This window comes from Marinobacter excellens LAMA 842, from assembly GCF_001574445.1.
Lineage (GTDB): Bacteria > Pseudomonadota > Gammaproteobacteria > Pseudomonadales > Oleiphilaceae > Marinobacter > Marinobacter shengliensis.
The window spans coordinates 48,365-106,035 of the sequence record NZ_LOCO01000013.1 but is presented as its reverse complement, the minus strand read 5'-3'; the positions used below and the strand labels follow the sequence as shown (position 1 = coordinate 106,035).

Below are 57,671 nucleotides of genomic sequence, written 5' to 3'. Positions count from 1 at the left end.
GACGGTTTCAAGGCTGGACATTGCCTCACGAACAAGGGTGTCGGTTTGGGGGGCCATGGACACCGTCAACAGCCACTTCAAAAGCGATAAACTGGCGTTCTCCGTACCCTCGTATGAGGGGAAGTACACCAGGTAGTAATTGGGCATATCCGGCGAAGGCAAAGCCTTCGGCGCCTCGAATACCGGCAACCCGGCGAACCGCACGATTCGATGGTGCCAGTACCCAAGCCATTCCAACCAGGTCTCAGGCCCGACGGGGTGAGCCGAAGGCTCCGGTAATCGGCCAAAACCGGGTTCCGGAAAGGCGCGTTCGAGCAAAGTGACAAAAGCCCGTGAGACCGGCTCCGAAGCATTCGAAGGCGGGCGGATGTTCACGCAGAAGCCAGGCTGACGGGTCACATCTGAACCACCGTAATAGCGCGTAACCGGTGGCTGCATATCCCAATCGGGTCTCTGCAGCATTCAGTGCTCCTGCGGGTTGGGGACGCATTTGCGAGCCACCACTCGGTAAAGGCGCCATGGCATTTGCACAGATTCTTGCGAATCAATACTCGGTTTGACGCCCAGGTAACTTCTGACGGCCTCAAGGGTCAGGCTGTCTGAAACGCCCTGCAGACGAAACAGCCCACGGCAGAATTCGCACAGTTCGGTTTTACTGGCGAATTGCCAGTGGCAATCCACCATACCCGCTGACAGGACATCCCATTTTGATGGTTCGAACTGCAAAACGAACCCAGGCCCGAGATAATCGCCTTCATGCCCCATGCCGTTGTACTTACCCACAAACTCGTCGAGAAACCGGGCTTCAGGAGAACCGGACCCGACATCCAGCACAGACAGCAAACCACGGGGTACCAGTGTGCGGTGACACGCATTCAGAAAAGGGCGCTTATCCAGACAGTGATGGAGCCCCGCCAGGCTTATAAACGCATCAATCGATAGGTCCGGGAAAGGCAAGTCAGCCAGATCGCCACCTTCAGCCGGGCCGGTATTAAAGCCAGAACTGGGGTCGAAGCCATGGTACTCCACCGTTGCGGGCAGAAAACTCCGCAGGTACTCCCCGCCAGACGGCACATCAGCTATCCGGAAGGCGGGACGGGCTGCAAGGTCTGCTATAAGGGGCTCTAAAGCCCGTTTAAACTCAAGCACCCTCGCATGAGGCACAGTGAGCATGGCCTTATGGTAACTGCCACCCCGGTGCCGGAAAATTTCAGCGTAATCTGCAAGCACCTGTCCGTATCTCCCAGCGTTTTGAGCTAACATTAATGGGCCTGCCACCAAGCGGCATCTACCACATGGTATAAAGTGATCCGGAAATTCCCTGATTTCGTTTAACTGATGGGATATATCCGGTGGAGCCCGATGTCAGACAACAACCTCAAGGAACTCATCTCGGCCGTTGCCGCCAGGCAAGCGGAATTTGCCGACCTGATCGTCGCTCTGGCACCGGATCTTAGCTCGCAGTCCATCCTTCCGACTGATCTTGCCCTGGAGCTGTCTACGGCGCTGCACGACCTGGAAGAGCGTGCAACGGGCCACGACCCGCTATACAGACTGGTCAACGACCACACGGCCCCCGCCCTGGCGCTGAATGAGTCTGGCCAGGTTGTTGCTCTGAACGTGGGCGCGGCCCAGCTGTTCGATATGCAATCCGGTGATGGCCTGGTAGCCCTGGGCATCAGCCCGGAGGCCTTTCATCAGTTCAAGGAACGCCTCGCCTCCACCCAGGGCCCCACGTTGTTGAAGGCCTACCGAAAAGGCAGTGACGAACATACCCTGCCCCTGATTCTCGTGGGCATGTACCAGCAGAAACTGAAAACCTTCGTGCTGAATGCCTTGCAACAACACTGGCCGGAATCCATTGATCTGGCATTCGCAGACGTGTTCGGCCTGTCCGCCAGTGAACGCCATATCCTCGCGCTGCTATCACGGGGCTGCTCGTCGGAAGAGATCGCTGAAGAGCGAGGCAGTTCGGTGGCAACCGTCCGGCAGCAAATCAAAAGCCTGCTACAGAAGCTGGGCGCTAAAAGTCAGGTACAGGCTGCCACCATGGCCGCTTCTGCAGCGACCGCCATGGATACCGTGAAAGCGAAAGGGGATTTGCTGTCTGCCCATTACGACGACTATCCCATGAGTATTCATGAGGTAGTCCGTGATCACCGGCGAATTGGCTGGCGCCGGTTTGGCCGCCCCGGCGGGCAACCCGTGCTACTCCTCCATGGCCCCTCCTTCGGTGCCGGGGACTTTCCGGACGAACGGCGACTGGCTTCGCAGTTTGGGCTGGATGTCATTGCCGTCGAACGCGCCGGTTATGGCAGGACCGAACCCTCGGACAAATCCGAAGACCCACTGGAAAGCCAGTGCCACGATATACTCGCCGTGCTAGGCTCCCTGTCGATCTCCCGGGTAACCATTCTGTCCCATGAAGTCGCCCTTATCCCCGCCCTTGCGCTGCTGAAACAGCCAGGCATAGCGATAAACGGCATTGTTTCCGTCTCCGCAGCTCCGCCTTTCAAGGAGCTGGAGCAGATTAACGCCATGCCTGCTCACCAGGCGATTTTCATCCAGGCCGCCCGCCACGCGCCCTGGCTGGCCAGGTTGATGGTTCGGCTGTTGATCCTGAGAATGAGGAAGCTCGGGCCGGAGCAGTGGCCCAAAGTGATTTTCGAGGGCGTGGAGCCAGATGAGCATATAATTCGCAAAAACTCCCTCAGACAAGGGGTGATCGCGGCCTACGGGTTTTATATCAATCAGCTCGGGGCCGGGTATCTGGAGGACCTCAGAATTATGATTCAGGATTGGGGGCACTTGCTGGACGCTCCGAACCTCCCTCTGACACTTATTCACGGCGACTGCAATGCCAGTACCCCGGTGCCTCACCTGAGTATTTTCCGGGGCATTAACCCTGACCTCACCATCGAGCTGGTTGAAGGCGAGGGGCTAACATTGGCGGTCTCGCAAACCGAACGGCTCTACAAAGCCCTTGCGACAATGGCAAACGCCTCCGGTAACCGACTCGCACGAGAACACGGATAGGTCCCTTTACAGCCACACCCGATCAGACGTCAGGTAACTTTACACACCTTGCATAAATCGAGACAAAAATCCCATATCGATCAATGCCCTGAAACCTTGGCCCGCCGATTGCTTTACCCTCTATGACATCCGTATGGAAACCCGACACTACACGCCCTTAAGGAATGGGTAGTGAAAAGATCGATACAGGGTGCCGTTGGTCACCGACAGGTGCTGATCTTAAGGAGTGTGTCATCATGAAAATCAAAACCATGTTATTCAGTGCGTTACTGGCTTTCAGTGTCAGTGGCAGCGCTTTTGCGTACACCATCGCGGGTGGTACGGACGTTGGAGGAATCGATTCATTCTTAGGAAAGATCGAAAACATGAATCCGTCGGACCCCGCCACGGAAGCAACGTGGGCATCAGGTATCGTTGGCACCACATTGACGTTTACGGGAAAATCAGATCCCGCGAACTTTCAGGTCACCGTTGAAGACTCGGGTATCGTCGCGTTCAAACTGTTGACCACACCGTCCTACTTTCTGTTGAAAGACGCCCGCACACACGTTCTGTTCAAGAACGAGCCCAACATGGATTGGGGCGTGTTCCGGCTTTTGGACTACTTCAAGGACAAAGAGAATCTTCAGCTCAGCCATCTGACCGAGTTCAACGGTGGAACTGTTACCGTACCAGAACCCGGCACACTGGGCCTTCTCGGCCTCGGCATCCTGGGACTGCTGACGGTTCGCCGGAAGCTGCAACGCACTGCATAAACAGCTAAAGTCGTTGCCGTCTCTTCAGAGCCCTCCTATCGGGGGGCTTTGTTTTTAGCGACCACGCTGATCCTGGCCCACCATAGAAGTAGCTGTCAGGTTTCTTTACGCATCAAACGGAATTACCGCGCTCATCAACACACGGCTGAACCCCCAAAATATGTGAAGCTCATCACAAAACGGACAACTTGATCCCTCCCGCACTTCTCGGGCTGGCTCGCAAACCCAATGCCAGACAGTGACTTATATCAATCTTGACCCTCAAACGCCTCTTTACCTGTCACCAAAGCCACACACGCAGTGCGCCGTCCAGCTTATGATCACAAAATAATGATAAATCGGTCACAAGACCGACAAGCGACTAAAAAAAACAACGGAGAATTACAATGCACGGCTTTGATTTCGCAGGTAAGCGGATTCTCTGCGCCTCTGTTTCGGCGATCAGTCTATCCCTGTCGTTACCCGTGTGTGCCAGCATGGGAAACCTTGGTACCACCTATGGCGTGATGCCCACTGATGTTGCCTCAGCGCAGGCATTGTCGATGTTTAATACACAAGTGTCTGCCACCTATTACAACCCCGCCTATCTGACCAAGGACCCCCGGGGTGAGCTCACTGCCGGCCTGCTGCATGCCGAGCAGGAACTGCGCGCCAGCGGCCCAAACCGGGATGGTGACGTGGTTTCCAGCTCCCCAAGCCAGCACGTCTTGATTGGCATGAAAACCAATCTGGGCTCACTGACCCGTTTCGGGCACCCGCTTTACCTCGGTTTCATAGCGGGTGTGGAAAAATATGGAAAAGAGATGCTCGCCTTCTCGTCTGAAACATCCGAGACGGGGCAGTTTCTGCAGTACGGAAAAGAACCTCTGTTTCTTAATCTGGGCGGTGCCACGCGAATTTGGCGCGGTATCGACGCCGGGGTTTCGGCCAGAATCACACTGGAAGCTGAGGCCGAACTGATCGCCACCTCCAACCTGGCAGGCGATACGGAGAAAGAGAAGCTCAGCGTGAATGCCAAGCCGTCGTTGAAGAGCATTCTTAGCGTTAATATCGATTACGCAGATACCTTCTGCCCAGACCAGGCATGTTTCCTGGACGGGTGGGAAACGGCGATTTCCTACCGCACCAAATCGTCATCGTCTACCACCATATCGTCCAACGTGATCGTCAGCCAGACCATCCCTGACCCTGGCCTTAGCATCGCGGTGTCTACCATCGACTCCTTCCAACCAGAAACTCTCAGCATCGGCACCCAATATAGGGGCGATGGTTGGCGAATTGGCGGCAGTATTGAGCAGCAAAAGTGGTCGGAGCTTAAAAGCGCATTCGCCAACGACAGTGTAAAAGATCAACAGGGTGTTGCAGCCGCCAGCCGGATGAAATTCGACGACATCCTCGTTCCGAGACTGGGTGGTGAGTACAACCTTAATAAAAACTTTGCGTTTCAAGCGGGCATTGCTTTCGAAGAGTCCCCGCTCAAATCGGATCGCAATCCGGAAGTGAACTATCTGGACACAGACAAGATAGTAGTGGGCCTGGGGCTTAGTGCCACGTACGATCGCACCCGGCTGCTCGCCTACCCAGTTCGTTTCGACATTGGCTACCAGTACCAACAATTACAGAAGCGCGATTTTACGATCGTTGATTTCAACGGCAACGAAGAAGCGGTCACGGCCGACGGCGACATCCACGTTGTCAGTGGCTCAGTTACCCTGAAGTTCTGAGAGGCGCACCATGAAAAAAACAATTCTTGCACTGTCAGTGGCAGGTCTCGCTTTGGTGGGTTGCGGTGGCGACAGCCAAACCGTGAACAAGCCAGCCGCAGCCCCGGAACTGTATTTCGCCTATCCGGCGGACACACCGGTTATGGCTAACGGGCAACAGCTTTTTACCAGTACGGTACCCGTGTCAGCACCCATTTTTCTGCGATTTACTGATCGAATCACCACTCCCGAGGACGAACTCGCCAATACCCTGTCCCTGAAGGATAGCCAGGGCAACACCATTCCATTAGGCGCTGCGACGTTAACCGCCGGCGACAAAGGACTGGCTGTGAGGCCGCTTGAACCGCTATCCCCTCGACAGGTGTACACACTCACCGCACACGGCCTGGAAGTGGCGGGCCAGGCTGTCACACTCACAAACGATGGCATCGTCTTCAAGACCGAACCGGCAGCCAAGGGGCCACTGCTAAGCCAGGCTGAGGATATCGACTTCCGAATTGCCCGATTTATCCCCCTTGATGACGACCGATACCCTGCAACCGACCTGTCGGTGCTTCGGGTTCAGTTTACCGAACCGGTGAAAGCCTCAACGTTGGTCTATGGCCACACTTTCAGCCTGCGCGATAGCAACGGTGAACTGGTGCCAGCTGAAGTGTACCTCCGGGGGCATCGGTTGACGATTGATCCGGACGACTACCTGGACCCTTCGCAAACCTATTCCATCGAAGTGACCGACGGCATTGAAAGTGAAATACTTGGCGCCAAACTGACCGTGCCGGCGGAAGCCCCCTGGACATTCCAGCCGCTGGACACCCGTTCGCCGAACGGCGAACGTCAGTTTGCCGCCCAGAAAGCGGCCACCAATCCCGGAGAAGTTGCCCTTTCCGGTGCAGAATTCAATACCGTAAACCTGCAATCGCAACTCCTGGGCGAGGAGAATCCTACCACTGCCGGCGGCGTGGTATTTGCCGAACTGGGCTACATTCCAAAGTTCGAAAGGGAAGGCAAGAGTGTGCCCCTGGCGATAAGCCGGGGCTCTCTGATGACGGGCTCAAGCGTGGAAGTCAACGTTGCCGGCGCTGTTCCTGCCGGCTTTGAGTCCGATGCCGTGAGCGTTCGTTTTATTTCGGACGCAAACGGGTTCCTGATGCCAAATCCCTACACCAACGCAGAGGATGCTCCCCGGCTTGTCGAACTGTTCATCGATATGGCCCTGAACACGGACAACCCGACTGCCAACGCCGCATTCGCCCAACAGATGCTGCACGTTCAACTGGTGGGCACAGCCATCGTGGAAAACGGCACCTTGACCATTGAAGCGGTCGGCGTTATCGAACCCGATGTCATGGGCGTGGACAAGGCTTCAGGGTTGATCTCATTCCGGCTGGAGGGCTTCCGCTTTGAGGCAGATGCTCCAACACAGGAACAGTTCGCTGACCAGGAGGCTCCGTTTGTTAAGAGTTGGTCTCCTGCGGCTGCCGAAGTGGACAAACTGCTTCCGGGCGACCCTCTTACGGTGTTCTTCTCCGAGCCTTTGCTCCCGAGCACGGTAACAAGCAGCTCCGTTACTCTGTATCCGGTGGACAATCCGAACGAGCCAACGCCGGTTTCGCTAACACTCAACGGATCGGCACTGTCAGTGGCACCGCTTTCTCCTCTCGAGGGAGGCAGGGAGTACCGGTTGTCACTCTCAGGCAGCATAACGGATATTGCAGGCAACGCCCTGACACCTACTGAAAAGATGTTTACTCGTCCGCGCACCAATCAGGACAACCCGAGCAACCAATCACCCGTGGTTTTAACCTCGTTGCCCGGTTACCCATGCGCCAAGGTTAACGTTCCGGCGAATCCGGAGGCCGGCAACCAGGGCCGGTGTGCTGGCGGCAGAAGCACAGATGATTTGCTGCCAATTCACACCCATCCTGGCCAGCAGCCGATCATCGTGCGTTTCTCGCAGATCATGAAAAGCGACTCGATCATCGCTGACGATACGGTACGAATGGACGAGTTTAAAGACGGCGTGTGGCAAGCCTTCACTGACTTTGTCGTTGAGACAAGCCCACAGGAACTCAGAATAATTCCAAATGACGGCTGGCAATCCGGCACACACTACCGGTATCGCCTCGAATCTGGCGAAGATGGCATCCGATCGGTCGCCAATCTTCCACTCCAGACCCAGGTACTGAGCCAATCCATTCGCACCCCCGTTCGAACCTTCGGCGGCCCGGCCATGGAGAACTACTTCACTGGTGGCCCAGAGAATCCGGGCGTTCTGACCCCTCTGCGAAACCTCCCAACGGCCGATATCAACAGTGATTTTCAGATCACCAATCCGGAACAGAAGGTTCAGCCAGACGAATCAGGCACCTACGCCGCTGTCGAGAACTCGGGGCAGGTTCGATACAAAACCGGAAGTGTGGACAGCACGCTGGTCGACAATGCCAATATCGGATGCCGCGTCGGTCAGACTTGTGAACAAGAGAAGTTCATTTACATGACCGCGATGTTGGACGTTGCCGTCATCGGCCAACCGGATGACCAGGGAAGAGTACCGGTGAAGCTTTACCCCTCAGTGCTCTACACCTCAGAACTTGATGTGAATGTGAGCATTTCCGATCTAGTGGCCTGGCTCGTCGGCAAACATCACAGCATAAAGACCGGCCCGATGCTGATGCGCATGCGTTATGAAGGGGAACAACGGAACGAGCTGATCAGCGGCTATCTGTTTACCAATGGAGAGGGGGTGCTTACGTTCGAAACCGAGCTGGACCTCTATATGGACGCGCCTTACCTGAAGCCGGAAATCCCCCTTACCGAACTTGACCACAATATGCGAAGCTTTCCGATTAACAACCTCAAGCTCTCGGGACCCGTCACCTTTCTGGACGATGGGCGCATGCAGATTGTGCAAAGGAATACCGAGGCCGTTGAGCTCCCCAATATCGTGATTGACGGGAACACCCTGGGCGGTTTGGGCAACATCCTCGGCTTAGGCCCACGCACTTCGCTGGCACTGACAATACCCGAACAGCAGCTTTACCTGAACTACATATCGCCATCTACCCAACAGTAAAACGCAAGGCCGGCACTCGCCGGCCTTTTCTTTCTCAGTACTCGCCCCCCTTCCCAGGCCATATCGTCAGTACCCGAGCGTTCTTGCGTGCTGATGTCGAGCGCATGCCACATAGAAACATTTACTCACAAATCCCCAACAAACCTGACCCGAATTGATCTACACAGCTCCCCGCTTTTGTCTAACCATATAGGTGGGAAATTCTGTGTTCAATTCGACGCAAATTTGCGTCATCCGGGCCAACGTCCCAAAAAGACAAGCGGGCTAACATCCAGCATAGAGGTGTAGATACGAAAAACGGCCTGCATGATCGCCGGCGCATGAACACCTGAATGACAAAAATAACAGGAGCTTTACACATGATAGGTTCTCACCGCTTTGCCCTGCGGGCACTGTCCGTGGCCATTGTCACAACAACTGCTGGCCTTTCTTTAAATGCTCACGCCAGTATGGGAAACCTGGGTACCAGCTACGGCGTAATGCCCGTTGACGTAGGCACCGCTCAATCGCTCTCCATGTTTAATGATCAGGTGTCCGCGACCTACTACAATCCCGCGTCATTGACCAGTGACCAGCGCGGCGAGTTGACCGCCGGCATACTCCATGCAGAGCAGGAGTTGCGTTCGAAGAACCCCAATGCCGATGGCGACGTGCTATCAAGCTCACCCAGCCAGCACGTGTTGATCGGCATGAAAACCAACCTGGGCTCTCTGACCCGTTTCAAGCACCCGATCTACCTGGGCTTCGTGGCCGGCGTGGAGAAATACGGCAAGGAAATGCTGGCCTTCGGGTCCGAGACCAGCGAAACCGGTCAGTACCTTCAGTATGGCCGTGAACCTCTGTTCCTGAATATCGGCGGTGCCACTCCGATTTGGCGCGGTATTTCCGTCGGCGCCTCGGTCAGAATCACTCTGGAAGCCACCGCCAACCTGGATGCGGTTTCCACCCTCGGCGGTGAGACCAGCCGTGAGCGCCTGGCGGTCAGCGCCGAGCCTTCCATGAAAACCATTCTGGGTACCCGAGTCGATCTTGGCAGCACCTTCTGCCCAGACAGCAACTGTTTCCTGGATGGCTGGGAGACCGCGTTCACCTATCGTACCAAGTCATCGGCCTCCACCACCGTGGACTCCAACATCATCGTTACCCAGACCATTCCAGACCCGGGCCTGAGCCTGGCGGTGACCACCATCGACTCCTTCCAGCCGGAAACCTTCGCTATTGGCACACAGTATGTCGGCGACGGCTGGCGAGTGGGCGGTAGTATCGAGCAGCAGAACTGGTCGGAGCTTGAAGATATTTTCGCCAGCGACACGATTAAGGACCAGGGCTCTGTCGCTCCGGGCAACCGTATCCGGTTTGACGACATCCTCATTCCCCGCCTCGGCGGCGAATATCAGTTGAACAAGAACTTCGCGGTACGAGGTGGTGTTGCCTATGAAGAATCACCGCTGAAAACGACGCGTAATCCCGAACTCAACTACCTGGACACCGACAAAATCATCGTTGGCCTTGGCATCAGTGCCACCTATGACCGAACCCGCCTGTTGGCTTACCCGGTGCGGCTGGACCTGGGCTATCAGTACCAGCAACTGCAGAAGCGCGATTTCACGCTGGTCGACTTTGACGGCAATGAAACCGATGTGACAGCAGACGGTGACGTCCACGTCGTCAGCGGCTCCATCACCCTGAAGTTCTGAGGAGAGGAAGGCCATGAAATACAATAAAATACTGGCACTCGTTCCCGCAATTCTGCTCGCCGCCTGCGGCGGCAGTGATGAACAGACCATGAGTGAGCGCTCTGCGCCCGGTTCTGTGGTGTATTCCTTCCCGATGGACGGACAAGCCGATGTGAGTCCGAAAACCGAGCTGGTACTGCGATTCTCACATGCGATAACCGATGATGAAGCCACACTCCGTGAGAAAATCAGTATCCGTTCTGGCGATAGCTCTCAGGACTTTTCCGTCGAGAAAATCGACGGTGGCAAAAGCCTGAAGCTCCAGCCCACTGGCAGGTTAGATATCCTGACCCGCTATTCCGTCACCTTCGAACAGCCGCTGGCAGCGGAGGGCGGTCGCACCGTCGCCACGCCTAATGCGGTCGGCGAACCGGGTATCCAGTTCGACACCCGGGGTGATTTTACCGCCATCGCCAACCTGACCAATACCGACGAAACCTTCCGGGTGGCCTGGCAGGTGCCAGATCAGGGGAGCGCCTTCCAGGCCATGAACTTCTCCACCTTTCGCCTGGCCATGACCCACCCTGTCCACCCGGACTGGAAAAAGCTCGGCGGCACCATCGAACTGCTGGACTCAGACAACCAGGCGGTACCGGCCACTGTTCTGGTCAAAGGCAATCGCATTACGGTTGATCCCTGCGTCACGGCAGACCCGGAAGACTGCGGCAGCAAGGCGGATGTTCTCGAAGCCGGCCAGACTTACACACTCAAGCTCAACAACCTGACCAGCCTGACCAATGGCCCGGATGGCGACCGATTCAGCCAGGAATTCAGCTTCCAGCCCCGCGATACCGGCCCGACCGTGGTGCTTCAACAGGCGGCGGTGGATTCCGGTCTTGGTGAAGGAGCATCGGAAGATGCCGCCCAACGCTCTATCCTGAATGGGCAGATTATCAACGGCGTAACCCTGAACTCGGTGCTCCAGGGCGTGGCTGGTCCTTCCCAGCAAACCGGGGACCTGTTCGCGGAGCTGGCCTACGCCCCCGCCTTCAGGGCGGATGAGGCCCTGCCCTTGCGTGTGCCCAAAGGCAGTGTTCTGAACAGCACCAGCCTGGATGTCCTGATCGGCGGTGCGGTGCCGATCCTGAATGCAGACTCCGGACAACTGCAGACCACCGGGAACATCAAGGTCACCATGTTGTCGGATGCCTCCGGTTACCTCAGCCCGAACCCCTACACTGACAACCAGAATGCCCCGCGTCACATTACCCTGTTTATGGATGTTTCCATGAACACCGAGGAAGCGCAGCCCAATGCCTCGCTGTCTCAGGATCTGATGGGTGTGGAGCTGCGGGGGATTGCACTGGTACAGAATGGCGTGCTGACCATCGACGCCATCGGCATGGTCGAGCCCAACCTGCTGGGCCAGGAGTTTACCGATTCGACTATTGCCTTCCACTTGCAGGCCGCCACAGACGTGGATTCAGTCCTGGATGCAGATACGCTGCGGGAGCTGGACAACACACCACCGCAACTGGTGAGCTGGATGCCAGGCCCTGAGAATGCCACCCCATCTACCCGTCAGTCGATGCAGCGACCGGGTGATCCAGTGATTCTATTCTTTGATGAGCCGCTGGATGCCGAATCTATCAGCAGCGGGGTAACGCTCAAGGCAAATGGAACACCCGTCGCCTTCGATCATAACCTTGATGGCACCGCTCTGGTGCTCAATCCCGAGGGTGGCTTGGAACACGGAGTTACCTACTCTGTGGAAGTGAACGGCCTCACTGACCTTGCGGGCAACCCTGTGGCACTCGCGCCACTGAATTTTACACTTGAAGCTTTGGATGATTCCGAGACCACCGTTGAGTTTGTCTCACCGATTGCACTGACCACCTATCCCGGCTATCCCTGTGCCACCACACCCGTTGATCTTGATTCAGCCAGCCCGAATCACGGCCAATGTCTGGACGCAGCGCCTGACGGCCCGGCTGGTCAGGTGTTGCCGATCACTACCCTGCCGGAGGATCGGCCGATTACGGTCGTATTCTCTCAGTCCATGAACTTGGACAGCATCCGTTTAGGTGACACTTTCAGAGTGGAAAAACGCGGCGAAGCCGGCGACTTTGCTGAAGTCACCGGTCGACTGGAAAAGAACAATCAGCGCATTCGTTTCTATCCCAATGAAGGTTGGGAGCCCGGCAGCTATTACCGTTACACCATGGCGTCTGTCACTGGCATGAACTGCGAGTCTGCCATCTGCTCAGAGCAAGGCTATCCGCTGCAAACCGATCTCCTGGTTGATCCAGAAGATGTTGGTGGGCCCGATATGGAGATCTACTTCCGTGGGACGGAGGCGGTTAATAGTGTGTTTACGCCGCTTCGCAACCTGCCCGTGCGAGACACCAACTCCAACTATGTGATCGACTGCACCTCGCCCGGTGCGGCTGATTGTCTGGAGCCTTTTGCTCATGAGGAAGATGGCGCAGGAGGTTTCCTGCCCTCGGCAAACGCAGCCAAGCTGGGAGTTATTGGCAATCAGGCCAGCGCACTCGGTATCCCAGTTGGTGCCAGCGTCGGTTGCTCAGCATCGGAGGAATGTCCGGAGAACAAATTCATCTATCAGACCTACGGTCTTAATACCGAAATCATGGGAACGGTAGTGTTGGACGAGGAGACCGGCGAGGAAGCCATTCGGGTTCTGCTTTATCCGACCATGCTGGCCACAACCTCCGCAAGCGTATTCCTCGATGGCTTCGGAGAACAGGCAACCGGCCCGCAGATTCTGCGCATGACCTACGGCGAGCCAACCGAAGACAACCCGATGGGGCTGGTTGAGGGTTTGATTGTTGAGGGCGAAGACGGACACCCCACGTTCATGACTACGGCTGATCTGACCCTGGACGCGCCGAACCTCTCATTACCCATTGCTTCAGCGCTCTCACACGATCTCTATAGCAAGCCGGTAACACTTGAGCTCGATGGCCCCATCGTGTTCTTTGATGATGGACGCATGCAGGTTGAGCAAAGAAATAATAACAGCCCAGGCATTGATGTCCGGGTTAACGTCACGGTACCCATTATTGGTGAGTTCCTGAGCTATGCAGCATGTGTTGAAGAGAGGGGATTGACTGGCATAGTCACTTGCCTTGCGGACTCGTCAACGGAAACGGAAAGAGGAGACATCACCATTCCTCTGGTTATACCGGAACAAGGCGTTTACCTGAACTTCATCTCCAACCCGGTAAAGGAAATACCGGCTCAGCGTTAACCCAGGCCCTGCCTGCAAGGCCAGTCTCCGGACTGGCCTTTTTTATGAACAAAGGTCAGCCACCCACCACCATCCTTTCTTTCATCTGGCGGCCATTTCCTGATAATCTGGTTGCAACTTGAAACCTAAAACAACAATTCCGGGAGAGCCCCATGCAAAACGGCACACACTACCGTACCTGTCATCTTTGTGAGGCCATGTGTGGCGTCGCCATTGAGGTTGAGGATGGCAAGATTGCCTCCATCAAGGGCGACGAGCAGGACCCGCTCAGCCAGGGCCATATATGCCCGAAAGCGGTTGCCTTGCAGGATCTGCATGAGGATACCGAGCGTCTGCGCAAGCCGATTCGTAAAACCGCCGACGGCTGGCAGGAGATGTCCTGGGATGAAGCCTTTGACCTGGTAGCCGAGCGGCTCACAGACGTTCGCAAACGCCACGGCCGCAACAGCATCGGCGTGTACCTGGGCAACCCCAATGTACATAACCACGGCACCCTGATGACCACCATGCCGTTCTTGCATGCCATTGGCACGCAGAACCGGTTTTCTGCCACCTCCAACGACCAGCTTCCGCATATGCTGGCCAGCTTGGAAATGTTCGGGCACCAGATCCTGTTCCCGATTCCGGACATTGATAACACCGACCTGTTCATCTGCATTGGCGGCAACCCGATGGCCTCCAATGGCAGCCTGATGACGGTGCCGGACGTACGCGGGCGGATCAAAGCCCTGAAACAGCGTGGCGGCAAGCTGGTCGTGATCGACCCCCGCCGTACCGAAACCGCCAAACTCGCCGACCAGTTCCACTTTGTTCGCCCCGGCACCGATGCCCTGCTGCTGATGGCCATGGTACATACCCTGTTTGCGGAGAACCTGGTTAACGCCGGCGCGGCTGAGCGGCTGGTGAAAGACATGGGTTTGCTGCGGTTGGCTGCGCTTGGCTTCAGCCCGGAATCGGTCGCAGAACCCACCGGCATTGCTGCAGACGACATTCGCCAGCTGGCCCGGGATTTGGCGAACACCCGCAAGGCCGCGCTGTATACCCGAATGGGCACCAGCACCCAGGCGTTCGGTGCCACCACCACCTGGTTGGCCTACTGCCTCAACATCCTGACCGGCAAACTGGATATTCCCGGCGGCGTTCTGTTTACCCAACCCGCCGTTGATCTGGTGGCTCTGGGTGCCCTGTCTGGCCAGAATGGGCACTTTGCCAAGCGACACAGCCGGGTTCGAGGGTTGCCGGAGTTCGCCGGCGAGTACCCAGCCAGCACCATGGCCGACGAAATGCTCACCCCCGGTGACGGGCAGATCCGTGCATTCGTGACCGTGGCCGGGAACCCGGTTCTGTCGAACCCTAATGGACAACGGCTGGATGAGGCCCTCGAAGGTCTCGAGTTTATGGTGTCGGTGGATTACTACCTGAACGAAACTACCCGGCACGCCGACGTGATACTGCCGCCCACCGCCGCGCTTGAGCGCAGCCATTACGATCTGATTTTCAGCATGTTTGCGGTTCGCAACGTGGCCAAATACAGCGAAGCCCTGTTTGAACCTGTAGCAGACGCTCGCCACGACTGGCAGATTCTTCTGGAACTGGCCCACCGCCTCGAAAAAGCCCGCAAAGGCGGGCGTTTGCCGCTACGCTCTGAACTGGGCTGGAAGGCATTCAAAGCCCTGGGGCCAGACCCGATTCTGGACGCCCTGCTGCGCACCGGCCCCTACGGCGCCAACCTGGGCAAGGCGGGCAAACTGGTTCAGCCGGCACTGGACCTGGCCATTGACAGCTTGCCCAAGCGCCATCCCCTGAAAGGCCTGGCCAAACTCAGCCCGCTGAATCGGCGCTGGCAGGAGTTACCCAAAGGTTTGTCATTGTCCTTGCTGAAAGACTATCCCAGCGGCGTTGATCTTGGCCCCCTGCAACCTTCGCTGCCGGAGCGCCTGTATACCCGGGATGGCAAGATAAATCTGGCACCACGCCGATATCTTGCCGATGTGGAACGGCTGAAAGCCTTGCTGGAGCCCGGCAAAGCCAATGACTTGCAGCTGATCGGCCGGCGCCATGTGCGCAGCAATAACTCCTGGATGCACAACAGCCAGCGTCTGGTTAAGGGCAAGAGCCGTTGCACACTGATGATGCACCCAGTGGATGCCGAAACCCGTGGGCTGACTGATGGCCAGCAGGCGGAAATCGGCTCCGGTGGCCGATCAGTGGTCCTGCCGGTGGAAGTGACCGAGGATATTATGCCCGGTGTGGTGTCCATCCCCCATGGCTGGGGTCATCATCGCCCGGGCACCGGCCAGTCCACGGCAGCGGCCCATGCTGGCGCCAGCATCAATGACGTGCTCAACGACGCCGATGTGGACCCGGTTTCCGGCACATCCGTGTTAAATGGGCAGGTAGTGAGTGTCAAAGTCTGGCAAACTGAGGCGCAACTCAAGCAGGCCTGACACATTCACCACAGGGAGACACATCATGCCCAGAGGGCTCCAGCTGGTCATCATCGTTATTGGCCTGGTGGCCATAGGCATTCTGCTGTTCTACATCTGGCGCCAGGCCAGAGCGATCTCGGAACACCGGTTGCGCCAGAAAAAATCAGAGGAGTTCCAGGCCAAGCGCCGGGACGAAATGATTGAGAGCATCCGGATTATTGCCATGGCGGTGGAGGAAGACCAGGTGGAATACTCCGAGGCTTGCCTGCGACTCAAGGGCCTGTTGGATCACGTTGCCCCGGACCTGCTGGAAAAATCACCGTTCCGGGTGTTTCAGGAGGTTCACGACAAGATTCAGCACATGCCGACTCATCGGGCCCGGCAGGCCACCGACACCCGCTTTGTCGAGAAGATGGATAAAGAACGCCATGCTGTCGAACAGGCCCATTCAGACGAGGTGCGCCGGGCAGCGACCGCCATAAGGCACCACCGTTTCGATTGACCGGCGCCTATTTTGTAATTTTTTGTAACTGATAGCCGGGCGCCCAGAGAAATATAGCAAAGCAAATCAATAGTTTTACTTTCCGTGCAAACCTGACGTTGCGCTCATGGATTGCGAAGCAGCATTTGGTGCTTTCCTTTTCCCGTAACTTGTCTAACTTTAAACAAGGACGCTGCCCCCACGCATCCGGGGCAGAAACCTGTGTTGTTGTCTCCTGATAAGTTTGGACGACTCTGCAAAGCGGTTGAATTTGCCGGCCTTCCAAGGCCGGCTTTTTTACAAGCCTTGGCCCATCATGCCGGCCATGGTCATAATGCTGTCTTTGCTGTTGACCAGCACATCGAACTGTTCCTCCACAGCCTCTCGATCCAGGCCTAACTCCTCATATACGGAAGCGTCAGCCAGCTTTCCTGCCCCCAGTGCAACCCCTCGTTCTGTCAGCAACTGACGCCCCAGCCAAAGCAATCGCGCGTAATCACTGTGGGGGCCATCGTAGGTGGGATTCTTTTGATACCGGATGGCCAGGGTTACTTCGTCGGGCATGCCCCAGTTTTCCATCAACTGGGCGGAGATTTGCTCACGGGTGATGCCCAGAAGGTAATGCTCGATCACGCTGGAATCTATATGCGGGTTCACTTCCAGAGAGCGGCAAACCAGTTTGAAATGGGGAGGAAACACCTGGGCCAGCACCAGGTGGCCAAAGTTGTGCAACAGGCCAGCCAGATACGCCAGGCCAAACATCGGGCGCCGGCCCCGGGGCATCATACTCGCCAGAATGCCAGCCGATTGCGCCTGCCAGATGGCCTGCTGCCAGTAATCCACGTAGCCATCCGGATGGTCTTTCGGGTGTTTGAGTGCCCGCCCAAGGGCCAGGCCCATAGCAAGGTTCATCACCAGATCAAAGCCCAGCACCCGCGACACCGCATCGTGCACCGAGCGCACCTGCCCCGCCGCGGCATAAAACGAGGACGACGCCCAGCTTACTACCTGGGCTGCCAGGCTGGGATCGCTCTCTACCACATCCACAAGGTCACCCATGACCGCGTTCGGGTTTACCCGAAGGTGAATAATGCGCTGGGCGGTCTCAGGCAGTGGCGGCAATTCCAGGGTATCCTCCAGCCGTTGCTGGATGCGCAGGCCTGTAAATTTTTTCAGCGCAGAATGCAACTGGTCCCGATCAGCACCGTGGTTGTCGAGATTCACAGAGATGGTGTCGGTATCCACCGCAAAGTCATGGCGCTCCGCCTTGGCGGTCAATTGGCGGAAATCCGCCGCTGGCATCATGATCGCCAGTTTCTGATCCGCCAATTCCAGGGCGACGGATTCCAGGTCATCCACCCTCTGGTCGATCACGGTCGGCCAACCGGTCAACGATGGCAAGGCGGGCAACTCCTGTAATCCGGAGCGCTGGCGCACCCGGACCTGCTCGCGCCGCTGCATCATCCTCAGATCACGGCCGAGCTGTTTGTTCAGAGCCTCAAGATCCAGCAAGTCGTCACGTCGGCAAATAGCCTGCAGATTTCCCTCACTGTCATTCAGCAGCACCATACGCAACCGGTGCTGTGGCTGAACCTGGTTCGCATTTCTCAGCGACACCCCCGCGGCGCTGTCGCCAAGCGCTTGCTGAACCGCAACAGGGAGCTCCATAGCTTTCTCCAAAAGAAGGTTTGATACCTATTTGGCTGCATTGTGCAGCTAATTTCAAGCAAACTCTGGGCAGAAAGTGGGTCAGGCCACAATGAGCCAACAGGGTATGGCCTCGGCCTCACACCTCGCCGTACCGAATATTCTCCCCGAGCCATCGCCTGATCAGAGCGGACACCACCGCTGGCTGTCGCATGAGCGCCGGCGCCATCGCTTTAACGGGTTCAATCCAGCCCTTGTCCCGTTCAAAGTCCGCGAGCCTGAACTGCATCAGGCCCGTCTGTCGGGTACCCAGAACTTCACCCGGGCCACGAATCTCAAGGTCTTTTTCGGCAATAAAGAAACCATCCTGGCTGTCTCTGAGCGCCTGCAACCTTGCTTTTCCGTTATTCGACAACGGCGGGTGATACATCAACACACAGAAACTGGCCTGTTCCCCCCGGCCCACACGCCCCCGCAGCTGATGCAGTTGCGCCAGCCCAAGACGCTCCGGGTTCTCAATGATGATCAGCGACGCATTGGGTACATCAACTCCCACCTCAATCACGGTGGTGGCCACCAGCAAGTCCAGCTCGCCACTCTTGAACCGTTCCATTACGCTGGCCTTATCTACGGCTTTGAGCCGACCATGGACCAATCCGATTTTCAGATCCGGCAATCGCTCCGCCAGTTCCTGCGCTGTCACCTCCGCAGCCTGACACTGTAGCGCTTCGGATTCCTCAATCAGCGTGCACACCCAATACGCCTGGCGGCCTTGACGGCAGGCGGTGCGCACCCGTTCAACAATATCATCACGGCGGGAATCCGGCAGCACAACGGTTTCTATCGGCTTCCGGCCGGGCGGCAGTTCGTCGATCACCGACGTGTCCAGGTCGGCGTAGGCACTCATGGCCAGGGTTCGGGGGATCGGTGTTGCGGTCATGATCAACTGATGCGGGGCCAACTGACCGCCGACGCCTTTCTCGCGAAGCGCCAGGCGCTGGTGCACACCAAACCGGTGTTGCTCGTCAACAATCACCAGGGCCAGGCGCTGGAACTGAACCTCGTCCTGAAACAGCGCATGGGTACCGATGGCCACCTGCGCCTGGCCGGAAGCAACCGCTGCCAGAGCCTCCTGCCGGGCCTTGCCCTTTACCTTGCCAGACAACCAGGCGAGTTCAATCCCTAAAGGGGCAAGCCAGCCCTGGAAGTTCCGGTAATGCTGCTCGGCCAGAATCTCCGTCGGTGCCATCAGGGCTACCTGAGCGCCCGAGCCAATGGCTTGTAGCGCTGCCAGAGCTGCCACCACGGTTTTTCCGGAACCAACATCGCCCTGGACCAGGCGCAGCATGGGCACCGGCTGACTGAGGTCTTGCCGGATCTCCTTCATCACCTGCTTCTGGGCGCCAGTCAGGCTGAACGGCAGTTGGTCAAGGAACTGCTCCGGCAAGTCACCGGTCGGCAACAGTGGGAGCGCCGCCCGGGCCTGAATCTGCTCACGCACCTGCAACAGGCTGAGTTGATGGGCCAGCAATTCCTCCATCACCAGGCGCTGCTGGGCCGGGTGCCGGCCCTCCATCAGCAAATGCACCGCCGCATCGGCAGGAGGAGAATGCACCAGTTTGACCGCGTCAGTAATACCAGGCAGTTGATAGTCTGATAACAGTGACGGCGGCAACCAGTCCTTGATCGGGAAACGGGCCAGGTAACCCAGGGCCTGCTGGCACAGGCCTCGCACCCGGGGCTGCTGAATGCCCTCGGTCAGTGGGTAGACCGGAGTCAGTGTCGCCTCACCGGCAGCTGCCATGGGTGGCGGATTAACCTGGTATTCGGGGTGATAGAACTCATAACCGGCCCGGCCGGGGCGAACCTCACCGAAACAACGAACCCGAGCGCCTTCAGTCAGCTGGTTTTTCTGGGCTGCGTTAAAGTGGAAGAACCGCATCACCAGAAAACCACTGTCATCCCGCAGGGTAACCTGAAGCGATCGACGGCGCCCCATTACCAGGTCGGCCTTCATGACTTCGCCTTCGACCACCGCCACGTCGCCGATGCGCAAACTGCCCATGGGGACAACGCGGGTTCGGTCTTCGTAACGATAAGGCAGATGAAACAGGAGGTCCTGAATGGAATGGATACCCAGCTTGGCAAGGGTTCCCGCGAGGGCGCTTCCTACGCCCTTGAGCTGGGTAACGGAAATGTCGTCCAGTGACGTCATAACAGCCCTCAGGCGCGCTCAGCAACCACCGGCGTTGCCGTTTTCGCCTTCTCCATTACGCGGCACTGGCTGGCCGCCAGCGACAACACATCAATGGCTTTCGGGCGGGGGAAGGTTACGCGCCAGGCCAGGGCGACCGTGCGGAAGGGTACCGGCGGCGCAAACGGTCGCACCGCCAGGATATCTTCCTGGTATTTGATGGCGGTGGCGGCAGACAGGGGTAATACGGTGATTCCTAACCCGGAAGCCACCATGTGCCGGATGGTTTCCAGAGAACTGCCTTCAGTAACCAGTTCAGGTTGGCCGTTATCAGTGCGCTTGGTGATGGCATCAACCAATGGCGGGCAGGATTCCAGCACCTGGTCCCGGAAACAGTGGCCCGGCCCTAACAACAGAAGCTGCTCTTTGGACATCTCTTCCGCCGTGATCTGGTCTTTCGCCGTCAGCGGGTGGTCAGCCGGTAGCAACACCACGAAGGGTTCATCATACAGCGGCAGCGTGACCACCTCCGGCTCTTCAAATGGCAAGGCGATGATGATGGCATCGAGATCGGAATGACGGAGTTTCTGTCGCAGGTTGGCGGTGTAGTTCTCTTCTATGTAGAGCGGCATTTCCGGCGCGGCGCGGCGCAACTCCGGCAACAGGTGCGGAAACAGATAGGGACCAATGGTGTAGATGGCACCCACCTTGAGCGGCGAGTTGAGCTGATTCTTGCCGTCCTGGGCCATGTCCTTGATGACACCCACCTGGTCCAGAACCCGCTGGGCCTGCTCGATAATCCGCTGGCCCACTTCAGTGACGCGGATACTGCTTTTGCTCCGCTCAAACAACGGAATGCCGAGCTCATCTTCCAGCTTTTTAACCGCCACACTCAACGTGGGCTGACTGACGTGACAACGCTCTGCCGCGCGGCCAAAATGCCTTTCCCGGGCAAGCGTAACGACGTATCGTAACTCGGTGAGTGTCATGGTGAGCTCCGGTCACAGGGTGCAGGTCGAAGTTTCACATACTTTATCAGCGAAAGCATAAGGATTGAAATTGTCTATGGCAATGACGGATCGCAAACATTCAACGCGAATCCTGGTGGCGGGCTGCGGCAAGCTGGGTGGCGACATCGCCTCCTTGCTGGCGAAGACGGCTGACGTGTACGGCTTGCGCCGGAACCCACACAAGGTACCGCCCGAGGTTACAGGTATAGGTGCCGACCTGACCCGGCCAGACACACTGAAGGGCCAGCTGCCAGAAAATCTTGATGTGGTGATTTATTGCCTGACACCATCAAGCTACGACGAACCGGGTTACCGGGATGCCTACGTCACCGGACTACAGAACCTGATCAATGCCCTGGGTCCGAATAAATTAACCAGACTCCTGTTCATCAGCAGCACCAGCGTGTACGCCCAGAACGACGACAGCTGGGTGGATGAACACAGTGAGGCCAGGCCAGACCGCTTCACCGGGCAACTCATTCTCGAAGGCGAACAGACCGCCCTGAACAGTATTCACCCGGCCACCGTGGTCCGGTTCAGCGGTATTTACGGCCACAGCCGGCAACGCTTTCTGGAGGAGGTTCTTGAAGGGCGAATGAACCCAGAGCCCCCTGCCCCGTTCAGCAACCGGATTCACGAGCAGGATGCGGCCCGGGCGGTCGCCTGGCTGACAGAAAATGCCATGAAGGGAGAACCACTGGACGATCTCTACATTGGTAGTGATTGCGAGCCGGTGCGGCTGGATGACGTGGTAGCGTGGGTTCGGCAGCAGGTGCCGTGTAAAGATCCGGTGGAGGGTGCCCGTAAGGGCGGCAGAGCCGGCAGCAAGCGATGCAGCAATCAGCGCCTGCTGGCCACCGGCTTTGAGTTCCGGTACCCCGATTACAAGGCAGGATACCGGGAACTCATCGACGGCCTTAGCTGAGCACCATCACGGCTTCCATTTCCACAGGCACACCTTTCGGCAACGCTGCCACGCCCACGGCAGCCCGTGCCGGGTAGGGTTCCTGGAAATAGGTCGCCATGATTTCATTCACGGTGGCAAAGTTGGCCAGGTCGGTCATGTAAATGTTCAGTTTGACGATGTCTTTCAGCTCACCGCCTGCGGCCTCGCACACAGCCTTCAGGTTTTCAAACACCTGGCGGGTCTTGGCGGCGAAGTCACCTGCGACCACTTCCATGGTTTCCGGGTCCAGCGGAATCTGGCCAGACAAATACACGGTGTCCCCGGCTTTCACCGCCTGGGAATATGTACCAATCGCCTGAGGGGCGTTTTCAGTCTGGATGACAGATTTGTTGGTCATGACCTGTAATTTCCTCTCGTTCAAAACGCCAATCGTCACCCTTCGCCGTGGCCACTGTCAACCATACCTCGGTCTGGTCAGTGGCGAACCCGGCTGATGTGGGTCACCGCCCGAATGTTGCGCACCCGGCGCATCACCCGTGCCAGGTGTTTACGGCCATTCACGTGAACCACCAGACTGACAATACCAAACTTGGCATTCTGCTCTTCCACGTTAATCCGTTCGATATTACCGTCGGCCATGGCCACGGCGTTGGCCATCTCCGCAATCACACCGCGCTGACGCTCCAGCTCTACGCGCAGCTCCACTGAGAACTCATCGGTGATGTCTTTGGCCCATTTCAGGTGGGTCAGGCGGGCACGGCCTTCGTCGTCTTCCGGCAGACGGGAGCAAGTGTCGGAATGAATGACCATGCCGTTGCCGGAATCCATCATGCCGACCACCGGGTCGCCCGGAATCGGCTTGCAGCAGTTGGCAAAGCGCACCAACATGCCTTCGGTACCGCGAATGGTCACCGCGCCCTGTTTGTCGACCTCCACATTCTCCAGATTAGCAGGACCATCCAGCGCTTCGTTGCCAGATACCAGCTGCCGCGCCACCAGGTAAGCCATGCGATTGCCCAGCCCGATATCGCCGATCAGGTCATCAAAACTGTTGACTTGATTGTGGTTCACCACAGCCTGTTTCTGGGCATCGCTAATGTCCGCCAGTTTTGCACCGAATCCTTTCAGGGACTTCTTCAGCAGGGTTCTGCCCAGCTCGATGGACTCTGCCCGCTTGCGGGTTTTCAACACATGTCGAATGCTGCTTCGGGCCTTACCGGTGACCACAAAGCTCAACCAGGCGGGGTTCGGCTTGGCGCCGGGCGCAGTGATGATCTCGACGGTCTGACCACTTTGCAGCGGCTGGCTCAGGGAGGCGAGGTTGCGGTTGATCCGGCAGGCAACCGCAGCGTTACCGATATCGGTGTGAATGGCGTAGGCAAAGTCAACCGATGTGGCGCCGCTGGGCAATTCCATGATGCGCCCTTTGGGCGTGAACACGTAGATCTCGTCAGGGAACAGGTCAACCTTTACGTGCTCGATGAACTCCATGGAGTCATCCGCCCGCTCCCGCATTTCCATCAACCCTTTCACCCATCGATCAACCCTGGACTGATTGATGTTGGTGACTCCGGAATCGTCGGTTTTGTACATCCAGTGCGCGGCGATACCGTTATTGGCGATGTGCTCCATTTCCTCGGTGCGGATCTGGATTTCGATGTTCACGTGCATGCCGAACAGTGTTGTGTGCAACGACTGGTAGCCGTTGGCCTTGGGCATGGCAATATAGTCTTTGAAGCGGCCCGGCAGCGGTTTGTAGAGGCTGTGCACTGCACCCAGAATGCGGTAACAATCGTCTTCCGTGTCTGTGATGATCCGAAACGCATAGACATCCATGATTTCATGGAAGGATTTCTGTTTGAACTTCATCTTGTTGTAGATGGAGTTCAGGTGTTTCTCCCGGCCCTGAATGCGCCCGGGCAAACCCCGTTCTTCCAGTTTCTCCTGCAGCTTGCCCCGAATCTCATCAATGATCTCTCGATGACTGCCCCGCAGTTTGTCGACCGCCTTGGAAATGTACTTGGACCGCATTGGGTACAGCGAGGAGAAGCCAAGATCTTCCAGTTCTGTGGAGATGGCATGCATCCCGAGCCGGTTCGCAATCGGGGCATAGATATCCAGGGTTTCGGTGGCAATGCGCTGGCGCTTTTCATAGGGCATCGGCCCCAACGTGCGCATGTTGTGCAGGCGGTCTGCCAGTTTGACCAGGATTACCCGGATATCCTTGGCCATGGCCAGCGTCATTTTCTGGAAGTTCTCGGCCTGGGCTTCGGCTCGGGAGCGGAATTCAATCTGGGTCAGTTTTGAGACACCGTCCACCAGCTCGGCGACATCTTCACCAAACTGTTCTGTCAGCGCGTCTTTGGGGATTCCAGTATCTTCGATAACGTCATGGAGCATGGCCGCCATCAGGCTTTGATGGTCCAGTCTCAGCTCGGCAAGGATGTGGGCTACGGCCAGAGGGTGGGTAATGTAACGGTCGCCACTTTTACGCATCTGCCCTTCATGGGCCTGCTCCGCGTAATAGTAAGCCCTTCGCACCTGATTGATGCGACTGGTATCCAGATACGAACTGAGCTCTTTGGCCAGTTCTTCTACCGTTGCCTCTTCCGACACCGCGCCTCCAGTGTTCTCTGTTCGCCAGGGACAAAAAAGCCCGAATGCATGCATCCGGGCCTTCCCTTGTCCTTCCAGCAGGTTTCTATAGCTACACTATAAAACTGCGGTGACAGATTTCAATGGGTCTCAATCGCTGGCAGGTAAATGTACGCACTCCTGCCGGCGATTTTACTCGTCGTCGTCTTCGGTCAGCAGATCGCGAGTAACTTTACCTTCGGCAATTTCACGCAGGGCGATAACCGTCGGCTTGTCATTCTCTTCAGCAACCATAGGCTCTGAACCTTTGGTGGCAATCTGGCGGGCGCGCTTGGTGGCCAGCATGACCAGCTGGAAGCGGTTATCAACGTTTTCCAGACAATCTTCAACGGTAACTCGTGCCATTATCTTCCCCGACAAAAAGAATCACTGATTTAGCAGACCGCGTAGTTTACTGCCCCTGGTTCAATTTGTATACAGGGAAAACCAGATTCAGTCCCGACTGACAAGACCCGCCAGCAGTTTGCCGTGGCGCAACTGTTGCACCGACATTTTCAGCCGCTGGGCGCGGGTGATGGCCAGCAGGTCGGCCAATGCCACGCCGAAATCGTCGTTTACCACCAGGTAGTCAAACTCGGCAGCGTGCCGGCACTCTTCTTCCGCCTCTGCCAACCGGCGCTCAATCACCTCCGGCGCATCGGTGCCGCGGCCAATCAGGCGCTCACGCAGCACCTCCGCAGAGGGCGGCACAATAAAGATACTGACGCACTCGGGAACCAGGCGGCGAACTTGCTCGGCGCCCTGCCAGTCAATTTCCAGGATGACATCCTGACCTGTCGCGAGGGTCTCGCGGACCCACGCATGTGAGGTGCCGTAGTAATTACCGAAAACATCGGCATGCTCCAGGAAGTCGCCCTCGGCAATCATCGCCTCGAACTCATCACGGCTGACGAAGTGGTAATTCACGCCGTCTTGCTCGCCGGTGCGCATGGGCCGGGTGGTGTGAGACACCGACACGCCCAGCTGCGAATCCTGACGGAGCATTTCCGCGACAAGGCTGGTTTTGCCCGCGCCCGAGGGAGCGGAAATTACAAACAGGGTACCCTGCTCACCGGCCTGGCTCATGGCTTACTGACTCCAAATACAGTTTGCGCAGCCCCAGGGGCCTGCGAGAAAACCGTGAATTATACGGGGTTTGACTTATATGCGCATCCCGAGCCGTGTTCTACTGATAATATAGCGCGTTAAACCCAGACACCGGGGCCATCAGCCCCTCACCCTGAATCTGCCGATTAGTGGAAGCCCGGAATGGACAAACTCCTGATCATCATGGACCCGAAACACAAGCACCAGACCGCACTGAGCCGGGGTATTGAACTGGCCCGGGCAACCGGTGCCAGCCTCGAAATCGTGGCCTTCGTGCATGAATATCTCGACGCCCTTCCCGCCGACCCGGTGGTCCAGAACAATGCACGCACGGCACTGATCGAGTTACGCCAGGAATGGCTGGAGAAAATGCTGGCACTGGCAGACTGCGACGACCTGAACGTGGTCGCCCACACGGTCTGGGCCAAGCAGATTCACCAATGGATTAACGAGCATTGCGAACGCGAGAATATCAGCACCGTGGTGAAAACCGGGCATCGATCCGAGACGTTCCTGTACACACCCACCGACTGGCATCTGATTCGGGAGTGCCCGGCGCCGGTGATGCTGGTGGCAGACAACAAATGGAAGAAAGCACACCCGATTCTGGCCGCCATTGACCTGAGCTCGGAGAAGCCGGTTAAGCGGGCCCTGAACAACCGGATTATTGATCATGCCTGGCGGCTGACCAAGGCAATGGATACCGACCTACACCTGGTGCATGCGCTCCACACATCGGTGGTGCTGGCTGATCTGGACATCATTGATACCGCCGCCCATACACGCAAGCGCGAGGAAGAACTGAAGCCCAGAATCGAACACCTGCGCAACACCTGGCACCTGAACCCTGAGCAGGTTCACATTGTCGCTGGCCCGGCACAAAAAGTGATCCCGAGTGTCGCCAACAAAATCAAGGCTGATATGGTGGTCATGGGCACCACCGGCAAAACCGGTCTGGCGGCCAAAGTTGTCGGCAATACGGCTGAGAAAGTGCTGACTCACCTGAGAACCGATCTCGTGGCCATTAAACCGGCCGAGAAAGAATAAGGCAGAAAGGGGCCGGTCTACTCCGGCCCGCGACAATCATTCAAGGTTTTGCACCTGCTCCCGAATTTGCTCGATCAAAACCTTGAGGTCCACCGCCGCACGGGTAACCGCCGCGTCAATACTTTTACTGCTGAGGGTATTGGCTTCCCGGTTCAGCTCCTGCATCAGGAAATCCAGCCTCCGGCCGATGGCATCATCGTTTTTCAGGGTATCGGTCACTTCACTGATATGAGCCTCCAGCCGGTCCAGTTCCTCGGCCACATCACTCTTCTGCGCCAGCATCACCATTTCCTGGGCCACACGCTCCGGCTCCAGCTCCACTTTTGCTTTATCGAAGCGATCCCGCAGATTCTGCTCCTGGGCGGCCAGCAGCTGCGGCATTTTCTCCCGCACCTCCGCCACTAATCGGCCCATGGTGGCCAGGCGATCTTCAAACAGTGGCCGCAGGCGTTCTCCTTCCCGCTCGCGAACCGTCATCAGCTCTTCCACAGTGTCTTTGAAAAGGCCGGCAGCCGCCTCTTTTGCCGCGCCATAGTCTTTTTCCGGCAACGACATCACACCTGGCCAGCGCAGAATATCCAGAGCATTGATGTGGGCCGGGTTATCCAGAATACGATTGATGTGATTGGCCGCCTCGTTCACCGCCTTGGCCATCTCATCGCTGATCTCGAAGCTCTGCACCTCGTTCTCGGCAGACTGCAGACGCATGGAGATATCCACCTTGCCCCGTTTTAACCCCTGGCCACGCAGCTCTTCTCGAAACCGGTTCTCCAGTTCCCTGAACGCCTCCGGCAAACGGAAAGACGGCTCCAGGTAGCGGTGATTTACGGTACGGATCTCACAGGTGAGCGTACCCCAGTCACCCTGGGTATCCTTGCGGGCAAAAGCAGTCATGCTGCGGATCATAATGGCTCCATAACCGATGAAAAGATCTGTCGAGTCTAACAGGGTACCAGCCCAAGCGGCGAACCCGACCAAAGATCACCCTGCAGGCCACCGCCCCGGGCATGCTCCGTGTTATACTCTCCGACCTTTCAAAGATTCCGCCCGGCACCGCCCGGACATGTATTTTCATAAACAGGACACACTATGCGACCAAGTGGCAGAACGCCCGAGCAACCCAGAGACGTCCGCATCACCCGCAACTACACCCGCCATGCCGAAGGCTCGGTTCTGGTAGAGTTTGGTGATACAAAAGTCATCTGTACCGCCTCTGTTGAGAACAAGGTACCGCCGTTCCTGCGCGGCGAAGGCAAAGGCTGGATCACCGCCGAGTACGGCATGCTGCCCCGTTCTACCGGCAGCCGCATGGGCCGCGAAGCCGCCCGCGGCAAACAGGGTGGCCGCACCGTGGAAATCCAGCGCCTGATCGGCCGCAGCCTCCGCGCCGCGGTTGACCTGGAAGCCCTGGGCGAGCACACCATCACCATCGACTGCGACGTTATCCAGGCCGACGGCGGCACCCGCACAGCGGCCATCACCGGTGGCTGCGTGGCATTGGTAGACGCCCTGAACCACCTGGTAGCGGCCAAGCGGCTGAAAAAATCACCGCTCAAGCAAATGATCGCCGCCATTTCTGTGGGCGTTTACAAAGGTACGCCGGTAGCCGATCTGGATTACCCGGAGGACTCCGAAGCGGAAACCGATATGAATGTGATCATGACCGATCAGGGCGGTTTCATCGAAATTCAGGGTACTGCGGAAGGCGCGCCGTTCGAGCAAACCGAACTGGACTCCATGCTGGTTCTTGCGCGTAAGGCGATTAACGAGCTATTTGAAATCCAGAAAGAAGCTCTGGGCGCTGAAGCCTGACGACCTACTGAGAACTAGCGGGTTCGGAGGGGGAAGCCTTTCCGGGACCCTCTCCGGCCATGGATGGCCGGAGCGGAGCGCACATGGGTGAGGCAAGCGTTTATGAAGCGCAGCTTCATGCGCAGACGAACGACAGCAATCTATGATTGCTGGCCGGACCCGCTTGCGGGGGCTCGTAGCGTGTCCCGGAAAGGCTTCCCACTCCGGACACGCGGTCGACTATCTCAACGCTTAAAAGCCGATTTCAATATCATAATCCATGATCACCGGCGCGTGATCAGAGAAACGGGTGTCTTCATCAATCCAGCCATCACGGATGGTCTTGCGAATACCCGGCGTCAACAACTGGTAATCCACCCGAATACCCGCCTTCTTACGGGAGCCCTCGGTTTGCTCCGGCCACCAGGTGAACTGATTGCTCTGTTTGTTGATTTCCCGGAAACCATCAATGCAGCCCATCTCATCAAACAGGCGATCAAGCCATGCACGCTCATGGGGCAGGAAACCGGAGAAATCCGTCTTGTGGTACAGCGGGCTGGCGTCCGTCACGTGGTGGGCGGTCTGCAGGTTGGCGCAGAAGATGAACTGCCGGCGCTTACGCAGGGTCTTCTGCATATGCAGGCCGAAGGCTTCCATGAACTCGTCTTTGTGATCGAGCACGGTCAGGTCATCTTCGCCAATCAGCTCGTCTTCCCGGCCAAGGGCGCAGGGCGCCAGCACGCAAGCCACGGAGACCTTGTCGAAATCCGCCTGGATAAAGCGACCTTCGCGGTCTGCCTGCTCATTAGCAAACCCGTACATGATGGCCTTCGGAAAATGGCGAGTGTAGATACCCACACCACCGTGTTCGTTCAACTCACCATCAATAAAGTAGGCCTCATAGCCTTCCGGAATCAGGTTTTTGTCTTCTACTTCATAGGCACGCATGCGGTGGTCCTGCACACAGACGACATCAGCGTCCTGCTCTGCAAGCCAGTCAAAAAAACCCTTCTCAACGGCCTGTTCAAGACCATTGACGCTGATTGTAACTACCCGCATACATGTTCCCTGATTCGGTTTGTGTGTATGATACCGGTTTTACGCTTTAATTAAAGATCAAACCCCGCCAGAAGCCTTGCCATGCACGACTATCAGCAAAATTTTATCGAGTTTGCCATTGAGCGGAATGTTCTGCGCTTTGGAGAGTTCACGCTCAAATCCGGCCGAACCAGCCCCTACTTTTTCAATGCCGGGCTATTCAATACCGGAAACGACCTGTTACAGCTAAGCAAAGCCTATGCCGCAGCCATCGAACGCAGCGGCCTGAATTATGACATTATTTTCGGCCCCGCCTATAAGGGCATTCCGTTGGCCACAGTGACCGCTATGGCCCTTGCAACAGACGGTAACAGCAAACCGTTTGCCTTCAATCGCAAAGAAAAGAAAGATCATGGTGAGGGTGGCAATATTGTCGGCGCCCCACTACAAGGTAAGGTACTGATTGTGGATGACGTCATCACTGCCGGCACCGCCATTCGGGAATCCATCGACCTCATTCGTGCCGCTGGCGCGGAGCCCGCCGGCGTTCTGATTGCGTTGGACAGGCAGGAGAAAGGCAATGGCGAGTTATCCGCCATTCAGGAGGTGGAGCAGGAATTCGGCATCCCCGTTGTCAGCATCATTCGTCTTGAGCAGGTACTGGACTACCTGAAGTCCAATCCGGAGTTTGCCGGCCACGCGGAAACAGTGGCCAGCTACCGGGACCGTTACGGAGTCTGACCATGCACCACCGTGTGTCCAAATCAACGGTTATTGCCAGCCTGGCCGCAGCAGGACTGCTGCTGTCCGCCAGTGTGCAGGCCAATATGTATCGTTACACGGATGACAACGGTCAGCTGGTGATCAGCAGCACCATCCCGCAGGAAGCTACCAAACGCGGCTACGATATCCTCAGCACCAATGGCCGGGTGATTGAAACCATTCCACCCGCCCCCACAGCCGAGGAAATCGCCGCCCGGGAAGCGAAAAAAGAGCGCCAACGTCAGGCCGAGATTCAACAGGAGCAGGATCGCCAGCTGTTGAAGCGCTTCAGCCATCCAGACCAGGCTGTTCGCGCCATGCATCGGAAGATTCGCGAGCTGGAAGGGATCATCCAGTTAAAGCGAGGCAATATTTCCGTGATTTCCAGTCAGCTTGACAACGAGCAAAGCCGGGCAGCCGATATGGAGCGGGCCGGCAGGGATATTCCGGAAGCTACCCTGGAACGGATTCGTCGGTTGGAGTCACAGATCCGCGACGTGGAACGGGAAATTGCCGCCCAGCAGCAAGACATCAGTGCGATGAAAAAGGAATTTGAGGCGGATATCAAAAGATTGGAAGTCGTTACTGGCCAGGAGCGGACACTCCCCCTGGAGCCGGAATAAACGTTTGTATTAGCGGAAATGACAAAGGGCGCTCACCAGAGCGCCCTTTGTGGTTACAGCTCGCCGTTATGATCAGGCGGAAGCTGTCTCCTTCTTGGCTGCCGTCTTGCGAGCTGCAGGCTTACGAGCGGCCGGCTTCTTGGCAGTGACTGACTTCTTGGCATCCTGGGCAGCTTCCGCAACGTCTTCGGCAGCGCCGGAAACGGCGTCAGCGCCTTCAGCCGCTTCTTTCTCCAGCTTGGCAACCAGTTCGGCAGCAAAGTTGCCGAAACGGCTGTTCAGGCTGCGCAGCTGCTCGAACAGGTTCTCGGAGTAACCGGTGTAACGCTTGCGCAGGGTCTTTACACTGTATTCGCGGGCTTCTGCTTCCAGCTTCTCTGCGTAATCAAACGGCTTGGAAGCCAGCTTCTTCTGCTGCTCTTCAGCAGCGTTGATGCCTTTCTCAACGATGTCCTGCAGTTGTTCCTGGTAGGATTTAAGTTTACCCATGGTAGTTCTCCTTGATATTAGGATCGTTTAGGCACCACAAGCCCTTGCTTCTGCGTGCCTTTGGTAACTTTCACCTGCCAAGGTACGGATAAAAATTAGAATGTTCATACTAAAACCAATTTTCGGTTTTTACAGATAGTTCACTTGATCGAAAGGTAGTGGCTGGCATAATCGCATCTTGTTTCAGGTAGCCCGTCTCCCGGTTTTATTCAGGCTCCATACGATCAGTAACCAGAGAGCCCTCCACGGCTCCGTATGCGAGTTGACCATGAAAATTCTACTGCCACCACTACCCGGCCAGGCTGTGCTTTGCCTGCTGATTATTGCCCTTGCCTCCATGATCACTGGCTGTCAGGAAGACACTCGCGCCAGCAAACTCGACACACAGCGCGCCTCGGAAGTCTCAGATGCCCGGCTGAAACAGGCACAGTCAAACCTGCTGGCCACACTGGGGCAATCGCCCACAGCGAAGGAGAGCCAGTATCCTGCGGATAATACCGAAAGCCCCCGCACCCTGGCCTGGAATCCACCAATGACCCGCGAAGATGGCTCGTCACTGGCACCTGGCCAGATCTCCGGGTATCGCATCTATTACCGGATGAAGCACAAGAATGATTTCAATATCATTCCGCTGAACGATGCCAGCACAACCCGTTACCGCCTCGAGGACATGCCCCCTGGCGCCTACGAGTTCTCGATTACGACGGTCGATGTGGATGGGCTTGAAAGCCGACGCTCAGACCCGGTGGAAGTCAACCTGATCTGAGCGCAAAGGAAAGGTGCCAGATTACCAGCGGAAGATCACCCAGCTTGGGATCAGCAGGTCAGACTCAGTGTCCTGAATCCAGCCGCCACCAGATGGCACCAGGTAGTATTCGGGCCCAACATTAGGCACCACCTTGATTTCCATAAGCTGGCCATTCACGCGGTATTCATAGAACACTTCATTCTCCCCCGGCCGGATCACAATTTCCGGCCCGCCTTCCGGGGGCTGGTAATCGGAGATAACCACAGGCTCCTGAGGTGTGACCACCGGGGTGGCATCCAGTGAGCCTTCTTGCTGCGCCATCACCGGCAAAGACACAAGCCCAGCCAACATGGCGGAACAGGCGATTCGTTTCATTTTCGTGGTACCCTTTCGTTCATCTTTCTGGCTAGAGTTGCACAAGCCAACCCACGCTTCAATCAGATTCCGGACCGGCTTTGATATGACTGAGAAAAAGACCCCACCCGTGGTTCTTGTTGACGGATCGTCCTACCTGTTTCGCGCTTACCATGCGCTGCCGCCACTGACTACCAGCAAGAATCATCCGACCGGAGCCATCAAGGGCGTTATCAGCATGCTGCGGCGTCTTGAGCAGGATTTCCCCGGCTCCAAGGTAGTGGTGGTGTTCGATGCCAAAGGCAAAACCTTCCGCCACGACATCTATGAAGAGTACAAGGCCAACCGGCCACCCATGCCGGAAGATCTGGCCGTTCAGATCGAACCGATCCACGAAATCGTCCGCGCCATGGGGCTACCCCTATTGATTGTTCCGGGCGTGGAGGCTGATGACGTCATTGGCACCCTGGCCTACGAAGCCACCAGCAAGGGTATCGACGTAGTGGTCTCCACCGGCGACAAAGACATGGCCCAGCTGGTGAGTGACCACGTGACCCTGATCAACACCATGACCGAAACCGCCATGGACCGGGAGGGAGTGGTCGAAAAATTCGGCGTAACCCCGGAACAAATTATCGACTACCTGGCCCTGGTGGGTGACAAGGTGGATAACATACCGGGCGTAAACAAATGTGGCCCGAAAACCGCGGTGAAATGGCTGCAGACTTACAACGATCTCGACAACCTGATCGAACACGCCGACGAGATCAAAGGCAAGATCGGTGAATACCTGCGGGAAGCCACCGGCACCCTGCCCCTGAGCCGGGAACTGGCCACCATCCGCCTGGATGTCGACCTGGACTTCGGCCTGGAAGATCTGCAGGAGCGGGAACAGAACGACAATTCCCTGCTGGAACTGTTCAAGGAATACGAATTCCGCAGCTGGATTGCTGAGTTGGAGAACACCGAAGGTTCCGCCAGCGACCAACGTGAGCGCTCCACCGAGCAGGAATCCGCAAAACCGCTAGAGAAACAGTATTCCGTGATTACCGAGCAGGGAGAGCTGGATACCTGGCTGCAACGCCTGAAAGCCGCCGACCAGTTCGCTTTCGACACCGAAACCACCAGCCTGCGCTACATGGACGCCGAAATCGTGGGTGTGTCTTTTGCTATCGAGCCGGGGGAAGCGGCCTATGTGCCACTGGGCCACGATTACATGGGGGCACCGGATCAACTGGACCGCGACGATGTGCTGGCCCAGCTTAAGCCGCTGCTGGAAAGCCCGGACGTGAATAAGATCGGCCAGAACCTGAAGTATGACAAGAACGTGCTCGCCAACCATGGCATTCACCTGGAGGGCATTGGCGACGACACCATGGTGGAGTCCTATGTGCTCAACTCGGTGGCCACTCGCCACGACATGGACAGCCTGGCCCGGGAATACCTGGGTGAACAGACCATCACCTACGAATCCATCGCCGGAAAGGGCGCCAAGCAGCTCACCTTCAACCAGATTGATCTGGAGAAAGCAGGCCCCTACGCCGCCGAAGACGCTGACATTACCCTTCGCCTGCACCAGGCTTTGAGCCCGAAACTGAAAGAAACCGGTAAGCTGGAATCGGTTTACCGGGATATCGACCTGCCGCTGGTACCGGTGCTGTCGCGCATGGAACAGCGGGGCACCCTGATCAGCGCCAGCACCCTGCGCCAGCATAGTCAGGAACTGGCCGAGCGCATGGCGGAACTGGAGAAAGAGGCCCACGAGGTGGCCGGCGAAAGCTTCAACCTGGGCTCCACCAAGCAGCTTCAGGCCATTCTGTACGACAAGTTCGGCCTGCGGGTGATCAAGAAAACTCCAAAGGGCGCGCCCTCCACCGCCGAGCCAGTATTGCAGGAACTGGCCCACGAGCACGAACTGCCGCGACTGATTGTAGAGCACCGTAGCCTGAGCAAGTTGAAGTCCACCTACACGGACACCCTGCCAGAGCTGATCCATCACCGCACCGGCCGTGTACACACCTCCTACCATCAGGCGGTGACTGCCACGGGGCGCCTGTCATCCTCCGAGCCGAACCTGCAGAACATTCCTATCCGCACTCCGGAAGGCCGCCGCATTCGCCAGGCCTTTATCGCGCCGGATGGCTACAAACTGCTGGCGGCGGACTATTCCCAGATCGAGCTGCGGATCATGGCGCATCTGTCCGGCGACAAGGGCCTGCTGAGGGCCTTCGAACATGGCGAAGACATTCACAAAGCCACCGCCGCCGAGGTGTTCGGCGTAAGCCTGATTGAGGTCAGCTCCGACCAACGCCGTAGCGCCAAAGCCATCAACTTTGGCCTGATCTACGGCATGTCCGCCTTCGGTCTGGCCCGCCAACTGGAGGTTGACCGCAAGACCGCCCAGGAATACATCGACCGCTATTTCGAGCGTTACCCGGGCGTACTCAAATACATGGATAACATCCGCAAACAGGCCCACGACGACGGTTACGTGGAAACCCTGTTCGGCCGCCGCCTGTACCTGCCGGAGATCAATGCCCGCAACAAACAGCTGCAACAGGCTGCCGAGCGCACCGCCATCAATGCGCCCATGCAGGGTACCGCTGCCGACATCATCAAGCGGGCGATGATTGATGTAGACCAGTGGCTGCGCTCAGAGCATGCCGAGGATGCCTGTATGACCATGCAGGTTCACGACGAACTGATCATCGAAGTGCGGGAAGAGGCTCTTGAGACCGTGCGCAATGGCCTGGTGCAGCGAATGTCTGCCGCCGCCAAGCTGAACGTACCGTTGCTGGTGGAAGCCGGCACCGGAGACAACTGGGACCAGGCCCACTAAAGCCTCTCCCCTTCCCTGATAACGCCCTGTTTTTGTTCATTTTCACGAGAAATGCACAATGACAGGGCGCCTGTGTTACCTCTCTCAACCCCTCCAGCGCCGTTTGCGCCCCCTCCGATCACGGCACGAAATCTGCAATGACCAGAGAGTCTGGGCTCACTGATGCCCTATGCCGTGACAGCAATGCGAGGCCTATTCCATGAATTCCGCAGCGAGTGAACGCAACTGGTTATTCGACCCAGCCCACCTGAAACTGGTGCAGCAGTGCCGGCGGCTGATTCAGTCAGAATTCGGGGTAAAGCTTCATCTGAACGAAGACCACCTGGCGGAGCACCTGGCCGAATACGCAGGCAAAACCCGATCGAAACATCTGGTGCATACGTGGGAAGCGCTTAAACAGAGGGTGCCGGAGCTGGGGCAGATAGAGGCAGCGCCAGCAGCTGCCAAAACTTATCGCGGGCAGGAGATTACTGGTTCAGAGGAGGAGAAAGGCGGGGAAGAAGCCCGACCACGGAAGAAACAGGTTATCTATCGTGGTCAGGTGGTAGGCTGACCCGGACAGGCCGGATCAGCTATCGAGAAGGACAGGCGCTTAGAAGGCCTTGCTGAACTCGATGGCGGCGCTCCAGGCGCTCAGGTCGTATTCCGCCTGATAGTTGGAAGCACCGAAGCTCGGATCTTGCTGAGTCGGATTCTCGTGCTGGTAGAACACTTCACCGACTTTAGCGTTGCCGTCGAAGATCAGGGTTCCGACTGCTGCATCAATCGTCCAGCCACTATTGACGTCTTTCCACTGGGTTCCCAGTGTCAGCCAGTGACGGTCCGTTGATGGAATACGAGCGGTAACGTACTCACCAACTGGTGATTCGTCATAGGCATAGCCTGCCTTGAAAGCCCAGGCCGGGGTAGCTTGCCATATCCCACCAACATTGAATTGCCAGGTATTACCCCACTTTTCCGTAGTGTGGCTAATCACCGCACCCGGAACGCCCGCGATCTCTCCATCAGGGTCACGGCTGATGATGTCCAGCTCCTCGAAGCGACTCCAGCGAGAGTATGTTGCACCCGCCAACAGGGTTACATCGTCTGTCAGTTTATGGCGCGCCCCCACAGTAATGCTCTCGGGAATCGCCAGGGGCACCTCAACCTTTTCGTTCAGGGTTGTTGTCACTCCAGGCATACCCGGGACGGGAACACCCGTCACCTCCATATCACCCTTTAGGTTGAGTTCTGTGCCGGTTTGCGCCGTCATGCCAAACTGGGTTTTGTCAGACAGTTCGTACAAGAAACCAACGCGAAAGGTCACACCAATATCATCGCCTTCAATGTCAGCGTAGGGCTCTGCGCCAACCGGGAGCGGCTCCGCACTCGGCCCAAGATCCTGATTCCTGGTAAGCCGGCCCTCAGCATAGATGATATTCAGCCCGGCACCCATGGACAGGCCCTGACCGTTATTAACGGCGATCGAGGGTGTAAACGCAATGGCGGTTAACTCGGTTTTGTCCGCAAAAAACCGCCCCACAAAATCATCCTCGTAGTCACCGGCCAGCCCGTAGGGAGCATGAATACCAAAACCGACGTCTACTGAATCACTCACCTCATGGGCCAAGTAGAAATTAGGCAGCCACGCGCCATCGGCTATATCCCCGCCCCGGCCAGCCGGGGTTACAGGATTACCGGATATCCGAGTGGCAGACGCCCCGTCCTTTGCCTCGGCATCAATGTCGAGGTAGGCCGCACCAAACGAAATATTGGTCCCAGACAACTGGCTCATGCCAGCGGGGTTAAAGAATACAATAGTGGCATTCTCGGGGTTAGCCGCCGCACCGGCATTAGCAGTACCCATGGCACTGGCGCTCTGCTCGTTCAGGGCGAATCCGCCGGCCAAAACAGTGGCTGGGGCGGCGAGTGCTGTCACGGTAGCGAAGCGGATGGCCTTTACGAGGGCATTGGTATTCTTGTGCATGCTGTCTCCTTTGTTAGTCGCGCGCGGAGTATACGCAGGGCAACACAATGGCCTCAAATGCCAAAACTACTGGTTGCAGGCACTAACAAAGTACGACTTTGGTATTAAGGCGGCCCCGGACAGGGCCGCCTGGAAGGAGGATCGATGTTCGGTTTCGATCAATCGTCCTGAATGGTGAGCTTGTCAACCGAAGATGACAGCTTGTCGGCGCCCTGGGCATCGGCACCGAGCTTGATCATAAGGCGCAAATCGTTGGCGGAATCCGCGTGGGCCAAAGCGTCTTCATAGGTGATGGAGCCTTCGGCGTACAGCCGGTACAACGCCTGGTCAAACGTCTGCATGCCGGACTCGTTGGACTTGGCCATCAACTCTTTGAGTTTGTGCACTTCGGCTTTACGAATCAGGTCCGCCACCAGCGGCGTATTGATCAATACTTCGATTACGGCCTTGCGGCCTTTGCCATCCGGGGTCGGCACCAGCTGCTGAGCCACTATGGCGCGGAGGTTCAGGGAGAGGTCCATCCAGATCTGGTTGTGCTGTTCCGGCGGGAAAAACTGGATGATCCGGTCCAGGGCCTGGTTGGCGTTGTTGGCGTGCAGGGTGGCCAGACACAGGTGGCCGGTTTCTGCGAACTGTACCGAATATTCCATGGTCTGGCGGGTACGCACCTCACCAATCAGGATAACGTCCGGCGCCTGTCGCAGAGTATTTTTCAGGGCCACTTCGAAGCTTTCGGTATCGATGCCCACCTCCCGCTGGGTGACGATGCAGCCCTGGTGCTGGTGCACGAATTCGATAGGATCTTCGATGGAGATGATGTGGCCGCGGCTGTTACGGTTCCGATGGCCGAGCATGGCGGCCAGGGAGGTGGACTTACCGGTACCGGTGGCGCCCACAAACATGATCAGGCCACGTTTGGTCATGGCCAGGTCTTTGACAATCTCGGGCAGCGCCAGGTCGTCAATCTGGGGAATCTTCACTTCAATCCGTCGCAATACCATACCGCACAGGTTGCGTTGGAAAAATGCGGACACCCGGAAGCGGCCAATGCCGCGGGCGCTGATGGCGAAGTTACATTCGTGGGTTTCTTCGAATTCGGCGCGCTGTTTGTCGTTCATGGCGCCGTAGACAAACTCCCTCGTCTGCTCCGGCGTCAGCGCGTTTTTGGTCACAGGGAGCACTTTCCCGTTCACCTTCATGCTTGGCGGTACACCCGCTGTAATGAACAGGTCCGAACCGCCTTTTTCCACCATCAGCCGTAACAGTTTTTCGAATTCCATTTTTTGTACCCAGTCTTCATTGTTTGGTGCCTGGGTGGAGCGGGTGCAGCTTCCCAGGACACGCTGTAAATACGTCCATGTAAGCTTGACTGCAGCATCCATGCTGCAGACAGTCCTGGGAAGCTGCACCCGCTCCACCCGTCAAACTGTATTCGGGGAGTCTGGTGAACTCCCCTTCCGCTCCTGGCACCAACGACACGGCCCGGAGCAATCCAATTAAAAGTTAAAAGTTATCAGGCATCTTGGCCTTGGCCCGCGCTGCTTCGCGGGAAATCAGACCCTTCTGCAGCAGGCGCTCCAGGCACTGGTCGAGGGTCTGCATGCCCAGCGAGCCACCGGTCTGGATGGATGAGTACATCTGCGCAATCTTGTCTTCCCGGATCAGGTTACGGATCGCAGACGTACCGATCATGATCTCGTGGGCGGCAATCCGGCCGCCGCCCATCTTCTTCATCAGGGTCTGGGAGATAACCGCCTGCAGGGATTCCGACAACATGGACCGCACCATGGACTTCTCCTCGGCCGGGAACACGTCAACCACCCGGTCGATGGTCTTCGCAGCGGAGGTGGTGTGCAGGGTGCCGAACACCAGGTGGCCGGTTTCTGCGGCGGTCAGGGCCAGTCGGATGGTTTCCAGGTCCCGGAGCTCACCTACCAGGATGATGTCCGGGTCTTCCCGCAAGGCGGAACGCAGGGCTTCGTTAAAGCCCAGGGTATCCCGGTGCACTTCCCGCTGGTTGACCAGGCACTTTTTCGAGTCGTGCACGAATTCGATCGGGTCTTCGATGGTCAGGATATGCTCATAGCGGGTGTCGTTGATGTAGTCCATCATCGCCGCCAGGGTGGTGGACTTACCGGAGCCGGTGGGCCCGGTGACCAGCACCAGGCCACGGGGTACGGACGAAATGTCCTTGAACACCTGCCCCATGCCCAGATCTTCCATGGTCAGAACCTTCGAGGGGATGGTCCGGAATACAGCGCCGGCGCCACGATTCTGGTTGAAGGCGTTTACCCGGAAACGGGCCACACCCGGCACCTCGAACGAGAAGTCGGTTTCCAGGAACTCTTCGTAATCCTTACGCTGCTTGTCGTTCATGATGTCGTAGATCAACCCGTGCACTTCTTTGTGCTCCATCGGGGGCAGGTTGATGCGGCGCACGTCGCCGTCGACACGGATCATGGGGGGCAGACCGGCAGACAGGTGCAAATCCGATGCGCCCTGTTTCGCCGAAAAGGCAAGCAGTTCAGTAATATCCATAGGATTCCTCGGAGGGCTTTTTCTTTTAGTCCAGAAGCGGCAAACTCACACTATGAGCAGCATAGCAGACAACATCGGGAGCGTAACCCGACGCATACAAAAAGCAACATTGAAGGCAGGCCGGGACCCCGGCAGTGTGCGCCTGTTGGCAGTCAGCAAGACACGCCAGCCAGACGAACTCAGGGTCGCTGCCAATGCCGGCCAGGTTGCCTTTGGTGAAAACTACCTTCAGGAGGCGCTGGACAAGATTGAAGCCCTGAAGGATCTCAATCAGATTGAGTGGCACTTTATTGGCCCCATCCAGTCCAACAAAACCCGTCAAATTGCGGAGATGTTCGCCTGGGTGCACAGTGTTGATCGGCTGAAGATTGCCCGCCGCCTGAGCGAGCAGAGGCCTCCCGGTTTACCGCCATTGAATCTGTGCCTGCAGGTCAACATCAATGACGAGGACAGCAAATCCGGCTGCACGCTGTCCGAACTGCCCGAACTGGTGGATGAGATCGGCGATTTGCCTAACGTGAAATTGCGAGGGCTAATGGCGATTCCCGATCCAGACCAGTCCGAGGCAGATCTGCGAATGAGTTTTCGCAAGCTGGCCAATACCCTGCGGGAGCTTAAACGGGCATCTCCTGAGGCCGGCCCGATGGACACACTGTCTATGGGCATGTCGGATGATCTCGAGATCGCCATCGCAGAGGGTGCAACCTGGGTTCGCGTAGGTACCGCTCTATTTGGGGCAAGGCCATCCAAACACAGCCAGAGCTGAAACCGCTGGTTCCTGCTATCATCGCATTCAACGAATTCACTGACCAAAGCCCTGGAGTGACCCTTGAGCACATCACCCACGATTTCTTTTATAGGTGCCGGCAATATGGCCAGCGCCATCATCGGCGGCATGCTGGAGAACGGCTACCAGGCCGGTAATATCTGGGTAAGCGCCCCTGACGATGGCCACCTGCAATCCATCCGGAAGCGCTTTGGTGTCAGCGTTACCACAGACAACCGGTACTGCGCCCAACAGGCGGATATTGTGGTATTGGCTGTTAAGCCCCAGGTGATGGCGGATGTCTGCCACGACATCGCCCCGGTGGTGCAGAACACCCGCCCACTGATGGTTTCCATCGCCGCAGGCCTGACCGCTGAAACTCTGGACACCTGGCTTGGCGGCGGCATGCCGCTGGTTCGCGTGATGCCCAACACACCATCGCTGGTTGGCAAGGGTGCCGCCGGGCTGTTTGCCAACGCACAGGTCAAAGACGCACAGAAGACATCGGTACAGTCGATGTTCGAAAGCATCGGCTCAGCGCTGTGGGTGGACGACGAAGACCAGCTGCACGGCGTTACCGCGCTTTCCGGAAGCGGCCCGGCGTATTTCTTCTTGATGCTTGAAGCTCTGGAAGGCGCCGCCACCGAAGCCGGCATTGCACCTGAGACCGCCCGGGCACTCGCTATTCAGACCATGGCTGGCGCGGCCGAAATGGCGGCCCGAAGCGACGATGACCCGGCGCAGCTCAAACGCAACGTCATGTCCCCCGGCGGCACCACCGAGCGTGCAGTGAATACCTTTGAGGACGGCGGCCTGCGGCAACTTGTGAAAAAGGCCTATGGCGCAGCGTTTGATCGCTCCCGGGAAATGTCCAAAGAACTGGCAGATAAACAGTAACCGTTAACGGAGACACAGCTACATGCTGGCAGATATTGTGATTACGATCCTGCTGATCGCGTCCACCTTCTACATGACCATCGTACTGCTGCGCTTCCTGCTACAGCTGGCTCGGGCCGACTTCTATAACCCGATTTCCCAGTTTGTGGTGAAGGCCACCAATCCGCCGCTGCGCCCGCTGCGCCGTTTCATTCCCGGCTGGGGCGGCATTGATGGAGCAGCGCTGGTACTTGCTGTCATTATCCAGGCCATTACCTTCTTCCTGATCCTGGTGGCCCTGAACGGCGGGATTCCCGGCATCAATCCGATTACCCTGCTCGTCTGGGCCGTTTTGAATGTGCTCAGCCTGATTGTCAAAATCTACTTCTGGTCAGTGATTGCCGTGGTGGTGGTCAGTTGGATTGCCCCGCAAAGCAGCCACCCGGCTATCCAGCTGGTAGCGCAGATTACCGAACCGGTCATGCGACCGGTGCGCAGCGTCATGCCTTCCATGGGCGGGCTGGATCTGTCACCAATCATTGTGTTCCTGATACTGAACGTCATCTCTGTGGTGATTGACCATATGAAGATCGCCGCGGGCCTCGGCTCCATCGGCCTTGGAATGTAACCTGCCTCACAGATATACATTCAGTTACAGTTTTATCCATTTCGAAACACCGAAGGCTTCAGCGTCAACAACATGATTCTGAAGCCTTTTTTGCATCAGAACCCGACCTACCGCAAAAAATGCCTACTGGCGCACCCCACCCAACTGACTAAAAAGGCTACTATTAACGTCATTTAATCTCGGAAGTCGCGCAGAAGGATTATCCAATGAATCAGCAGGGAACTCTGTCGCAGCAGGTTGAGGCATACCACAACTGGAAGAAAGAGCTGATACGGCAGATTGGCCGGTACCGGCTCTGGCTGCAAGATAACAATCTGTTCTCGGAAGACGTCAGTACCCGAATTCGCCATGGCCTTGAACTGCTCATTGAAGATGAGCTGACCATCGCCTTTGTGGGCGAGTACTCCCGCGGCAAAACCGAGCTGATCAATGCCCTGTTTTTCTCGGAGTATGGTCAGCGCATGCTGCCGTCCCAGGCAGGCCGCACCACCATGTGCCCCACGGAGCTGTTCTTTGATCGCAGCGCCAACCAGAACTACCTTCTGCTCCTGCCCATTGAGACCCGGACCGGCGAGCTTTCCCTGCAGCAATTGCGCAAGCAGCCTGAGCGCTGGGTAAAGCACGAGCTGGACGAGCGCAACCCGGAAGTCATGCGCGAAGTGCTGGCCGAGGTTGCCCGCATCAAAAGCGTGACCCCTGACGAAGCACGCCAGTTGGGCTTTGACGAAGCCATGCTGGAACACGATCGCAACAACCCCGGCAATGTACTGGTGCCTGCCTGGCGCAACGCCCAGATCAGCATTCGCCACCCGCTGTTCGAGCGTGGCCTGCGCATCCTCGACACGCCGGGGCTCAACGCGCTGGGCTCCGAACCAGAGCTGACCATCAGTATGCTGCCCCGCGCCCACGCGGTCATTTTTGTGTTAAGTGCGGACACCGGCGTAACCGCCAGCGATATGACGATCTGGAAAGATCATATCGATACCGAACACGCCGACCACCGGGCCGGCCGGTTTGCCGTGCTGAACAAGATTGATGTGTTGTGGGACGACCTGCAGGGCGAGCAACACACCACCGATGCCATTGAGCGGGTACGCACCTATACCGCGGAACATCTGAGCATACGCCAGCAAGATGTGATTCCGCTGTCGGCAAAACAGGGACTGCTGGCCCGGGTGCGCAAAGACAACGAGCTGTTCGGGCGTTCCAACATCGGCCAGCTCGAGCAACTGATTATTCAGCGCATCCTGATGCACAAGGAGCAGTTGATTACCCAGAACCTGATCAACGATCTTCTGGGCATGCTTCAAAACAGTCAGGCGGCCATGCAATACCGGCTTGAATCACTGGAAGAAGAACGCCAGGCCTGTGCCGGCGCCACCATGGACAAGGCCGCCCTCAGCCGGCTGGCAGAGCGCGCCCAGAAAGACTATGACTTCTACTACAAAAAGCTGATCACCCTGCGTTCCTCCCGCCGGCTCATGGATTCCCAGGGAGAGATGCTGAAGAACCTGGTCGCCGAAGATCGTTTTGAAAATCACGCCGCCAAGGTTCGTCACACGATGTCCAAGAGCTGGACGACGGCCGGCATGAACCGGGCCATGGACCATTTCTTTGAACTGTTGGAAAGCGACCTGACCAACCTGCTGGCCGAAGGCAGGCTGGCGGAGAAAATGGTCGGAGCCATCTACCGCCGTTATAACGAAGACACCCGGGCCAGGCACCTGGAGCCCATCCCGCTGCGGGCGGGCCGCCATGTGATCGCTATTCGGGAACTGCGCAAGAAAGCCAAGCGTTTCCGCATCAGCCCGAAAAACCTGCTGACCGAACAGTCCCTGCTGGTGCGCCGCTTCTTCAATGTCATGGTGGGTGAAGCTCGCACCCTTCACGGCCGGGTGCGTAAGGATGTAGAGCGCTGGCCCCAGGAAGCCCTGCTGCCGATCATGCAGTATTCCATGGAGCAGAAACAGCTGTTGGAGCACCAGATCCGCCGCCTGCGCGACATGGTCCGCAGCGACCGGGACAGCCGCGCTGAGCGCCAGCGCCTGGATAATGCCATTGTCGACCTGCGTAAACAGCTGGAACTGGCCGACGCCATGATGCGGCAAATCCGCAAGCCGGCCCCCACCATGATTCAGCAGAAAGTGGTCAATATCTCAGGCGCCATCTGAAGGACCGGGGGCCCGCTCGAACATCGCGCGGGCCCCGAAAACGGCGCCGCAGCCACGCGCCGGTTGCAGCAACCCCCACCCGCCTTTAAACTGCGATGCTGTCGCGCTTTTCTGAACACTCCAAGGCCAATGGCCAGACACTTGTGGACCGGACCAGGAACTCATCACCGCCATGCCTGATTCCCTGCCCTCGGACTCCGTGGGCCTTGTAAGCCCCCAAACCATTCACTTTGACACGCCGATCGAACTGGCGTGCGGCCAGATCCTGGATAGTTACGACCTGGTGGTGGAGACCTACGGCACCCTGAATCCGGACGCCAGCAACGCGGTGCTGATTTGCCATGCACTCAGCGGCCATCACCATGCCGCGGGCTATCACAGCATGGAAGACAAGAAGCCTGGCTGGTGGGACAGCTGCATCGGCCCGGGCAAGCCCATCGATACCAATCGTTTTTTTGTGGTCAGCCTGAACAATCTGGGAGGCTGCCACGGCAGCACCGGCCCCAATTCCACCAACCCGGCAACCGGCAAACCCTATGGCCCGGACTTCCCGGTGATTACCGTTGCCGACTGGGTAAAAAGCCAGGCTTACCTGGCTGACCACCTGGGCATCGAACAATGGGCCGCGGTGGTCGGCGGCTCACTGGGTGGCATGCAGGCGTTGCAGTGGAGCCTGGATTACCCGGAACGGTTGCGTCACTCGGTGGTGATTGCGTCCACGCCCCGACTCAGTGCACAAAATATCGCCTTCAATGAAGTGGCTCGCCAGGCCATTACCTCCGACCGGGAGTTCCACGACGGCCGATACTATGATTTTGGCGCGGTGCCCCGCCGCGGCCTGATGCTCGCCCGTATGGTCGGCCACATCACCTACCTTTCCGACGCCTCCATGGGTGAGAAATTCGGCCGGGAGTTGCGGGAAGAGGCCTACAAGTTCGGGTTCGACGCCGAGTTCCAGGTAGAAAGTTACCTTCGTTACCAGGGCGAGCGTTTCTCAGAAAGCTTTGATGCCAACACCTACCTGCTGATGACCCGGGCCCTGGACTACTTCGATCCGGCTTATGCCGCCGGCGGGGATCTGGCCAAGGCTCTGGCACCGGCAAGCTGCGAGTACCTGGTGCTGTCGTTCAGCACCGACTGGCGCTTTTCGCCCGAACGCTCCGAAGAGATGGTGAACGCCATGATCTCTGCCCGCAAGAAGGTCAGCTACGCCGAAATCGATGCCCCCTGGGGCCATGACGCGTTCCTGATTCCAACCCCCAGGTACACCGATATTTTCACCGCCTATATGGACCGGGTGGCACGGGAGGTGGGCGCATGAGACCAGACCTGGAAATCATCCAGCAATGGGTCCAGCCAGGGCATCACGTACTGGACCTGGGTTGCGGCAATGGCACCCTGCTGGACTTTCTCCAGCGGGAGCGAGGCGCCACGGGGTTTGGCCTGGAGATCAACCCGGACCACATCACCACCTGTATGGCGAAAGGGGTGAGCGTAATCGAGCAGAACCTGGACACCCAGGGGCTGGACAATTTTGACGACGGCATGTTCGACGTGGTTCTGATGACCCAGGCCCTGCAAGCGGTGAGGCGACCAGACAAAGTGATCGAAGAGATGCTCCGGGTCGGCCGAGAGGGCATCGTCACCTTCCCCAATTTTGCCCATTGGCGCCTGCGCTGGGGACTGGCTCTGAGTGGCCGTATGCCCGAATCCGACGCACTACCGTATAAATGGTATAACACCCCCAACATACGGCTATGCACCTTCAAGGATTTTGAAGCCTTGTGCCGTCAGAAAGGCATTCGCATCAAGAGCCGCCGGGTGGTAGACGGTCAGCACCAGAACAGCTGGCTGGCCAGGCTCTGGCCGAACCTGTTGGGGGAAATTGCCATCTATCGAATCACGCGGGAGAACCCATGATGATGACTCGTTCAATAACTCGCCTACTGACCCTGACCCTGGGACTGCTGTTATTCGCTCAGGCGCAGGCCGGCCAGGAAGACTTCGGTGACTATCAGGTGCACTGGAGCGTTTTCCCAAGCACCTTCCTTGACCCGGAAGTAGCCAGGGCCAACAACCTGCAACGCAGCCGGGGCATTGGCATCATCAACATTTCCATTATGACCGAAGGCGAACATGGCCAGATCCGGCCGGTTGGCGGGCAGGTGCAGGGCCAGGTTACCAATGACATCCAGCAGGTGAATTTCCTGGCCTTCCGTCGTATTCAGGAGGGTGATGCAGTCTATTTCATCGCCCAGTACCAGTACCGTTCCGGCGACCTGATGACGTTCAACATCACGGCCCGGCCCACTGGCCACAACCGGGATCTGCCAGTTCGTTTCTCCCATACCCTGTTCAATGACTGACACAATGAGCCAGAAATTTGTCATCGCCAGCAATAACAAAGGCAAGATTGCCGAACTGACAGAACTGCTCAGCCCCCTGGGGTTGCAGCCGGTTGCCCAGGGCGAACTGGGCGTGAGCGAGGCCGAAGAACCGGCGGTCACCTTCGTTGAAAACGCCATCCTCAAAGCCCGCCATGCAGCCCGGGAAACCGGGCTGCCGGCCCTGGCAGACGATAGCGGCCTGGCTGTGGATGCCCTCAATGGCGAGCCCGGCGTGCGCTCGGCGCGGTACGCCGGCGACGCCGCTTCCGACGCTGACAACGTGGCGGCACTTCTGGATGCCTTGAAGGACGTTCCCGCCCCACAACGCACTGCCCAGTTCCATTGTGTTCTGGTGTATCTTCGACATGCCGACGACCCCACGCCAATCATCTGCCATGGCCGCTGGCCGGGGCAGATCCTGACCGAGCCCCGGGGTGACGGCGGTTTCGGTTATGACCCTGTATTCCTGGCGCCGGAGTTCAACTGCAGCGCCGCAGAACTGACCCGGGCACAGAAGGGCAAGATCAGCCATCGGGGCCGGGCCCTGGCCAGCCTGCTGGAACAACTCCAGGCGGAGCGGTAAACCGATGACCGCCACCCCGGTTGCGGTCTGCCCGCCACTGAGCCTGTACATCCACGTGCCCTGGTGCGTGCGTAAATGCCCCTACTGTGACTTCAATTCACATGCCATCAAGGGGGAAATTCCGGAAACGGCCTATCTGAACGCCATTCTGGAAGATCTGGATCAGGACCTGTTCTATATCCTGGGGCGCCCTATCAAAACCGTCTTTATCGGCGGCGGCACTCCTTCCCTGATGAGCGGCGCCTTCTATGAACAGCTGTTCGACGGGCTCCGCCAACGCCTGGCGTTTTCGACCGATGCGGAAATTACCCTGGAAGCCAATCCCGGCACGCTGGAAGCGGGCCGCTTCGAAAGCTTCCGTGCAGCCGGCATCAACCGGCTGTCCATCGGGGTACAGAGTTTTCACCCGGAGCACCTGCAATCCCTGGGCCGCATCCACGATCAGGCCATGGCCCACCGGGCCATCGAATCCGCCCGGGCTGCCGGGTTCAACAATTTCAACATCGATCTGATGCACGGCCTGCCGGGGCAAACTCCGGAACAGGCGGTCAGCGACCTGCACGCCGCACTGGCCCACCGGCCAACCCACCTGTCCTGGTATCAACTCACCATTGAGCCGAACACCGAATTCTTCTCGCGACCACCGGCGTTGCCGGACGACGATCGGCTCTGGGACATTTATCAACAGGGGGCGACCCACCTTCGGTCAGCGGGCTTCGATGATTACGAGATCTCGGCCTGGAGCTTGCCTGGTCGGGAAAGCAGGCATAACCTGAATTACTGGAGCTTTGGCGACTATCTGGCGCTGGGTGCCGGCGCCCACGGCAAAGTCAGCCTGGCCGACGGCCGGATTCTGCGGTACTGGAAAACCCGGCAACCAGACGCCTACCTGCAAAGGATCGGCTCCCGCACCTCCGGTAGCGAAGAGCTGGCACCGGAGGACCGGCCGCTGGAGTTCATGATGAATGCGTTACGCCTGAAACGGGGCACATCGGAACAACTGTATCTTGAGCGTACAGGTTTACCCTTGTCGTCAGTTGCGGTACAACTTGAGCAATTACGCAAACAACATCTGCTGACCCCTGATCGCCTGCAGGCGACCGAGCAAGGACAGCGTTACCTGAATAGCCTGCTGGAGCACTTCCTCTGATGAATTCAGCTCAGCACACCGTGCCATCCGGGCCTCGCCCGATGAAACCGCCCATGAAGGTATCCATCGTGGTGGCGGTGGCGCTGTTCCTGGTTCTGATGGCCATCAACCAACCCCTGAAGACCGGCTCTGCCCCTCAGGGCATTGTCAGCTTCCAACTGGCAGGCACGGCGGACCAGGCCTACGCCATTATCCGCAGCTGGCGCGAGAACGGCCTGATCTGGGCAAAAGCGTCATTGTGGGTAGACTTTCTGTTTATCGTGGCTTACCTGGCCGCGCTGTTGCAGTTGACCAGACACTTCACCCGGGACAGGCCCGGCATCCGGGAGCGCAAGGTCGCGCGCTGGGTGCGCGCGCTGTTTATCACGGCAGGGCTGAGTGACGTGGCTGAGAACATTGTACTGCTGAACAACCTGAGCCCGCCCACAGACTCCATGAGCATGACCGCCACTATCCTCGCGTTGATCAAATTCACCGGGCTACTGCTCGGAGTGGCCGGACTTGTCATCATCCGGGCTGCCCGCCGGCATCCGCTGAGCCACTCCTGACACCATCCAGCCTCAATTGGTGCGATAGAACAACAAATCCCAGACTCCGTGGCCAAGATTTTCACCACGCTTTTCGAATTTGGTGATCGGACGGTCATCCGGGCGCGGTGAGTAGCCGCCCTGCTCCTGAGTATTGGCGAACCCTTCCGAATCGTTCATCACTTCCAGCATGTGCTCGGCGTAGTTTTCCCAGTCCGTCGCCAGGTGCAGAATGCCACCAACGCGGAGTTTGTGACGAATCCTCTGAACAAAGTCGTGCTGGATCAGGCGACGTTTGTGGTGCTTTTTCTTGTGCCAGGGGTCCGGAAAGAACACCATCACACGGTCAAGGCTGGCATCTGGTAAGCACAGGTCGATGACGTCATTGGCGTCGATATTGTAAACGCGCACGTTCTCAAGTCCGCGATCCTCCACCTCTTTGAGCAAGGCTCCAACACCGGGCAAGTGCACTTCCACACCGATAAAGTCCTGCTCGGGGGCCGCTTCCGCCATATCCGCCAGGGATTTCCCCATGCCAAACCCAATCTCCAGATTCAGCATGTTGTCCCGGCCAAACACTTCCCTCGGGTCGATCATGCCGTTGTCACGGGTCAGGCCGTACTTGGGCCAGCTGCGTTCATAGGCTTTTTTCTGACCCTCGGTCATCCGGCCCTGGCGCAAGACAAAACTGCGAACACCGCGGCGGGTGGTGATCGGGTTGTCGCCGGAGGCATCGTGCGTCTCATGCTGGTCAGTCATCTGTGGTCCTCAACCGTCAATGCGGATCTGATTTAGGGAACGTTACCCGCCAGTTTACCAGAGTAGACCGCCTCAAGCGGAGACAACCGAGCTTTGCCCCTGTTGACGGTCCAGTTGCCGGTAGCCGAGCGCTTCCATCAGATAGTTTCGGGTGACCGCTGGCTGGTCATCCAGGTCCGCCAGGGTGCGGGCCACTCGCAGAATCCGATGCAACGCCCGCGCAGACAACCCAAGTTTCTCCATGGCTCCGGACAGCAGTTTCTCGCTCTCCGCATTCAGATGGCTGGCCTCGTGCAACGCCTTGCCAGCAAGGGCCGCATTGAGCACGCCCCGTTCTGACTGCCTGGCCCGGGCCCGTAGCACCCGTTCCCGGACGCTGGCGCTGGACTCTCCGGTTTCACCGGCCCCCAACAACACGCCCCCGGCCTGCACCGGCACTTCAACGTGCAGGTCAAACCGGTCCAGCAACGGCCCGGATATCCGGGAGCGATAGCGCATGACCTGCTGCGGCGTACACTGACACTCCATGGTCGGATGCCCACTGTAGCCGCACGGGCAAGGGTTCATAGCAGCAACCACCTGGAATCGGGCAGGAAAAGTGACCTGCCGTGCAGCCCGACTGATGGAAATTTCACCGGTTTCCATAGGTTCCCGCAATACCTCCAACACGCGGCGCTGGAACTCTGGCAACTCGTCAAGAAACAGTACGCCTCGATGGGCCAGGGAGATTTCTCCGGGCCTTGGGCTGCTACCACCTCCCACCAGCGCCACCGCCGAAGCGGTATGGTGCGGGGAGCGGAATGGAGCCTGCCGCCAACCACCGGGCTTGAGGGGAAGGCCGGCGACCGAATGCACACTGGCCACCTCCATGGCCGCGGCGTCGTCCAGGGCTGGCAGTATGCCGGGCAGCCGGCTGGCCAGCATGCTTTTGCCGGTGCCTGGCGGGCCAAACAGCAGAAGATTGTGCCCGCCGGCAGCCGCCACTTCCAGGGCCCGTCGGGGAACCTGCTGGCCCCGGACGTCCGCGAGGTCCAGCCCCTCGTCCCGGGGCCCGGCTTCTGGCAGGGCTCGAGCTACCGGGGATATCCGGGCGCGACCAGACAAATGCTCACAGACGGTCAGGATGTGGCTGGCGGCAAACACGTCATCATCGCTGGCCAGCGCGGCCTCTTCAGCATTGTCCTGCGGAAGCAACAGCGCGCGACCGGCGCCTCTTGCCGCCAGTACCGCCGGCAATACGCCTTTCAGAGGCCGTAATGCGCCATCCAGGGACAACTCGCCAATGAACTCGAGGTCTTTGAGACTTTCGGCGGGAATCTGCCCGGAAGCGGCGAGGATGCCAAGGGCGATGGGCAGGTCGAAGCGTCCACCCTCTTTGGGCAGGTCTGCGGGGGCCAGGTTAATGGTAATTCGACGGGCGGGGAATTCGAACCCGGCGTTGATCAAGGCACTGCGAACCCGGTCTTTGCTCTCACGCACACCGGTTTCCGGCAATCCAACAATCGACAGGGCCGGCAGTCCGCCAGACAGATGCACTTCAACAGTCACTGCCGGTGCAGACACACCGATACTGGCACGGGAATGGACAATAGCAAGCATGGCAACCTTCCTTGGCAATCAGTTTCTTACAAGTCCCGGCCGCTGCATCCTGCGGGCCGGGCCAGACCGGTCATTATGAGGACAGTTTCTGCTCGAGTTCGGCAACCCGCTTCTCAAGCGCTTCCACTTTTTCACGGGTTCTCATCAATACCGCCTGCTGGGCATCGAACTCTTCGCGGGTGACCAGTTCCAGCTTCGACATGACCGTCATCACCGTTGCTCTGGCCTGGGCCTCAAAATCGTCTTTCGCAGCCCGAGCCATATCCGGAACGAACTGGCCAAACTGGCCCTGTAACTGAGCAAAAAAGTCCTGTGGCCCTTTCATAAATCACCTCTGAGAGTCTCTGTTTCCCGACGCGGCAAACGCCGTGGCTGAGTCGCTATCCGCTTTGGTGGGAGTGTATCACACCGCCGCCCCTGCCATACTGTGCCCTGTCCGCATTATAATGGCGGCGGATGGCTAACCCGGCCATGCTCTTTTTTGAGCCAAGGGCGGGCTCATCGCACCAAGCTGGTGCGCGTTATTGCGCCATTCTGGAACAGGATATAACCAACAAACTGATTTAAAACATTTTTTTTGCGTTGGCACACCCGATGCTAAAGCTCTCGTACGCAATCCGCACAATTGATGTGCGAGGTGGCAGCATCCCGAACTCAACAACCGGCCGCTGGCCCTCACTGTTGGGACGGCTTTACCAAGGAGAAAGCAATGAAACTTGTGACAGCGATCATCAAGCCTTTCAAATTGGATGATGTCCGTGAGGCACTATCCGAGATTGGCGTACAAGGCGTAACCGTCACTGAAGTCAAAGGCTTCGGTCGGCAAAAAGGCCACACAGAGCTCTACCGTGGCGCGGAATACGTGGTGGACTTCCTGCCCAAGGTCAAAGTGGAAATCGCCATTGGCGACAACCTGCTTGACCAGGTCATCGAAGCCATCACCAAGGCGGCCAATACCGGCAAAATCGGCGACGGCAAGATCTTCGTGACCGAACTGGCGCAAGCCATCCGGATTCGAACCGGCGAGACTGGCGAAGAAGCGGTCTGACAGCAGACTGACTCTGAAAAAAGCCAACGCAAAAAATTTATAACCTAAGAGCCTTGTGCGGAGGGCCTCCTATGGAAAGCACTGTTTTTGAAATACAGTACGCATTAGATACGTTTTACTTCCTCGTGTGTGGCGCATTGGTCATGTGGATGGCAGCAGGCTTTGCCATGCTCGAGTCCGGCCTGGTGCGCTCAAAGAACACCACTGAAATTCTGACCAAGAACGTCGCCCTGTACGCCGTTGCCTGCACCATGTACATGGTCTGCGGCTACGCGATCATGTACGGTGGCGGCACCTTCCTGAGCGGCATCACTGGCATGGGCGTTGAAGAAGGCTTCGAGTATGAGGCTGCAGCAACCTACGCGCCATCCGCTGACTTCTTCTTCCAGGTGGTCTTCGTTGCTACAGCCATGTCCATCGTATCCGGTGCCGTGGCCGAGCGCATGAAGCTCTGGGCATTCCTGATCTTCGCTGTGGTCATGACCGGTTTCATCTACCCGATGGAAGGCGCCTGGACCTGGGGCGAAGCTGACGTCTTCGGCATGTACAACCTGGGCGATCTTGGCTTCAGTGACTTTGCCGGCTCTGGCATCGTACACATGGCTGGCGCAGCTGCGGCCCTGGCTGGCGTCCTGCTGCTGGGCGCCCGTAAAGGCAAATACGGCCCGAACGGTGAGATCCGCGCCATTCCCGGCGCCAACCTGCCCCTGGCCACTCTGGGTACCTTCATCCTGTGGATGGGCTGGTTCGGCTTCAATGGTGGCTCGGTTCTGGCGACTGCTTCCGCAGAATCCGCTAACGACGTCGCCATTGTATTCATGAACACCAACGCCGCAGCGGCTGGTGGCGGTCTCGCAGCTCTGATCCTTGCCCGACTGATGTTTGGCAAAGCTGACCTGACCATGCTCCTGAACGGTGCACTGGCTGGTCTGGTGACCATCACTGCCGGCCCGGACACCCCCACTCCGCTGTTGGCAACCATCTTCGGTGCCTTCGGTGGCCTGCTGGTGGTGGTAAGCATTGTGACCCTGGACAAGCTGCGTATTGATGACCCCGTCGGTGCCATCTCTGTTCACGGCGTCTGCGGTCTGCTCGGCCTGCTGCTGGTGCCGGTTACCAACGGCGACGCCAGCTTCAGCGGCCAGATCATCGGCGCCATCACCATCTTTGTCTGGGTCTTCGTGACCAGCCTGATCGTGTGGAGCATTCTCAAGGCGGTCATGGGCATCCGGGTATCCGAAGAAGACGAATACGAGGGTGTGGATTACTCCGAGTGTGGCATGGAAGCCTATCCAGAGTTTGTCAGCGGCAAGCAGTAAGCCAGCCTGACAACCACGAAAAACAAGAAGGGCGCCAAACGGCGCCCTTCTTGTTTCTGTTCCTGGCGCTCCGTCACTAACAGACGCCCTGGAACAATTGGTCATCCGCGTGCCGCAGATACAACATCAATTCCATTTCCGCTTCGTGGACACTGTCAAACGGCCCCTGGATCGAGCCCTCGCGAGTCTGGAAAAACCACTGTCCGTTGACCAACGAGAACCGCTCACTACGAAACCAGTGACGATCCTGTTCACCTTTGCGCGTTTCCATAACAACTCCTTTCACTCCGAACACAGCACGATGATCAATAAATGACCACACTGTTTCAGCATAGCTCAGAGTGCGGAGCTGTCTAATTTTTGTCAGGCCTCTTCGGGACGCACCGCGTCTTCCAGCGCATCCACCATAAACTGAGGCATCGCCAGGGCTCCGTGGTGAATGCCGGCGTTGTAATAGCGGGTCACGAACGGGCGGTTGTTGGCGTCTTCCTCACGGAAATACTTCAGCGGGTTATCCTTGCTACCCATGGTGCAGCTCCACCACCCGGTCGGGTAGACAGGCTGAGGGAACGGCAAAGTCTGTACGTGGCCGAAGCCGGCCTTCTGCATATCGCTGTGGATGTCCTTGATGATGCTGTCCGTGTGCAACAGCGGCGATTCACTTTGCTGCACAATAATGCCGCCCTCCCGAAGCGCCGCCATGGCGTCCCGGTAGAAATCCAGGGCAAACAAGCCTTCGGCGGGGCCCACCGGGTCGGTACTGTCGATAATCAGCAGGTCGATGCTGTTGGGCTCAATATCCCGCATCCACTTGATACCGTCGCCAAAAAAGAAATTTGCCCGGGGGTCATTATTGGCCTCACACAACTCCGGAAAGTATTTTTCCGACATGCGGGTAACCCGCTCGTCGATTTCCACCTGCCAGGCCTCCTCGACACCGGGGTGCTTGAGCACTTCCTTCAGGGTTCCGCAATCTCCACCGCCCACTATCACCACTTTCTTCGGGTTCTTGTGAGTGAACAACGCAGGATGGGTCATCATCTCGTGGTACAGAAAGTTGTCACGGGTGGTCAGCATCACGCAACCGTCCAGCACCATCAGGTTGCCAAAGGTTTCCGTTTCATAGATTTCCAGCTTCTGGAACGGCGTCTGCTCTTCGTGCAGCTTGCGCTTGACCTGCAGGGAAAATGCCGTGCCCTGATCCTGGAATACCTCGGTAAACCAGCCTTCGTTCAATACCGTCATCTGTACCTCCCATTCATTGCGCCACCACGGGGTCGGGGCCTGTTCAAAGGGGCGTATTGTAGGGGGCCCACGGCCATAGCCAAAGTACTATTCCCCTTCGCCGCCACGTATTTTTCACATTTCAGGCCACTCGTGGCCCGGCAATCCTTTCGATCCGGCCTGTCAGGTCCTACAATGCAGCCTGACAACGGCCTGCGGGCCATTCCGGTTTCCTGACAGGATAGCAACAATGCCTGAAACCACAGCCTTACCTGCCCACAAGGTTTATAACATCGCTCACTGGAGTGATGGCTATATCGCAGTGACGCCTCAGGGTGAAGTCGAGATCTGCCCGGACCGGGGGCGGACCGCAGCCCGAATCAACCTTCCTGACCTGACCCGGTCTCTGGCCGAGTCCGGCGTTGCCCTGCCGGTGCTGATCCGTTTTACCGACATACTGCACGACCGGGTGAACAAGCTTTGCGGCGCCTTCAACAAGGTGACCGCTGAACAGGGCTACCAGGGCCGCTATACCGCGGTCTACCCGATCAAAGTGAACCAGCAGCGACGGGTTGTGGAAGAGCTGTTGGCGGCACAACCCGCCGCCTCGGCCGGACAGGTCGGGCTCGAAGCCGGTAGCAAGCCGGAATTGATGGCGGTATTGGCCCTTGCCCCCAAGGCGGGGTCAGTGATTGTCTGCAACGGCTATAAAGACCGTGAGTACATTCGCCTGGCCCTGATCGGCCAGAAGCTGGGCCACCGGGTGTTTATCGTGGTGGAGAAGCAATCGGAGCTGCCGCTGATACTGGAAGAGGCTGAGCGTCTTGAGGTATCACCGCTGATTGGAGTGCGGGCACGATTGGCCACCATTGGCAAAGGTAACTGGCAGAACACCGGCGGCGAAAAATCCAAGTTCGGGTTGTCCGCCAGCCAGGTTCTGGATGTGGTCAATACCCTTAAACAGGCCGGCGCTTTGGGTACCCTGCAGCTGCTGCACTTTCACCTGGGTTCACAAATTGCCAACATCCGCGATATCCAGACCGGCCTGAAGGAATGCGCCCGCTTCTACACGGAACTGCACCAGTTGGGCGCACCCGTCGGCACCGTGGATATCGGCGGCGGCCTGGGCGTGGACTACGAGGGCACCCGCTCCCGCAGCAGCTGCTCAATGAATTACAGCGTGTTTGAATACGCCTATAACGTGGTGCATGTGCTGCAAGCCGAATGCGATCGCCAAGGCATTCCCCACCCGGACCTGATCAGTGAATCCGGCCGGGCCCTGACAGCCCACCACTCGGTTCTGGTCACCAACGTGATTGATCGGGAATCTCCAGACCATCGGGAAGTCACTGAGCCTGAAGCAGACGCACCAGCACCACTGCATGACCTTTGGCGCGACCTTCTCAGCCTGCAGGATGATCACTCACCCCGGTCGCTGGCCGAGATTTACCACGATGTGCTGCATGCGATGAACGATGTCCACGCCCAGTTCGCCCATGGTCTGCTGTCACTCAGCGAGCGAGCCCAGGCCGAAACCCTCTACACCACCTGCTGCCGCCTGCTTCGGGTTCAGCTGGACAGTGGCAGTCGGGCGCACCGGGAAATCATCGACGAACTCAACGAAAAGCTCGCTGAAAAGCTCTTTGTTAACTTTTCCCTGTTCCAGTCCCTGCCGGATGTTTGGGGCATTGACCAGATCTTTCCGGTGATGCCGATCAATGGCCTGAACCGTCCGCTGAGCCGGCGCGCGGTGATTCAGGACATTACCTGTGATTCGGACGGCCGGATTGACCAGTACGTGGACGGCCAGGGCATCGAAACCACCCTGGCATTGCCGGAGGAAAAGGAGGGCGAGCCACTGCTGATGGGGTTCTTCATGACCGGCGCCTATCAGGAGATCCTGGGGGACATGCACAACCTGTTCGGGGATACCCACTCGGTGGATGTGCGCCTCAATGACCAGGGCGAGTACGACATCGGCACCCCCATCACCGGCGACACCGTCGCCAAGGTGCTGCGCTACGTCAACTTTGAGCCCGACAACCTTCTCAGGGCCTACCAGGACAAGTTTGCCGCCAGCAATCTGGACCAGCCAACACAGTCACGGTTGCTGGGCGAACTGAAAGCGGGGCTCGAAGGTTACACCTACCTGGAGGAGTAGCCTTCAATCGCCTTCCGTCTGGTGCAACCGGCGCCAGGCCGAAGGCGAAATACCCTCCCATTTGCGAAAGGCCCGGCCAAAATTGGACGGGTCGCTGTACCCCAGGTGGTCTGCAATATCGTCGATACTCAGGGGTGAGTATCGTCGCAACAAATCCAGGGCTCTCTGGTGGCGCACGGTTTCCTGAAGGAGCTGGAAGCGGGCGCCCTCTGCCGCCAACTGCCTCCGCAGGGTCCGGGCCGATACATGCAACTGCCCGGCGACATCCTCCAGGCTAAGCAGGCGGCCATCGCGAACCGATTCCAGCATCCGGACCACTCGCTCGGTCACCGAT

51 protein-coding genes (1 of these 51 cut by a window edge) are annotated in these 57,671 nt (G+C 57.8%); 29 read left to right on the top strand and 22 right to left on the bottom strand.

Features of this window, described 5'->3' with window-relative positions:
* Nucleotides 1-462: the 5' portion of a hypothetical protein gene (locus J122_RS12295; RefSeq protein ID WP_061332584.1), read on the bottom strand. Its footprint begins 1,218 nt before the window's first position; 462 of the gene's 1,680 nt are visible here — the first part of the coding sequence; its start codon is at nucleotides 460-462; its stop codon lies off the left edge, out of view.
* Nucleotides 463-1,230, bottom strand: a complete 768-nt coding sequence (locus tag J122_RS12290) for a class I SAM-dependent methyltransferase (protein ID WP_197463845.1) — start codon at nucleotides 1,228-1,230, stop codon at nucleotides 463-465. It abuts the gene before it with no gap.
* A gap of 132 nt (nucleotides 1,231-1,362) precedes the next feature.
* Between J122_RS12290 and J122_RS12285 the strand changes: the two genes are divergently transcribed.
* The 8 genes from J122_RS12285 (at nucleotide 1,363) to J122_RS12250 (ending at nucleotide 16,466) form a co-directional block, all read left to right on the top strand.
* A complete protein-coding gene (locus tag J122_RS12285; protein ID WP_061332582.1) occupies nucleotides 1,363-3,036 on the top strand; it encodes a LuxR C-terminal-related transcriptional regulator in 1,674 nt (557 codons plus the stop codon).
* Nucleotides 3,037-3,272: 236 nt separating this feature from the next.
* The gene (locus tag J122_RS24805; RefSeq protein ID WP_061332581.1) at nucleotides 3,273-3,791 is read left to right on the top strand and encodes a PEP-CTERM sorting domain-containing protein; all 519 of its coding nucleotides are present in this window, start codon (nucleotides 3,273-3,275) and stop codon (nucleotides 3,789-3,791) included.
* A 386-nt stretch (nucleotides 3,792-4,177) separates the two neighbouring features.
* The gene (aupA, locus tag J122_RS12275) at nucleotides 4,178-5,515 is read left to right on the top strand and encodes an alkane uptake protein AupA (RefSeq protein ID WP_061332580.1); all 1,338 of its coding nucleotides are present in this window, start codon (nucleotides 4,178-4,180) and stop codon (nucleotides 5,513-5,515) included.
* A gap of 10 nt (nucleotides 5,516-5,525) precedes the next feature.
* Nucleotides 5,526-8,588: an Ig-like domain-containing protein gene (locus J122_RS12270; protein ID WP_061332579.1), complete on the top strand. Its 3,063-nt coding sequence runs from the start codon at nucleotides 5,526-5,528 to the stop codon at nucleotides 8,586-8,588.
* 359 nt (nucleotides 8,589-8,947) lie between these two features.
* Nucleotides 8,948-10,285: an alkane uptake protein AupA gene (gene aupA, locus J122_RS12265; protein WP_061332578.1), complete on the top strand. Its 1,338-nt coding sequence runs from the start codon at nucleotides 8,948-8,950 to the stop codon at nucleotides 10,283-10,285.
* A 13-nt stretch (nucleotides 10,286-10,298) separates the two neighbouring features.
* Entirely contained in the window at nucleotides 10,299-13,535 is a 3,237-nt protein-coding gene (locus tag J122_RS12260) for an Ig-like domain-containing protein (protein WP_061332577.1), read from the top strand.
* A 152-nt stretch (nucleotides 13,536-13,687) separates the two neighbouring features.
* Nucleotides 13,688-15,982, top strand: coding sequence for a molybdopterin oxidoreductase family protein (locus J122_RS12255; protein WP_061332576.1), 2,295 nt, complete (start codon nucleotides 13,688-13,690; stop codon nucleotides 15,980-15,982).
* Between the two features lie 25 nt (nucleotides 15,983-16,007).
* The gene (locus tag J122_RS12250) at nucleotides 16,008-16,466 is read left to right on the top strand and encodes a DUF2489 domain-containing protein (RefSeq protein ID WP_061332575.1); all 459 of its coding nucleotides are present in this window, start codon (nucleotides 16,008-16,010) and stop codon (nucleotides 16,464-16,466) included.
* A 276-nt stretch (nucleotides 16,467-16,742) separates the two neighbouring features.
* On the opposite strand, the gene J122_RS12245 is transcribed toward J122_RS12250, so the two are convergent.
* The 3 genes from J122_RS12245 to J122_RS12235 all read right to left on the bottom strand — a co-directional run bounded on the left by J122_RS12245 (nucleotide 16,743) and on the right by J122_RS12235 (nucleotide 21,275).
* Nucleotides 16,743-18,113: an aminoacyl-tRNA deacylase and HDOD domain-containing protein gene (locus tag J122_RS12245; protein WP_061332574.1), complete on the bottom strand. Its 1,371-nt coding sequence runs from the start codon at nucleotides 18,111-18,113 to the stop codon at nucleotides 16,743-16,745.
* A 118-nt stretch (nucleotides 18,114-18,231) separates the two neighbouring features.
* On the bottom strand, nucleotides 18,232-20,307 hold the full coding sequence (gene recG, locus J122_RS12240) for an ATP-dependent DNA helicase RecG (RefSeq protein WP_061332573.1): 2,076 nt from the start codon (nucleotides 20,305-20,307) through the stop codon (nucleotides 18,232-18,234).
* Between the two features lie 8 nt (nucleotides 20,308-20,315).
* A complete protein-coding gene (locus J122_RS12235) occupies nucleotides 20,316-21,275 on the bottom strand; it encodes a hydrogen peroxide-inducible genes activator (protein WP_058091990.1) in 960 nt (319 codons plus the stop codon).
* 76 nt (nucleotides 21,276-21,351) lie between these two features.
* Between J122_RS12235 and J122_RS12230 the strand changes: the two genes are divergently transcribed.
* Nucleotides 21,352-22,221 (top strand): NAD-dependent epimerase/dehydratase family protein, encoded by an 870-nt coding sequence (locus J122_RS12230; protein ID WP_061332572.1) that lies wholly within the window; start codon nucleotides 21,352-21,354, stop codon nucleotides 22,219-22,221.
* On the opposite strand, the gene J122_RS12225 is transcribed toward J122_RS12230, so the two are convergent.
* The 4 genes from J122_RS12225 to gmk all read right to left on the bottom strand — a co-directional run bounded on the left by J122_RS12225 (nucleotide 22,214) and on the right by gmk (nucleotide 25,923).
* Nucleotides 22,214-22,600: a RidA family protein gene (locus tag J122_RS12225; RefSeq protein ID WP_011784170.1), complete on the bottom strand. Its 387-nt coding sequence runs from the start codon at nucleotides 22,598-22,600 to the stop codon at nucleotides 22,214-22,216. The two genes, J122_RS12230 and J122_RS12225, sit on opposite strands and share 8 nt — an antisense overlap.
* Before the next feature lie 77 nt (nucleotides 22,601-22,677).
* Nucleotides 22,678-24,819, bottom strand: a complete 2,142-nt coding sequence (locus tag J122_RS12220; protein ID WP_061332571.1) for a RelA/SpoT family protein — start codon at nucleotides 24,817-24,819, stop codon at nucleotides 22,678-22,680.
* A 171-nt stretch (nucleotides 24,820-24,990) separates the two neighbouring features.
* Entirely contained in the window at nucleotides 24,991-25,203 is a 213-nt protein-coding gene (gene rpoZ, locus J122_RS12215; protein WP_058091993.1) for a DNA-directed RNA polymerase subunit omega, read from the bottom strand.
* 87 nt (nucleotides 25,204-25,290) lie between these two features.
* The gene (gene gmk / locus J122_RS12210) at nucleotides 25,291-25,923 is read right to left on the bottom strand and encodes a guanylate kinase (RefSeq protein ID WP_061332570.1); all 633 of its coding nucleotides are present in this window, start codon (nucleotides 25,921-25,923) and stop codon (nucleotides 25,291-25,293) included.
* A 183-nt stretch (nucleotides 25,924-26,106) separates the two neighbouring features.
* Here gmk and J122_RS12205 point away from each other — a divergent pair, with 183 nt between their 5' ends.
* A complete protein-coding gene (locus J122_RS12205) occupies nucleotides 26,107-26,991 on the top strand; it encodes a universal stress protein (RefSeq protein WP_082780583.1) in 885 nt (294 codons plus the stop codon).
* 36 nt (nucleotides 26,992-27,027) lie between these two features.
* Here the strand turns inward: J122_RS12205 and J122_RS12200 are convergent, their stop codons facing one another.
* Nucleotides 27,028-27,897 carry a YicC/YloC family endoribonuclease gene (locus tag J122_RS12200; protein ID WP_061332569.1) on the bottom strand — a complete coding sequence of 290 codons (870 nt, stop codon included), beginning with the start codon at nucleotides 27,895-27,897 and terminating at the stop codon, nucleotides 27,028-27,030.
* Between the two features lie 183 nt (nucleotides 27,898-28,080).
* Here J122_RS12200 and rph point away from each other — a divergent pair, with 183 nt between their 5' ends.
* Nucleotides 28,081-28,803, top strand: a complete 723-nt coding sequence (gene rph, locus J122_RS12195; protein ID WP_061332568.1) for a ribonuclease PH — start codon at nucleotides 28,081-28,083, stop codon at nucleotides 28,801-28,803.
* A gap of 231 nt (nucleotides 28,804-29,034) precedes the next feature.
* Here rph and J122_RS12190 read toward each other — a convergent pair whose 3' ends face one another.
* Entirely contained in the window at nucleotides 29,035-29,841 is an 807-nt protein-coding gene (locus J122_RS12190) for an exodeoxyribonuclease III (protein ID WP_061332567.1), read from the bottom strand.
* Nucleotides 29,842-29,922: 81 nt separating this feature from the next.
* Between J122_RS12190 and pyrE the strand changes: the two genes are divergently transcribed.
* Both pyrE and J122_RS12180 read left to right on the top strand, forming a co-directional pair.
* Entirely contained in the window at nucleotides 29,923-30,561 is a 639-nt protein-coding gene (pyrE, locus tag J122_RS12185) for an orotate phosphoribosyltransferase (protein ID WP_061332566.1), read from the top strand.
* Between the two features lie 2 nt (nucleotides 30,562-30,563).
* Nucleotides 30,564-31,205, top strand: a complete 642-nt coding sequence (locus tag J122_RS12180; RefSeq protein WP_061332565.1) for a DUF4124 domain-containing protein — start codon at nucleotides 30,564-30,566, stop codon at nucleotides 31,203-31,205.
* 72 nt (nucleotides 31,206-31,277) lie between these two features.
* Here J122_RS12180 and J122_RS12175 read toward each other — a convergent pair whose 3' ends face one another.
* The gene (locus J122_RS12175) at nucleotides 31,278-31,694 is read right to left on the bottom strand and encodes a hypothetical protein (protein ID WP_061332564.1); all 417 of its coding nucleotides are present in this window, start codon (nucleotides 31,692-31,694) and stop codon (nucleotides 31,278-31,280) included.
* 268 nt (nucleotides 31,695-31,962) lie between these two features.
* Between J122_RS12175 and J122_RS12170 the strand changes: the two genes are divergently transcribed.
* Nucleotides 31,963-32,460 (top strand): fibronectin type III domain-containing protein, encoded by a 498-nt coding sequence (locus tag J122_RS12170; RefSeq protein WP_061332563.1) that lies wholly within the window; start codon nucleotides 31,963-31,965, stop codon nucleotides 32,458-32,460.
* A 21-nt stretch (nucleotides 32,461-32,481) separates the two neighbouring features.
* Here the strand turns inward: J122_RS12170 and J122_RS12165 are convergent, their stop codons facing one another.
* Entirely contained in the window at nucleotides 32,482-32,817 is a 336-nt protein-coding gene (locus tag J122_RS12165) for a DUF2782 domain-containing protein (protein ID WP_061332562.1), read from the bottom strand.
* A gap of 85 nt (nucleotides 32,818-32,902) precedes the next feature.
* Between J122_RS12165 and polA the strand changes: the two genes are divergently transcribed.
* On the top strand, nucleotides 32,903-35,635 hold the full coding sequence (polA, locus tag J122_RS12160) for a DNA polymerase I (protein ID WP_061332596.1): 2,733 nt from the start codon (nucleotides 32,903-32,905) through the stop codon (nucleotides 35,633-35,635).
* A gap of 199 nt (nucleotides 35,636-35,834) precedes the next feature.
* Nucleotides 35,835-36,188, top strand: a complete 354-nt coding sequence (locus tag J122_RS12155) for a hypothetical protein (RefSeq protein WP_061332561.1) — start codon at nucleotides 35,835-35,837, stop codon at nucleotides 36,186-36,188.
* A 39-nt stretch (nucleotides 36,189-36,227) separates the two neighbouring features.
* Here J122_RS12155 and J122_RS12150 read toward each other — a convergent pair whose 3' ends face one another.
* From J122_RS12150 to J122_RS12140, 3 genes are all read right to left on the bottom strand, one after another.
* Nucleotides 36,228-37,601 carry an OmpP1/FadL family transporter gene (locus J122_RS12150; protein ID WP_082780582.1) on the bottom strand — a complete coding sequence of 458 codons (1,374 nt, stop codon included), beginning with the start codon at nucleotides 37,599-37,601 and terminating at the stop codon, nucleotides 36,228-36,230.
* 158 nt (nucleotides 37,602-37,759) lie between these two features.
* Nucleotides 37,760-38,881, bottom strand: a complete 1,122-nt coding sequence (locus J122_RS12145; RefSeq protein WP_061332594.1) for a PilT/PilU family type 4a pilus ATPase — start codon at nucleotides 38,879-38,881, stop codon at nucleotides 37,760-37,762.
* A 223-nt stretch (nucleotides 38,882-39,104) separates the two neighbouring features.
* Nucleotides 39,105-40,139: a type IV pilus twitching motility protein PilT gene (locus tag J122_RS12140; RefSeq protein ID WP_058091364.1), complete on the bottom strand. Its 1,035-nt coding sequence runs from the start codon at nucleotides 40,137-40,139 to the stop codon at nucleotides 39,105-39,107.
* 52 nt (nucleotides 40,140-40,191) lie between these two features.
* Here J122_RS12140 and J122_RS12135 point away from each other — a divergent pair, with 52 nt between their 5' ends.
* The 10 genes from J122_RS12135 (at nucleotide 40,192) to J122_RS12090 (ending at nucleotide 49,248) form a co-directional block, all read left to right on the top strand.
* On the top strand, nucleotides 40,192-40,905 hold the full coding sequence (locus J122_RS12135) for a YggS family pyridoxal phosphate-dependent enzyme (RefSeq protein WP_061332560.1): 714 nt from the start codon (nucleotides 40,192-40,194) through the stop codon (nucleotides 40,903-40,905).
* Nucleotides 40,906-40,968: 63 nt separating this feature from the next.
* Nucleotides 40,969-41,802 carry a pyrroline-5-carboxylate reductase gene (proC, locus tag J122_RS12130; RefSeq protein WP_061332559.1) on the top strand — a complete coding sequence of 278 codons (834 nt, stop codon included), beginning with the start codon at nucleotides 40,969-40,971 and terminating at the stop codon, nucleotides 41,800-41,802.
* A 22-nt stretch (nucleotides 41,803-41,824) separates the two neighbouring features.
* On the top strand, nucleotides 41,825-42,409 hold the full coding sequence (locus J122_RS12125; protein WP_061332558.1) for a YggT family protein: 585 nt from the start codon (nucleotides 41,825-41,827) through the stop codon (nucleotides 42,407-42,409).
* A 206-nt stretch (nucleotides 42,410-42,615) separates the two neighbouring features.
* A complete protein-coding gene (locus tag J122_RS12120) occupies nucleotides 42,616-44,580 on the top strand; it encodes a dynamin family protein (protein WP_061332557.1) in 1,965 nt (654 codons plus the stop codon).
* A gap of 172 nt (nucleotides 44,581-44,752) precedes the next feature.
* Nucleotides 44,753-45,901: a homoserine O-succinyltransferase MetX gene (metX, locus tag J122_RS12115; protein ID WP_061332556.1), complete on the top strand. Its 1,149-nt coding sequence runs from the start codon at nucleotides 44,753-44,755 to the stop codon at nucleotides 45,899-45,901.
* Complete coding sequence (gene metW, locus J122_RS12110; RefSeq protein ID WP_061332555.1) at nucleotides 45,898-46,500, top strand: methionine biosynthesis protein MetW; 603 nt, start codon at nucleotides 45,898-45,900, stop codon at nucleotides 46,498-46,500. The genes metX and metW overlap by 4 nt, the downstream gene beginning before the upstream one ends.
* Entirely contained in the window at nucleotides 46,500-46,946 is a 447-nt protein-coding gene (locus J122_RS12105; protein WP_061332593.1) for a DUF4426 domain-containing protein, read from the top strand. The genes metW and J122_RS12105 overlap by 1 nt, the downstream gene beginning before the upstream one ends.
* Nucleotides 46,947-46,950: 4 nt before the next feature.
* Entirely contained in the window at nucleotides 46,951-47,550 is a 600-nt protein-coding gene (gene rdgB / locus J122_RS12100; RefSeq protein WP_061332554.1) for an RdgB/HAM1 family non-canonical purine NTP pyrophosphatase, read from the top strand.
* Nucleotides 47,551-47,554: 4 nt separating this feature from the next.
* Nucleotides 47,555-48,700, top strand: coding sequence for a radical SAM family heme chaperone HemW (gene hemW / locus J122_RS12095; protein WP_061332553.1), 1,146 nt, complete (start codon nucleotides 47,555-47,557; stop codon nucleotides 48,698-48,700).
* The gene (locus J122_RS12090) at nucleotides 48,700-49,248 is read left to right on the top strand and encodes a hypothetical protein (protein ID WP_061332552.1); all 549 of its coding nucleotides are present in this window, start codon (nucleotides 48,700-48,702) and stop codon (nucleotides 49,246-49,248) included. The genes hemW and J122_RS12090 overlap by 1 nt, the downstream gene beginning before the upstream one ends.
* A gap of 12 nt (nucleotides 49,249-49,260) precedes the next feature.
* Here the strand turns inward: J122_RS12090 and trmB are convergent, their stop codons facing one another.
* From trmB to J122_RS12075, 3 genes are all read right to left on the bottom strand, one after another.
* On the bottom strand, nucleotides 49,261-49,986 hold the full coding sequence (gene trmB, locus J122_RS12085; protein ID WP_061332551.1) for a tRNA (guanosine(46)-N7)-methyltransferase TrmB: 726 nt from the start codon (nucleotides 49,984-49,986) through the stop codon (nucleotides 49,261-49,263).
* Nucleotides 49,987-50,058: 72 nt separating this feature from the next.
* Complete coding sequence (locus J122_RS12080; RefSeq protein ID WP_061332550.1) at nucleotides 50,059-51,585, bottom strand: YifB family Mg chelatase-like AAA ATPase; 1,527 nt, start codon at nucleotides 51,583-51,585, stop codon at nucleotides 50,059-50,061.
* Nucleotides 51,586-51,658: 73 nt separating this feature from the next.
* On the bottom strand, nucleotides 51,659-51,910 hold the full coding sequence (locus J122_RS12075) for an accessory factor UbiK family protein (RefSeq protein WP_061332549.1): 252 nt from the start codon (nucleotides 51,908-51,910) through the stop codon (nucleotides 51,659-51,661).
* 384 nt (nucleotides 51,911-52,294) lie between these two features.
* Here J122_RS12075 and glnK point away from each other — a divergent pair, with 384 nt between their 5' ends.
* Together glnK and J122_RS12065 are read left to right on the top strand one after the other, a co-directional pair.
* Nucleotides 52,295-52,633, top strand: a complete 339-nt coding sequence (gene glnK / locus J122_RS12070) for a P-II family nitrogen regulator (protein ID WP_058091350.1) — start codon at nucleotides 52,295-52,297, stop codon at nucleotides 52,631-52,633.
* Nucleotides 52,634-52,704: 71 nt separating this feature from the next.
* On the top strand, nucleotides 52,705-53,952 hold the full coding sequence (locus J122_RS12065) for an ammonium transporter (RefSeq protein WP_061332548.1): 1,248 nt from the start codon (nucleotides 52,705-52,707) through the stop codon (nucleotides 53,950-53,952).
* A gap of 76 nt (nucleotides 53,953-54,028) precedes the next feature.
* Here the strand turns inward: J122_RS12065 and J122_RS12060 are convergent, their stop codons facing one another.
* Entirely contained in the window at nucleotides 54,029-54,223 is a 195-nt protein-coding gene (locus J122_RS12060; protein WP_061332547.1) for a DUF6316 family protein, read from the bottom strand.
* 92 nt (nucleotides 54,224-54,315) lie between these two features.
* On the bottom strand, nucleotides 54,316-55,197 hold the full coding sequence (gene speE / locus J122_RS12055; RefSeq protein WP_061332546.1) for a polyamine aminopropyltransferase: 882 nt from the start codon (nucleotides 55,195-55,197) through the stop codon (nucleotides 54,316-54,318).
* Nucleotides 55,198-55,426: 229 nt separating this feature from the next.
* Between speE and speA the strand changes: the two genes are divergently transcribed.
* The gene (speA, locus tag J122_RS12050; protein ID WP_061332545.1) at nucleotides 55,427-57,337 is read left to right on the top strand and encodes a biosynthetic arginine decarboxylase; all 1,911 of its coding nucleotides are present in this window, start codon (nucleotides 55,427-55,429) and stop codon (nucleotides 57,335-57,337) included.
* Between the two features lie 3 nt (nucleotides 57,338-57,340).
* On the opposite strand, the gene J122_RS12045 is transcribed toward speA, so the two are convergent.
* Nucleotides 57,341-57,671 (bottom strand): helix-turn-helix transcriptional regulator (locus J122_RS12045; RefSeq protein ID WP_156471755.1); only part of this gene is annotated, 331 nt, incomplete at its 5' end.

What these genes read in the sequence shown, in the direction of transcription:
- J122_RS12285 (WP_061332582.1), top strand. Translation starts at nt 1,363, where the DNA reads ATGTCAGACAACAACCTCAAGGAACTCATCTCGGCCGTTGCCGCCAGG.
- J122_RS24805 (WP_061332581.1), top strand. Translation starts at nt 3,273, where the DNA reads ATGAAAATCAAAACCATGTTATTCAGTGCGTTACTGGCTTTCAGTGTC.
- aupA (WP_061332580.1), top strand. Translation starts at nt 4,178, where the DNA reads ATGCACGGCTTTGATTTCGCAGGTAAGCGGATTCTCTGCGCCTCTGTT.
- J122_RS12270 (WP_061332579.1), top strand. Translation starts at nt 5,526, where the DNA reads ATGAAAAAAACAATTCTTGCACTGTCAGTGGCAGGTCTCGCTTTGGTG.
- aupA (WP_061332578.1), top strand. Translation starts at nt 8,948, where the DNA reads ATGATAGGTTCTCACCGCTTTGCCCTGCGGGCACTGTCCGTGGCCATT.
- J122_RS12260 (WP_061332577.1), top strand. Translation starts at nt 10,299, where the DNA reads ATGAAATACAATAAAATACTGGCACTCGTTCCCGCAATTCTGCTCGCC.
- J122_RS12255 (WP_061332576.1), top strand. Translation starts at nt 13,688, where the DNA reads ATGCAAAACGGCACACACTACCGTACCTGTCATCTTTGTGAGGCCATG.
- J122_RS12250 (WP_061332575.1), top strand. Translation starts at nt 16,008, where the DNA reads ATGCCCAGAGGGCTCCAGCTGGTCATCATCGTTATTGGCCTGGTGGCC.
- J122_RS12245 (WP_061332574.1), bottom strand. Translation starts at nt 18,113, where the DNA reads ATGGAGCTCCCTGTTGCGGTTCAGCAAGCGCTTGGCGACAGCGCCGCG.
- recG (WP_061332573.1), bottom strand. Translation starts at nt 20,307, where the DNA reads ATGACGTCACTGGACGACATTTCCGTTACCCAGCTCAAGGGCGTAGGA.
- J122_RS12235 (WP_058091990.1), bottom strand. Translation starts at nt 21,275, where the DNA reads ATGACACTCACCGAGTTACGATACGTCGTTACGCTTGCCCGGGAAAGG.
- J122_RS12230 (WP_061332572.1), top strand. Translation starts at nt 21,352, where the DNA reads ATGGCAATGACGGATCGCAAACATTCAACGCGAATCCTGGTGGCGGGC.
- J122_RS12225 (WP_011784170.1), bottom strand. Translation starts at nt 22,600, where the DNA reads ATGACCAACAAATCTGTCATCCAGACTGAAAACGCCCCTCAGGCGATT.
- rpoZ (WP_058091993.1), bottom strand. Translation starts at nt 25,203, where the DNA reads ATGGCACGAGTTACCGTTGAAGATTGTCTGGAAAACGTTGATAACCGC.
- gmk (WP_061332570.1), bottom strand. Translation starts at nt 25,923, where the DNA reads ATGAGCCAGGCCGGTGAGCAGGGTACCCTGTTTGTAATTTCCGCTCCC.
- J122_RS12205 (WP_082780583.1), top strand. Translation starts at nt 26,107, where the DNA reads ATGGACAAACTCCTGATCATCATGGACCCGAAACACAAGCACCAGACC.
- J122_RS12200 (WP_061332569.1), bottom strand. Translation starts at nt 27,897, where the DNA reads ATGATCCGCAGCATGACTGCTTTTGCCCGCAAGGATACCCAGGGTGAC.
- rph (WP_061332568.1), top strand. Translation starts at nt 28,081, where the DNA reads ATGCGACCAAGTGGCAGAACGCCCGAGCAACCCAGAGACGTCCGCATC.
- J122_RS12190 (WP_061332567.1), bottom strand. Translation starts at nt 29,841, where the DNA reads ATGCGGGTAGTTACAATCAGCGTCAATGGTCTTGAACAGGCCGTTGAG.
- pyrE (WP_061332566.1), top strand. Translation starts at nt 29,923, where the DNA reads ATGCACGACTATCAGCAAAATTTTATCGAGTTTGCCATTGAGCGGAAT.
- J122_RS12180 (WP_061332565.1), top strand. Translation starts at nt 30,564, where the DNA reads ATGCACCACCGTGTGTCCAAATCAACGGTTATTGCCAGCCTGGCCGCA.
- J122_RS12175 (WP_061332564.1), bottom strand. Translation starts at nt 31,694, where the DNA reads ATGGGTAAACTTAAATCCTACCAGGAACAACTGCAGGACATCGTTGAG.
- J122_RS12170 (WP_061332563.1), top strand. Translation starts at nt 31,963, where the DNA reads ATGAAAATTCTACTGCCACCACTACCCGGCCAGGCTGTGCTTTGCCTG.
- J122_RS12165 (WP_061332562.1), bottom strand. Translation starts at nt 32,817, where the DNA reads ATGAAACGAATCGCCTGTTCCGCCATGTTGGCTGGGCTTGTGTCTTTG.
- polA (WP_061332596.1), top strand. Translation starts at nt 32,903, where the DNA reads ATGACTGAGAAAAAGACCCCACCCGTGGTTCTTGTTGACGGATCGTCC.
- J122_RS12155 (WP_061332561.1), top strand. Translation starts at nt 35,835, where the DNA reads ATGAATTCCGCAGCGAGTGAACGCAACTGGTTATTCGACCCAGCCCAC.
- J122_RS12150 (WP_082780582.1), bottom strand. Translation starts at nt 37,601, where the DNA reads ATGCACAAGAATACCAATGCCCTCGTAAAGGCCATCCGCTTCGCTACC.
- J122_RS12145 (WP_061332594.1), bottom strand. Translation starts at nt 38,881, where the DNA reads ATGGAATTCGAAAAACTGTTACGGCTGATGGTGGAAAAAGGCGGTTCG.
- J122_RS12140 (WP_058091364.1), bottom strand. Translation starts at nt 40,139, where the DNA reads ATGGATATTACTGAACTGCTTGCCTTTTCGGCGAAACAGGGCGCATCG.
- J122_RS12135 (WP_061332560.1), top strand. Translation starts at nt 40,192, where the DNA reads ATGAGCAGCATAGCAGACAACATCGGGAGCGTAACCCGACGCATACAA.
- J122_RS12125 (WP_061332558.1), top strand. Translation starts at nt 41,825, where the DNA reads ATGCTGGCAGATATTGTGATTACGATCCTGCTGATCGCGTCCACCTTC.
- J122_RS12120 (WP_061332557.1), top strand. Translation starts at nt 42,616, where the DNA reads ATGAATCAGCAGGGAACTCTGTCGCAGCAGGTTGAGGCATACCACAAC.
- metX (WP_061332556.1), top strand. Translation starts at nt 44,753, where the DNA reads ATGCCTGATTCCCTGCCCTCGGACTCCGTGGGCCTTGTAAGCCCCCAA.
- metW (WP_061332555.1), top strand. Translation starts at nt 45,898, where the DNA reads ATGAGACCAGACCTGGAAATCATCCAGCAATGGGTCCAGCCAGGGCAT.
- J122_RS12105 (WP_061332593.1), top strand. Translation starts at nt 46,500, where the DNA reads ATGATGACTCGTTCAATAACTCGCCTACTGACCCTGACCCTGGGACTG.
- rdgB (WP_061332554.1), top strand. Translation starts at nt 46,951, where the DNA reads ATGAGCCAGAAATTTGTCATCGCCAGCAATAACAAAGGCAAGATTGCC.
- hemW (WP_061332553.1), top strand. Translation starts at nt 47,555, where the DNA reads ATGACCGCCACCCCGGTTGCGGTCTGCCCGCCACTGAGCCTGTACATC.
- J122_RS12090 (WP_061332552.1), top strand. Translation starts at nt 48,700, where the DNA reads ATGAATTCAGCTCAGCACACCGTGCCATCCGGGCCTCGCCCGATGAAA.
- trmB (WP_061332551.1), bottom strand. Translation starts at nt 49,986, where the DNA reads ATGACTGACCAGCATGAGACGCACGATGCCTCCGGCGACAACCCGATC.
- J122_RS12080 (WP_061332550.1), bottom strand. Translation starts at nt 51,585, where the DNA reads ATGCTTGCTATTGTCCATTCCCGTGCCAGTATCGGTGTGTCTGCACCG.
- J122_RS12075 (WP_061332549.1), bottom strand. Translation starts at nt 51,910, where the DNA reads ATGAAAGGGCCACAGGACTTTTTTGCTCAGTTACAGGGCCAGTTTGGC.
- glnK (WP_058091350.1), top strand. Translation starts at nt 52,295, where the DNA reads ATGAAACTTGTGACAGCGATCATCAAGCCTTTCAAATTGGATGATGTC.
- J122_RS12065 (WP_061332548.1), top strand. Translation starts at nt 52,705, where the DNA reads ATGGAAAGCACTGTTTTTGAAATACAGTACGCATTAGATACGTTTTAC.
- J122_RS12060 (WP_061332547.1), bottom strand. Translation starts at nt 54,223, where the DNA reads ATGGAAACGCGCAAAGGTGAACAGGATCGTCACTGGTTTCGTAGTGAG.
- speE (WP_061332546.1), bottom strand. Translation starts at nt 55,197, where the DNA reads ATGACGGTATTGAACGAAGGCTGGTTTACCGAGGTATTCCAGGATCAG.
- speA (WP_061332545.1), top strand. Translation starts at nt 55,427, where the DNA reads ATGCCTGAAACCACAGCCTTACCTGCCCACAAGGTTTATAACATCGCT.